The sequence below is a fragment of the Hymenobacter algoricola genome (assembly GCF_039539525.1).
Classification (GTDB): domain Bacteria; phylum Bacteroidota; class Bacteroidia; order Cytophagales; family Hymenobacteraceae; genus Hymenobacter; species Hymenobacter algoricola.
Window position 1 is genome coordinate 56,575 of record NZ_BAABDH010000112.1, and the last position, 54,972, is coordinate 111,546.

66 protein-coding genes (1 of these 66 only partly in view) are annotated in these 54,972 nt (G+C 62.3%); 56 read left to right on the forward strand and 10 right to left on the reverse strand.

Features of this window, described 5'->3' with window-relative positions:
• A protein-coding gene (locus ABD842_RS19695) for a glycoside hydrolase family 97 protein (protein WP_345117633.1) crosses the window boundary here: on the reverse strand, window positions 1-1,335 show its 5' portion. Its footprint begins 786 nt before the window's first position; 1,335 of the gene's 2,121 nt are visible here — the first part of the coding sequence; it begins with the start codon at window positions 1,333-1,335; the stop codon falls past the left edge of the window.
• A 273-nt stretch (window positions 1,336-1,608) separates the two neighbouring features.
• Here ABD842_RS19695 and ABD842_RS19700 point away from each other — a divergent pair, with 273 nt between their 5' ends.
• From ABD842_RS19700 to ABD842_RS19710, 3 genes are all read left to right on the forward strand, one after another.
• The gene (locus ABD842_RS19700) at window positions 1,609-2,280 is read left to right on the forward strand and encodes a hypothetical protein (protein ID WP_345117635.1); all 672 of its coding nucleotides are present in this window, start codon (window positions 1,609-1,611) and stop codon (window positions 2,278-2,280) included.
• A 267-nt stretch (window positions 2,281-2,547) separates the two neighbouring features.
• Window positions 2,548-3,507, forward strand: a complete 960-nt coding sequence (locus tag ABD842_RS19705) for a PAS domain-containing protein (RefSeq protein ID WP_345117637.1) — start codon at window positions 2,548-2,550, stop codon at window positions 3,505-3,507.
• On the forward strand, window positions 3,508-5,364 hold the full coding sequence (locus ABD842_RS19710) for a PAS domain S-box protein (protein ID WP_345117639.1): 1,857 nt from the start codon (window positions 3,508-3,510) through the stop codon (window positions 5,362-5,364).
• A 158-nt stretch (window positions 5,365-5,522) separates the two neighbouring features.
• Here the strand turns inward: ABD842_RS19710 and ABD842_RS19715 are convergent, their stop codons facing one another.
• Window positions 5,523-8,288 carry an N-acetylmuramoyl-L-alanine amidase gene (locus ABD842_RS19715; RefSeq protein WP_345117641.1) on the reverse strand — a complete coding sequence of 922 codons (2,766 nt, stop codon included), beginning with the start codon at window positions 8,286-8,288 and terminating at the stop codon, window positions 5,523-5,525.
• Between the two features lie 355 nt (window positions 8,289-8,643).
• Here ABD842_RS19715 and ABD842_RS19720 point away from each other — a divergent pair, with 355 nt between their 5' ends.
• Together ABD842_RS19720 and ABD842_RS19725 are read left to right on the forward strand one after the other, a co-directional pair.
• Window positions 8,644-8,910 carry a hypothetical protein gene (locus tag ABD842_RS19720; RefSeq protein ID WP_345117642.1) on the forward strand — a complete coding sequence of 89 codons (267 nt, stop codon included), beginning with the start codon at window positions 8,644-8,646 and terminating at the stop codon, window positions 8,908-8,910.
• Window positions 8,911-9,167: 257 nt separating this feature from the next.
• A complete protein-coding gene (locus ABD842_RS19725; RefSeq protein WP_345117643.1) occupies window positions 9,168-10,361 on the forward strand; it encodes a PAS domain-containing sensor histidine kinase in 1,194 nt (397 codons plus the stop codon).
• A 241-nt stretch (window positions 10,362-10,602) separates the two neighbouring features.
• Here the strand turns inward: ABD842_RS19725 and ABD842_RS19730 are convergent, their stop codons facing one another.
• The 8 genes from ABD842_RS19730 to ABD842_RS19765 form a co-directional block, all read right to left on the reverse strand.
• Complete coding sequence (locus tag ABD842_RS19730) at window positions 10,603-11,505, reverse strand: IS3 family transposase (protein WP_345117645.1); 903 nt, start codon at window positions 11,503-11,505, stop codon at window positions 10,603-10,605.
• Window positions 11,506-11,561: 56 nt separating this feature from the next.
• Window positions 11,562-11,828 carry a transposase gene (locus tag ABD842_RS19735; protein ID WP_345117647.1) on the reverse strand — a complete coding sequence of 89 codons (267 nt, stop codon included), beginning with the start codon at window positions 11,826-11,828 and terminating at the stop codon, window positions 11,562-11,564.
• Between the two features lie 48 nt (window positions 11,829-11,876).
• Entirely contained in the window at window positions 11,877-12,776 is a 900-nt protein-coding gene (locus ABD842_RS19740; RefSeq protein WP_345117763.1) for an IS3 family transposase, read from the reverse strand.
• A 404-nt stretch (window positions 12,777-13,180) separates the two neighbouring features.
• Window positions 13,181-14,542, reverse strand: coding sequence for a phage integrase SAM-like domain-containing protein (locus ABD842_RS19745; RefSeq protein WP_345117649.1), 1,362 nt, complete (start codon window positions 14,540-14,542; stop codon window positions 13,181-13,183).
• A 2-nt stretch (window positions 14,543-14,544) separates the two neighbouring features.
• The gene (locus tag ABD842_RS19750; RefSeq protein WP_345117651.1) at window positions 14,545-15,255 is read right to left on the reverse strand and encodes a hypothetical protein; all 711 of its coding nucleotides are present in this window, start codon (window positions 15,253-15,255) and stop codon (window positions 14,545-14,547) included.
• On the reverse strand, window positions 15,185-15,508 hold the full coding sequence (locus tag ABD842_RS19755; RefSeq protein ID WP_345117653.1) for a hypothetical protein: 324 nt from the start codon (window positions 15,506-15,508) through the stop codon (window positions 15,185-15,187). Before ABD842_RS19755 ends, ABD842_RS19750 begins: the two co-directional genes overlap by 71 nt.
• Before the next feature lie 142 nt (window positions 15,509-15,650).
• Window positions 15,651-15,980, reverse strand: coding sequence for an NINE protein (locus ABD842_RS19760; protein ID WP_345117655.1), 330 nt, complete (start codon window positions 15,978-15,980; stop codon window positions 15,651-15,653).
• Window positions 15,981-16,091: 111 nt separating this feature from the next.
• Entirely contained in the window at window positions 16,092-16,556 is a 465-nt protein-coding gene (locus ABD842_RS19765; RefSeq protein ID WP_345117657.1) for a hypothetical protein, read from the reverse strand.
• Between the two features lie 129 nt (window positions 16,557-16,685).
• Between ABD842_RS19765 and ABD842_RS19770 the strand changes: the two genes are divergently transcribed.
• From ABD842_RS19770 to ABD842_RS20020, 51 genes are all read left to right on the forward strand, one after another.
• Window positions 16,686-16,910: a hypothetical protein gene (locus ABD842_RS19770; RefSeq protein WP_345117659.1), complete on the forward strand. Its 225-nt coding sequence runs from the start codon at window positions 16,686-16,688 to the stop codon at window positions 16,908-16,910.
• Between the two features lie 38 nt (window positions 16,911-16,948).
• The gene (locus tag ABD842_RS19775) at window positions 16,949-17,296 is read left to right on the forward strand and encodes a hypothetical protein (RefSeq protein WP_345117661.1); all 348 of its coding nucleotides are present in this window, start codon (window positions 16,949-16,951) and stop codon (window positions 17,294-17,296) included.
• Window positions 17,296-17,517: a hypothetical protein gene (locus ABD842_RS19780; protein WP_345117663.1), complete on the forward strand. Its 222-nt coding sequence runs from the start codon at window positions 17,296-17,298 to the stop codon at window positions 17,515-17,517. The genes ABD842_RS19775 and ABD842_RS19780 overlap by 1 nt, the downstream gene beginning before the upstream one ends.
• An 11-nt stretch (window positions 17,518-17,528) precedes the next feature.
• A complete protein-coding gene (locus tag ABD842_RS19785) occupies window positions 17,529-17,867 on the forward strand; it encodes a helix-turn-helix domain-containing protein (protein WP_345117665.1) in 339 nt (112 codons plus the stop codon).
• Between the two features lie 34 nt (window positions 17,868-17,901).
• The gene (locus tag ABD842_RS19790; protein WP_345117667.1) at window positions 17,902-18,159 is read left to right on the forward strand and encodes a hypothetical protein; all 258 of its coding nucleotides are present in this window, start codon (window positions 17,902-17,904) and stop codon (window positions 18,157-18,159) included.
• 4 nt (window positions 18,160-18,163) lie between these two features.
• Complete coding sequence (locus tag ABD842_RS19795) at window positions 18,164-18,667, forward strand: hypothetical protein (RefSeq protein ID WP_345117669.1); 504 nt, start codon at window positions 18,164-18,166, stop codon at window positions 18,665-18,667.
• Window positions 18,660-19,088, forward strand: a complete 429-nt coding sequence (locus tag ABD842_RS19800; protein WP_345117671.1) for a GNAT family N-acetyltransferase — start codon at window positions 18,660-18,662, stop codon at window positions 19,086-19,088. The genes ABD842_RS19795 and ABD842_RS19800 overlap by 8 nt, the downstream gene beginning before the upstream one ends.
• Window positions 19,081-19,257: a hypothetical protein gene (locus tag ABD842_RS19805; protein ID WP_345117673.1), complete on the forward strand. Its 177-nt coding sequence runs from the start codon at window positions 19,081-19,083 to the stop codon at window positions 19,255-19,257. The genes ABD842_RS19800 and ABD842_RS19805 overlap by 8 nt, the downstream gene beginning before the upstream one ends.
• 55 nt (window positions 19,258-19,312) lie before the next feature.
• Window positions 19,313-20,965 carry a ParB/RepB/Spo0J family partition protein gene (locus tag ABD842_RS19810; protein ID WP_345117675.1) on the forward strand — a complete coding sequence of 551 codons (1,653 nt, stop codon included), beginning with the start codon at window positions 19,313-19,315 and terminating at the stop codon, window positions 20,963-20,965.
• A 28-nt stretch (window positions 20,966-20,993) separates the two neighbouring features.
• Window positions 20,994-21,167, forward strand: a complete 174-nt coding sequence (locus ABD842_RS19815) for a hypothetical protein (RefSeq protein WP_345117677.1) — start codon at window positions 20,994-20,996, stop codon at window positions 21,165-21,167.
• A gap of 370 nt (window positions 21,168-21,537) precedes the next feature.
• Window positions 21,538-22,908 (forward strand): hypothetical protein, encoded by a 1,371-nt coding sequence (locus tag ABD842_RS19820; RefSeq protein ID WP_345117678.1) that lies wholly within the window; start codon window positions 21,538-21,540, stop codon window positions 22,906-22,908.
• A gap of 25 nt (window positions 22,909-22,933) precedes the next feature.
• A complete protein-coding gene (locus ABD842_RS19825) occupies window positions 22,934-23,218 on the forward strand; it encodes a hypothetical protein (RefSeq protein WP_345117680.1) in 285 nt (94 codons plus the stop codon).
• Window positions 23,215-23,640: a hypothetical protein gene (locus ABD842_RS19830; protein WP_345117682.1), complete on the forward strand. Its 426-nt coding sequence runs from the start codon at window positions 23,215-23,217 to the stop codon at window positions 23,638-23,640. Before ABD842_RS19825 ends, ABD842_RS19830 begins: the two co-directional genes overlap by 4 nt.
• 3 nt (window positions 23,641-23,643) lie before the next feature.
• Window positions 23,644-24,447, forward strand: coding sequence for a class I SAM-dependent methyltransferase (locus ABD842_RS19835; protein ID WP_345117684.1), 804 nt, complete (start codon window positions 23,644-23,646; stop codon window positions 24,445-24,447).
• A gap of 90 nt (window positions 24,448-24,537) precedes the next feature.
• Window positions 24,538-24,705, forward strand: coding sequence for a hypothetical protein (locus ABD842_RS19840; protein ID WP_345117686.1), 168 nt, complete (start codon window positions 24,538-24,540; stop codon window positions 24,703-24,705).
• Window positions 24,702-24,968 carry a hypothetical protein gene (locus ABD842_RS19845; RefSeq protein WP_345117688.1) on the forward strand — a complete coding sequence of 89 codons (267 nt, stop codon included), beginning with the start codon at window positions 24,702-24,704 and terminating at the stop codon, window positions 24,966-24,968. The genes ABD842_RS19840 and ABD842_RS19845 overlap by 4 nt, the downstream gene beginning before the upstream one ends.
• A gap of 210 nt (window positions 24,969-25,178) precedes the next feature.
• On the forward strand, window positions 25,179-25,796 hold the full coding sequence (locus ABD842_RS19850; protein WP_345117690.1) for a hypothetical protein: 618 nt from the start codon (window positions 25,179-25,181) through the stop codon (window positions 25,794-25,796).
• Window position 25,797: 1 nt separating this feature from the next.
• Window positions 25,798-26,493, forward strand: coding sequence for a hypothetical protein (locus tag ABD842_RS19855; RefSeq protein WP_345117692.1), 696 nt, complete (start codon window positions 25,798-25,800; stop codon window positions 26,491-26,493).
• Window positions 26,494-26,528: 35 nt separating this feature from the next.
• Complete coding sequence (locus tag ABD842_RS19860; protein ID WP_345117694.1) at window positions 26,529-28,604, forward strand: hypothetical protein; 2,076 nt, start codon at window positions 26,529-26,531, stop codon at window positions 28,602-28,604.
• A complete protein-coding gene (locus ABD842_RS19865) occupies window positions 28,604-29,317 on the forward strand; it encodes a hypothetical protein (protein WP_345117696.1) in 714 nt (237 codons plus the stop codon). The genes ABD842_RS19860 and ABD842_RS19865 overlap by 1 nt, the downstream gene beginning before the upstream one ends.
• A gap of 11 nt (window positions 29,318-29,328) precedes the next feature.
• On the forward strand, window positions 29,329-29,820 hold the full coding sequence (locus ABD842_RS19870) for a hypothetical protein (RefSeq protein WP_345117697.1): 492 nt from the start codon (window positions 29,329-29,331) through the stop codon (window positions 29,818-29,820).
• A 182-nt stretch (window positions 29,821-30,002) separates the two neighbouring features.
• A complete protein-coding gene (locus ABD842_RS19875; protein WP_345117698.1) occupies window positions 30,003-30,944 on the forward strand; it encodes a S49 family peptidase in 942 nt (313 codons plus the stop codon).
• Window positions 30,945-30,970: 26 nt separating this feature from the next.
• On the forward strand, window positions 30,971-31,411 hold the full coding sequence (locus tag ABD842_RS19880; RefSeq protein ID WP_345117699.1) for a hypothetical protein: 441 nt from the start codon (window positions 30,971-30,973) through the stop codon (window positions 31,409-31,411).
• A 51-nt stretch (window positions 31,412-31,462) separates the two neighbouring features.
• Window positions 31,463-32,422, forward strand: coding sequence for a hypothetical protein (locus ABD842_RS19885; RefSeq protein ID WP_345117701.1), 960 nt, complete (start codon window positions 31,463-31,465; stop codon window positions 32,420-32,422).
• Between the two features lie 92 nt (window positions 32,423-32,514).
• Window positions 32,515-32,850, forward strand: a complete 336-nt coding sequence (locus ABD842_RS19890; RefSeq protein ID WP_345117703.1) for a hypothetical protein — start codon at window positions 32,515-32,517, stop codon at window positions 32,848-32,850.
• Between the two features lie 48 nt (window positions 32,851-32,898).
• Window positions 32,899-33,447, forward strand: coding sequence for a hypothetical protein (locus ABD842_RS19895; RefSeq protein WP_345117705.1), 549 nt, complete (start codon window positions 32,899-32,901; stop codon window positions 33,445-33,447).
• A 32-nt stretch (window positions 33,448-33,479) separates the two neighbouring features.
• Window positions 33,480-33,686 (forward strand): hypothetical protein, encoded by a 207-nt coding sequence (locus ABD842_RS19900; RefSeq protein ID WP_345117707.1) that lies wholly within the window; start codon window positions 33,480-33,482, stop codon window positions 33,684-33,686.
• Between the two features lie 93 nt (window positions 33,687-33,779).
• A complete protein-coding gene (locus ABD842_RS19905) occupies window positions 33,780-34,433 on the forward strand; it encodes a hypothetical protein (protein ID WP_345117709.1) in 654 nt (217 codons plus the stop codon).
• On the forward strand, window positions 34,426-35,706 hold the full coding sequence (locus ABD842_RS19910) for a DNA modification methylase (RefSeq protein ID WP_345117711.1): 1,281 nt from the start codon (window positions 34,426-34,428) through the stop codon (window positions 35,704-35,706). The genes ABD842_RS19905 and ABD842_RS19910 overlap by 8 nt, the downstream gene beginning before the upstream one ends.
• Window positions 35,690-36,367 carry a hypothetical protein gene (locus tag ABD842_RS19915; RefSeq protein ID WP_345117713.1) on the forward strand — a complete coding sequence of 226 codons (678 nt, stop codon included), beginning with the start codon at window positions 35,690-35,692 and terminating at the stop codon, window positions 36,365-36,367. The genes ABD842_RS19910 and ABD842_RS19915 overlap by 17 nt, the downstream gene beginning before the upstream one ends.
• Complete coding sequence (locus ABD842_RS19920; protein WP_345117715.1) at window positions 36,354-38,030, forward strand: hypothetical protein; 1,677 nt, start codon at window positions 36,354-36,356, stop codon at window positions 38,028-38,030. The genes ABD842_RS19915 and ABD842_RS19920 overlap by 14 nt, the downstream gene beginning before the upstream one ends.
• Before the next feature lie 442 nt (window positions 38,031-38,472).
• Window positions 38,473-38,838 (forward strand): hypothetical protein, encoded by a 366-nt coding sequence (locus tag ABD842_RS19925; RefSeq protein ID WP_345117717.1) that lies wholly within the window; start codon window positions 38,473-38,475, stop codon window positions 38,836-38,838.
• Window positions 38,839-40,182 (forward strand): hypothetical protein, encoded by a 1,344-nt coding sequence (locus tag ABD842_RS19930; RefSeq protein WP_345117719.1) that lies wholly within the window; start codon window positions 38,839-38,841, stop codon window positions 40,180-40,182.
• Between the two features lie 4 nt (window positions 40,183-40,186).
• Window positions 40,187-41,182: a DUF6712 family protein gene (locus ABD842_RS19935; RefSeq protein ID WP_345117721.1), complete on the forward strand. Its 996-nt coding sequence runs from the start codon at window positions 40,187-40,189 to the stop codon at window positions 41,180-41,182.
• Window positions 41,183-41,476 (forward strand): hypothetical protein, encoded by a 294-nt coding sequence (locus ABD842_RS19940; RefSeq protein ID WP_345117723.1) that lies wholly within the window; start codon window positions 41,183-41,185, stop codon window positions 41,474-41,476. It abuts the gene before it with no gap.
• Window positions 41,477-41,481: 5 nt separating this feature from the next.
• Window positions 41,482-41,982, forward strand: coding sequence for a hypothetical protein (locus tag ABD842_RS19945; RefSeq protein WP_345117725.1), 501 nt, complete (start codon window positions 41,482-41,484; stop codon window positions 41,980-41,982).
• Between the two features lie 17 nt (window positions 41,983-41,999).
• Complete coding sequence (locus ABD842_RS19950; protein ID WP_345117727.1) at window positions 42,000-42,434, forward strand: NlpC/P60 family protein; 435 nt, start codon at window positions 42,000-42,002, stop codon at window positions 42,432-42,434.
• Between the two features lie 4 nt (window positions 42,435-42,438).
• Window positions 42,439-42,819 (forward strand): hypothetical protein, encoded by a 381-nt coding sequence (locus ABD842_RS19955; RefSeq protein WP_345117729.1) that lies wholly within the window; start codon window positions 42,439-42,441, stop codon window positions 42,817-42,819.
• A 202-nt stretch (window positions 42,820-43,021) separates the two neighbouring features.
• Entirely contained in the window at window positions 43,022-43,330 is a 309-nt protein-coding gene (locus tag ABD842_RS19960; protein ID WP_345117731.1) for a hypothetical protein, read from the forward strand.
• Window positions 43,331-43,577: 247 nt separating this feature from the next.
• On the forward strand, window positions 43,578-44,561 hold the full coding sequence (locus ABD842_RS19965; protein ID WP_345117732.1) for an amidoligase family protein: 984 nt from the start codon (window positions 43,578-43,580) through the stop codon (window positions 44,559-44,561).
• A gap of 1 nt (window position 44,562) precedes the next feature.
• A complete protein-coding gene (locus ABD842_RS19970; RefSeq protein WP_345117734.1) occupies window positions 44,563-44,799 on the forward strand; it encodes a hypothetical protein in 237 nt (78 codons plus the stop codon).
• 143 nt (window positions 44,800-44,942) lie between these two features.
• Window positions 44,943-45,173, forward strand: a complete 231-nt coding sequence (locus ABD842_RS19975; RefSeq protein ID WP_345117736.1) for a hypothetical protein — start codon at window positions 44,943-44,945, stop codon at window positions 45,171-45,173.
• Window positions 45,174-45,261: 88 nt separating this feature from the next.
• On the forward strand, window positions 45,262-46,074 hold the full coding sequence (locus ABD842_RS19980; protein WP_345117738.1) for a hypothetical protein: 813 nt from the start codon (window positions 45,262-45,264) through the stop codon (window positions 46,072-46,074).
• On the forward strand, window positions 46,074-46,616 hold the full coding sequence (locus ABD842_RS19985) for a hypothetical protein (RefSeq protein WP_345117740.1): 543 nt from the start codon (window positions 46,074-46,076) through the stop codon (window positions 46,614-46,616). The genes ABD842_RS19980 and ABD842_RS19985 overlap by 1 nt, the downstream gene beginning before the upstream one ends.
• A complete protein-coding gene (locus ABD842_RS19990; RefSeq protein ID WP_345117742.1) occupies window positions 46,617-48,548 on the forward strand; it encodes a SprB repeat-containing protein in 1,932 nt (643 codons plus the stop codon). It abuts the gene before it with no gap.
• Complete coding sequence (locus ABD842_RS19995) at window positions 48,542-50,005, forward strand: hypothetical protein (RefSeq protein ID WP_345117744.1); 1,464 nt, start codon at window positions 48,542-48,544, stop codon at window positions 50,003-50,005. The genes ABD842_RS19990 and ABD842_RS19995 overlap by 7 nt, the downstream gene beginning before the upstream one ends.
• Complete coding sequence (locus ABD842_RS20000) at window positions 50,002-50,454, forward strand: hypothetical protein (RefSeq protein ID WP_345117746.1); 453 nt, start codon at window positions 50,002-50,004, stop codon at window positions 50,452-50,454. The genes ABD842_RS19995 and ABD842_RS20000 overlap by 4 nt, the downstream gene beginning before the upstream one ends.
• 10 nt (window positions 50,455-50,464) lie before the next feature.
• Window positions 50,465-53,605, forward strand: coding sequence for a phage tail protein (locus tag ABD842_RS20005; RefSeq protein WP_345117748.1), 3,141 nt, complete (start codon window positions 50,465-50,467; stop codon window positions 53,603-53,605).
• 288 nt (window positions 53,606-53,893) lie between these two features.
• Entirely contained in the window at window positions 53,894-54,103 is a 210-nt protein-coding gene (locus ABD842_RS20010) for a hypothetical protein (RefSeq protein ID WP_345117749.1), read from the forward strand.
• On the forward strand, window positions 54,103-54,702 hold the full coding sequence (locus tag ABD842_RS20015; protein WP_345117751.1) for a recombinase family protein: 600 nt from the start codon (window positions 54,103-54,105) through the stop codon (window positions 54,700-54,702). Before ABD842_RS20010 ends, ABD842_RS20015 begins: the two co-directional genes overlap by 1 nt.
• A gap of 43 nt (window positions 54,703-54,745) precedes the next feature.
• Window positions 54,746-54,919 (forward strand): hypothetical protein, encoded by a 174-nt coding sequence (locus ABD842_RS20020; RefSeq protein WP_345117753.1) that lies wholly within the window; start codon window positions 54,746-54,748, stop codon window positions 54,917-54,919.
• The last annotated feature ends 53 nt before the right edge of the window (window positions 54,920-54,972 follow it).

Sequence of the window (54,972 nt, forward strand, 5' to 3'; positions counted from 1 at the left end):
GTAGCCGGTTTTTACGGCCGCGTAGTGGTGCTCCTGCATAAAGCGGTAGGCGGCCGGCTGCCGCCGCTCGTAGTTGGTGACCGACGAGCTGGTTTCGTGGTGCATCATCAGCTGCACCCCCTTGCCCTGGGCATACTGCTGCAATTCGGCCACGGCAAAGTCGGGGTAGGGCGTTACGAAGTCGAAGACCTCCTCTTTCCAGTTGTTGGCCCAGTCTTCCCAGCCCACGTTCCAGCCTTCCACCAGCACGCTTTGCAGGCCATGGGCGGCGGCAAAGTCGATGTAGCGCTTCACGTTGGCCGTATTGGCCCCGTGGTGGCCGTTGGATTTAAGGGCGTTCCAGTTGGTGTCGGCCAGCTTGAGGTTGGTGGTGTCGGCGTAGTTCCAGCTGGCCTTGTTGACGTGCATCTCCCACCACACGCCCACGAACTTCTGGGGCTGAATCCAGCCCGTATCGGTGAGCTTGGGGGGCTCGTTCAGGTTCAGGATCAGCTTGGAGGCCAGCACGGCCGGGGCATTGTCGGCCACCACGATGGTGCGCCAGGGCGTGTGCTCGGGCGCCTGCAGGTAGGCTTTGGCCCCCGTGCCGCTGGCATCGGGCACGAGCTGGCTGCTCAGGCCGAAGGTTTTCGGGTCTACGTTCAGCATCAGGGCCGGGTAGTTGACCAGCGCGGCCTCGTGGAGGTTGACGTAGAGCCCGTCGTCGGACCTGAGCATCAGCGGCGTCTGCACCCGCCGGGGCGCTGATTTGAGCTGGATGGCCTCGATGCCGGCGCTGTTGACCTCGCTCAGGCGGGTAGTGGAGTAGGTATATTCGTTGGAGTCGTAGTCGCCCGGAATCCAGAAGGCCTTGTGGTTGGCGGGCAGGTTGAACTCGGTGTGCTCGTCCTGCACCGTAAAGTAGGCCAGCGAAGGCTGGGCGGGCACCTCGTAGCGGAAGCCCACGCCGTCGGCAAATACCCGGAAGACTAAGTCGAGCCGGCGGCCGGTGGCGGCCGGCTGGCGCAGGTGCACCGTCAGCTGCTGGTAGTGGTTGCGGATGCTCCTGACCTCGCCCCACACCGGCTGCCAGGTGTCGTCCACCTCCGTTACCTCACTGCCCAGCAGCACCAGTGGCCCATCGAACCCTTTGCCATCGGCAAAGGCCAGTCCCAGGCGGGAAGGCAGGATAACCGGCTTCGGGCCGTAGAAAACGGCGTAGCTGGGGCGGCCGTCCGGGGCCAGGGCAAACTGGAGGCTCACTTTATCCTGGCGGGCCGTCAGCGGCGCGCGGGCCTGGGCCGCGGCCTGGTAGCTGGCCGTCAGCAGGAGCAAAAGCAGCAGAAGGTTTCTCATGGGCAGGGGGCCGCAGTACCGGCGGCGGCGGAATCGGGCAAAATGCCAGCGGCTAAACCACGGGCGAGTAGCCGTAGCTTCACCAAATCAATAAGGAGGAGTGGCCCGAAACAGGGTTGTCAAAAATAGCAAATACTCGGGCAGCGGCCCGGGTGCTCACGCGGCCGCGCGGCCCCGGCGCGACCGGGATGAGGTCATGCGCCTGTTTTTTTTTTGCGCGAACTTCCCCGGCTACGTATGCTGGCTTTTCGTTTAACCCCGTCATTTCCTCCTATGAAGCTATTATCGATTGGCCTGCTCGCCACTGCTCTGGCCGGGTGCCAACAACGCCAGGACACTACGCCGCCACCGCCGCCTCCCGCTGCCCAAGCCGCTCCCGACCCGGCAGCGAAAGCTACCGCACCGGTGGCTCCACCGGCCGAATCGGCGGCGGCGGCGGCCAGCCCTCCAATGCTGGCCCTTACTGCCAATGCCCTGCAGCTGGTGAGCCAGCCCGGCGGCTCTGCCCGGGAAATTCCTTTTGGGATGCCGCTGGAGCAGTTGGTAGCAACCGTAAGCCGGGTGCTGCAGGTACCCGTGGCCAGCATTGGCATCAATGGCGAGTGTGGCGCGGGTCCGCTGAAGATGGCCTCGTGGCCCAATGGTCTGACCCTGGCCTTCCAGCAGAACAAAAGCAGCAAAGCTGCTTCCGCGCCGCAGTGGCGCTTCGTGGGCTGGTACCTGGGGGCGCCGGCCGGAAAAGGGCCTGGCTTGACTACCATGGCGGGCATTGGGTTCGGGTCGACCCGGGCCGAGCTGGAAAGTGCTTATTCCATCCAGGTGAGCACCTCCAGTCTGGGGCAGGAGTTTGCCACTTCCTCCGGGTTATACGGCATCCTGGACGGCTCCACCCCGCAAGCGAAAATTACCAGCCTGTGGAGCGGTACGAGCTGTAATTTTCGGTAAGGCTTCGCTCCGTCGGGGCGGCCGCCGGGTGGTGGGCACTGAAGCCTGGGTAGAAGCGGGAGGAGACGAATCAGGCAATGAATTGATTACCTGCGCAAAAAAAACGACTCCTAACTTGGGCCGTAATTCGCCGGCCTGGCCGGCGAAGCCGTAGCTCACTGCCAGTAAGGTCCACCGTCGCCAGGGCGCTACGCCTTTGACGCCGTAACCGGAACGTTTAGATTGCCGCTTTTTACGCAAGTTCCCTCCTCTTCTGACGCTTGCAGTATGCCCGGCACCTCCGCCCCGTTACCAGCTGACTTCTCCCATCTTGGCGACTTGGTCAACGACCTGCTGGCCGTCTCGCTCACGGGCGTTATTTTCTACACGCCCCTTTACGACCCGGCCGGTGAGGTGATTGATTTTAGCTTCGCCTACCTGAACCCGGCAGCGCAGCGCATGATGCGCATGCCGGAGCGCCCCCCGCTGACGCACCTGCAGCAGTGGCCCCACAGCAAGCAGCATGGCACCTTCGCCTTCCACGTCGACGCGTTTGTCAGCGGCGAGCCCCGCGAGTACGACGTCAGCTACCAGGCCGGCGGCTACGACAGCCACTACCGCCTGGCCGCCCGCCGCTCGGGCTCCTTTCTGCTGGTCAGCTTTACCGACCCGGCCGGCCAGCCCCGCCCGCCCGTGGAAGAAGCTCTGCATACGGCGCCAGCCGCTGAAAAAACCGCCCGGGCCGATGCGGAAGCGGAGCAGGTGCTGGCCCGCCAGCTGATGCAGCAGGCAAACCGGGAGCCGGAAGTCCGCGGAGCGGAGCCCACCCAAGCGGCTTTAGCGGTCCAGGCCGAAGTACTGAACACGGCCCGGCGCCTGGCCCGGGAGCGGGAGGCCTTCTACCAGGTGTTTGAGCAAACCCCGGCCGTGGTGGCGCTGCTCCGCGCCCCGGGCCACCGCTACGAATACGTCAACCCTGCCTACCAGGCCTTCTTTCCGGGCCGCCAGCTGGTGGGCCTGGATCTGGCCGTGGCCGTGCCGGAGTTGCAGGAGCAGGGTTTCGTGGCCCTGCTGGACCGCGTGTACCAGACGGGCGAAACGTTCTTCGGGGCGGAGCTCCCGTTTGCCCCGGCCGGCGCCAACGGCGCGCCTCCCCGCCAAGGCTACTTCAACTTTACCTACCAGGCCTACCGCGAGGCGGGCGCAGTGGCGGGTATTTCCATTTTTGCCTACGACGTGACCGAGTAGGTGCTCACCCGCCAGGCCAGGGAAACTGAGCGTCAGCGCCTGCACGCGCTGTTTATGCAGGCTCCGGCCGGCATCGCCATTGTGGCGGGGCCCGAGTTCGTGTTTGAGTTTGTGAACCCCGGCTACCAGCTGCTGCTGCCCGGCCGGCAGCTGCAAGGCCGCCCGGCGCTGGAGGCCCTGCCCGAGTTTGTGGGCACCACTGTTGAGCTGCTGCTGCGCGGGGTATACGAAACCGGCCAGTCGCACGAGGAGCAGGGCCTGCTCATCCCCATTGCAAGACCGGGGGATGGGGAGTTGGAAGACCGCTACTTTACCTTCCTCTACCAGCCTCGGCTGGATGAGCAGGGGCAGATTGATGGCGTGATGGTGTTCGTGTTCGAAGTAACCGACCAGGTGACGGCCCGGCAGAAAGTGGAGGAGAGCCGGGAGCAGTTCCAGCGCTTCAAGTTCATGGCCGACCATGCCCGCGACGCGTTCATTCTCATGCGCGAGGATGCCTCCTTTGCCTACCTCAATCAGAAAGCGCGGGAAGCCTGGGGCTACGCGGAAGAGGAAATTCCGGCCTTGCGCGTGCCCGACGTTGATGTCCTGCACCAGCACGAGGGGTTTGCCCGGCTCTTTGCCCAGGCCCAGCACGCGCCCCTGCCGCCGCTCGAAACCCGGCACAGGCGCAAGGATGGACACGTGTTTCCGGTCGAGGTCGGCTTGACCGGGCTGCAGCTCGGCGGCCAGCCGTATCTGCTGGCCGTAGCCCGCGACGTGACGGCGCAGCAGCAGGCCACCGAAGCCCTGCGGGAGAGTGAAGCCCGCTTCCGCATCATGGCTGATGCCGCCCCCAACCAGATGTGGGCCGTGAACCCGGATTCGACCATCCGCTACGCCAACCAGGCCTTTCTGGACTTTGTGGGGGTGAGCCTGGAGCAGTACGTGGCAGTAGGCTGGGCCGCCTTCCTGCCCCCCGAAGAGCTCGGCCTGGCCCGACAAACCCTGGAGCAGGCCATCCGCACCCGCACGCTCTACGTGCTCGAGCATCGCATGCGCCGCCATGATGGGGAGTACCGCTGGCTGCTGGCACAGGGTGCGCCCAGCTTCTACCCCAACGGCGACCTGTACGGCTACGTGGGCTCGGCCATCGACATCACGGAGCTCAAGCAAACCAACGAGCGTCTGACCCGGACCAACAAGGACCTGGACAACTTTGTGTACGCCGCTTCCCACGACCTCAAGCAGCCGGTAAACAACCTGATTGGCCTTTTCGACGAGCTGCGCCGCGGCGTGACCTTTGCCCAGCCAAGCGAGGAGCAGCTGCTCGTGCCCATGATGCAGGAAGCGCTGCTGCAGCTGGGCGTCACCATCGATGACTTAGCCACGTTGGGACAAGCCCAGCAACCGCAAAAAGCTCCCGCCGAGCTCGTTTCGCTGAGCGACCTGACGGAGGAAGTGGTGAATACGCTGGAGCCGCAGGTGCGCGCGGCCCGGGCCCGCATCACCGTAGACTTCGACGCCCAGCCCAGCGTGGCTTATGCCCGCGGCAACCTGCGAACAATCTTGCTAAACCTGCTCAGCAACTCCCTGAAATACGCTGACCCGGCCCGGCCGGCCCGCATCCACGTCTCCGCTTGGGTGGAGGACGACCAGCCCGTGCTGGTGGTGGCAGACAACGGGCTGGGATTCGATGCCGCCAAGTATGGCTCGGAGCTGTTCGACCTCTTCCGCCGGCTGCATCACCATACGGCCGGCACCGGCGTGGGCCTGTACTTGGTCAACCGCATTGTAGAGGCCCACGGGGGCAGCATTCAGGTGGAAAGCCGGGAAGGGGAGGGCGCCACCTTCCGCGTGCGACTCGGCCGCGCGTAGGTGTCCCGAAAGGTCGCCCTCGCGGCTTTGATGAGTACGTACGGATCGAGGAAGGCCTGAGCTGCCCCTCATGGCGGACCGTGGAGGCGGTTGTCACCGGGGCAGTGGGAAGTCAACAAAGAGCCTCTGCTGATGGCAGAGGCTCTTTCAAAGCTGCCTTACCGTCCCACCGCCGCGGGCAAATCCTGCCGTACTTGCTGCAGCCGGCTTTCGCCACTGCGGAAGATGTTCAGGGCCGCGGGCTCCTTCTTCAGTACCTGCATGGCCGGCCCTGGCCCCAGAATACGCGCCAGGGTCGCTTTCACCGTCAGCTCGTCGTCGTCAAAGTCGCCGTGGTGGCGACTGGCCGACTGTTCCGTGGTGGGAATTCGGGCATCAATGTTGGGAGTCAGCACCAGCTCAAGCTGCTTGCTGGAAATCAGGTTCACCACCTGCTTGTCGGCAAACTTGCTGCCCGCCAACACGAATTTGGCCATGCCGAGCAGGGGCGTGCCGCGGTCGTGGAGGAAGGGCTGCCGCACGGAGGTCGTTTCAAACGCGTTAGAAACCAGGTAGAGCAAGGACTTGTGGTAGACGTTGGCACAGTGGTCGTCCTGCTCCACGGCGTCGTGCAGGGCAAACACCGAAGCCCGGTCAATCGTACCGGCCGTAATGGCGGGCGCGTACGTTGCCAGGAACAGCTCGGTGGTGATGGCCGGCGCCCAGAAGGTGCAGCTGGCGACCCGCTGCCCGAAGCCCTGCTGGCCGGCCATGGGCCCGTCAGCGACCTTGCCCCGGGTGGTAAGCAGTTGGGCAAAAGGCGCCAGCACGATGGCGCCCGCGCTGTGGCTGACCAGGTGCAGCTCCACGTTCTCGCGCTGCAATAAATCCATTAGGTAGTGGAGCACGAGGCGCAGTCCTCCCTCGCCACGGAGCGTGGCCAGCTGCCCGTTCTCCTTCATCTCCTGCCAGAGCGAGCGGCCGCCCACGTTGCGGGCCACGGGCTCCAGAAAGTCGTCGAGGCGGTCCAGCACAAAGTCCAGTGCGCCGTCGAGGAAGCCTTCCGGCCGGCGGCGGCGCTGGGCATCCTGCAGCAGGTTGGTGAGCGTGGTCCACAGGTCGCTCTTCCAGATAATAGCCAATGGATACACTTCGTGCTTGAGCAGCTCGACGCGGTACTCCGCCACGCGCTGCAGCGCCTCATCTTCGCCCACGAGGCCGCCATGGGCGTAAATGAGCAGGCGTTTGCGCTTCCAGCTCTTGGTGATGACCGGAAACTCCTCCAGCAGCAGGTGGCGCACTTCCTCCTCGTCGTTGCCGAAGGTGCCGGTCGAGCGCAGAGTACCGTCGTTACCCAGGCTGATGACGTGGGGACGCAGGTCGGAAAAGCCGTAGGCGTTGGATCTGACGGCCCCATTCCAGCGGGCGGCGGCCACGCCCTGGGCCGTGCGCAGCTGCAGCGGCACCCCCAGGCGCACGACCCACACGTCGGTGCCGTGAGCCAGCCAGTCGTCGTACGTCAGGTGCGCAAACCCATCCTTGCCCCAACCGGGCCCCCAGGAGTTTTGCAGCCAGAACCCCCGCTCGTCGTAGCCAACGATGGCGAAAGCGTGGCCCCCGAGCCGCTTTTTTTCCACCTCAATGCGGCCCGAAGCACTCACCCGCTCCCAGCCGTCGTGCACGATGCCCGTGGCGTAGAGCACGCCCACCTCGGCCAGGGCATTGTGCATGCTTACCAGGTCTTTGTGGTTGACGCGGAAATAGGCGCCGAGCGGGCAGCGCCCGGCGGCCTGCGCCAACTGCCCCGTAAGCCGGTGGCCGGTGGGACTCCCACTGCTGGGCCAGTCCTGCTCGGCGCACACGCCGTGCTTGTGCCAGCCTTTGATGGCGCCGCGCGCGCTCGAGCCCTCGTAGCCTTCGCCTTCCCACTCGTCGTAGCGGCGGGCCATGTCGTAGAGCATCCGGGCCGAAACGGGCTGGCAGGGCTGGGCGCGCTGCCCGAGCAGGTAATTGGCCACGGTGGCCAGGGCAAAGCCCGTGCAGGCCCCTTCCCGCCCCTGGTCGAGCACCGGTACGCCGTAGTGCTTGGCTATCTTCTGGTATTCCGCCAGCGGTCGGGTAGCGGACACTTCGCGCAGAGTAGGCGTGAACAAGGTATCGCGAAAATCCAGTGTATCCGGCCGCGCGTCGAGTACGTAGCTGTTGCCAGTGGCCTTTTTGCTCGTTGACTTACTGGTCAGCGCTACGGTAATACAGTTGGTGCTGCGAACAGTATCCTGGCTGGTTCCTTCGGCGTCGAGGGCAAATAGCTGGTCGGTGGGCGCGGGAGCCGTGGCCATGGCGGGGGTATTGTCCCGCGCCGGGGCGGCCTTGGCGGGGGAGTGCCCATTCGAGGACATGGCCCCCGCCAGGGCTGCCGAGGCCGGCAGCGCCGCCAGCTCTGCTTTCACCAGCTTTAAGAATCCGCTAATACCGCCTTTTGAATCCAGCAGCAGATGCGGGCATTTTTTTCCTGACCAGTGCTGGTGCGGTACGACGTGCGCTATTCCGATGCCCAGGCGCTGGAGCAGCGCGGCCGTAAGCAGGGCGGCCCGCTGGTTGGCGGCGGCCTGGTCGATGCCGGCGTGTTCACAGATCTCGATGCCAATGCTGCTGGCATTGCCCAGGCCGGTGCCGGCGTGCATGCCCCGCTCGTGAAGGGGCAGGTGCTGCACGCAGCGCTCATCATCCACGGTGAAGTGCCAGGAAACGAGGCGCTGCTGGGCGTCGGCTCCTTTTACGTACTGGGCGTGCATGCGCGCATCAGCCCCACTTTTGGCATTGGCCGTGTTGTGGATGGTGATGTGCGTGGGCGTAATGGCGTGGCCGGAGCGGTTGGGAGCCCCGGCTTTGATAAAATCGGTCGAGAGGTTGAGCCGATCGGACAGGGAGGTTGAAGGAGCCATGAGCGGGAAGGGAATGGGTGAAGTACCAAGCCAGAACGCGGGACCTGTCAAGGCCGCAGGCGTACGGCCCCGGTGCACTAAAACTATTCTTTCCCACCGGGGCCCGCATCAGTGCCAACACTGAATCGGAGAATCCCGGCGGCTTGATAACCTTCACCTGCAGCCGGTTATACTGTGCGCCGCGCGACTGTCTTCTGCTCTTGCCCCGGGGTTGCCGGCGGCAGAAAAGCCTTGCCCTGCCGGCCATCGCGTACCTGTTCACCCTGGCGGAGTCTGGTAAGGGCAGGATCCGGCTGTTACTGTTAGAGGAAGTCAGTGGGCTGGCGGCGGGACCACCGACCTGGCCGGGCTGCAGGTGGCGCCCAGCGGCAAGCTGCTTGATGCCGAGGGCTTCGCCGTGGTGGGTCTGGTGCACGAGAATGAGTACGTGATTCCGGAGTGGATGCGGGCCGACCCGAAGGTGACCCAGATGGCGCAGTACCTGGAGGCCCGCCGGCTGCGCGGCTACCTGCAGGGCGGGCCCACTACTCCAGGCCGGCAAGTGGACGTCGATGTGGATGGCAACGAGTTTGGCAGCAACTCGCCGGCGGCCGCCTTGCTGCAGCAGTTGCTGGCGGAGTAGCGGGAACAGAATGACCGGACGAACACCTGGACCCGGGAGCTGAAGAGGATAAACTCCCTGCACGATTTCGATTAGGACTACGGCACGTTTAAGAAGGTGAACAACGGCGGCATCAGCTGAAAGGCCACCCAATGAACGCCTGAGTATTGGAGGATTTTTCGACTCCTTCTAACGCCCCCGAAAATGCGGGGTTGGTTTTTTTTCAGCTACTCTGTGAGCAGGCGCGTACTTTACCTATTCCTTCCCCACTAGCTACGATGCCCCCGAACCACACGCCCAAGGCCAAGTCTAGCTCCCTACGGGCCGAAAACGAGGCCCTGCGCGAGCAAATCAAGCAGCTGCAGGCCGACCGGACGACGGTGGCCAAAAAGAAGGCAAAGGACGACAGGTACGAGCAAAGCCAAGTGCGCTTCCGCACCGTGTTCGAGAATTCGCCGCTGGGCCAGAAAATCATCAACCCCGATTTGGTCATCCGCCAAGCCAACCTGGCGCTGGCGGCCATGCTCGGCTTCACCCGCCCCGACGAAGTGGAGGGCCGGCGCATCCTCGAGTTTGCCCACCCGCACTACCGCGCCGACTGGGACCACCTGCATGAGCGCCTCTGGGACCACCGCATCCCGAATTTCACCTTCGACACCTGCTTAGTGCGGGCGGACGGTTCTTCCTTCTGGTGCCAGGTCCACTCCATTCTGTTCCCGGACGACGGCGAAGAGCTGGGCTATACCACCCTCATCGACACCACCGCGCATAAGGAGTTAGAAGCGTCCCTCAAGCGCCTCTACGACACGCAGGAGACCATCATGCACTTGGCGGCCCACGACCTGAAAGCCCCCATTGCTAATATTCAGATGCTGACCGATCTGCTGCGCCGCGCCGCGACCAGTGAGGAACCGGAAGCCTCCAAGTTTCTACAGTTGATTGAGCAATCCTGCAACGAGGCCGGTGCCCTGCTCCAGGATGTGCTCTACCTCGGGGAACTGGACGCGACCCAGCTAAAAAAGGAGCCCACCAACTTCAACGCCTTTCTGGACACGCAACTGACCGTGCACCGCCTCGCCGCGCAGGAAAAAGGGATTGACTTGGTATTGGAGCTGCCGCCGCACACCCTGACCGCGCAACTGAACCCTAACAAGTTCAGCCGGGTCGTGACCAACCTGCTCACCAATGCCCTAAAGTTCACCCCGACCGGGGGCCAGGTACTTGTCCGCCTGGAAGAGCCGGCCGGTCGGCCGTGCCTCACGGTGCAGGATACCGGCGTGGGCATTGCCCCAGCGTTGCAGGCGCACATCTTCGACAAGTTCAGTGCCGCCGCCCGCAACGGCCTCTACGCGGAAGGCACCACCGGCTTGGGCCTCTTTATCACCCAACAGATTGTGCGCCTGCACGGCGGCAAAATCCGGGTCGAAAGCCGCGAAAACGAGGGCACAACCTTCTTTATCGACCTCCCTTAGCCTACTCGGGGTCCACTCAGAAAATGGAAAAGAAAGTACGTCAAGCAATTTTACTCGCGCTCTTGGGCTTCCAAGTGGGCTATTACCTCGTCCGGCGTTAAGTCGCCCACACGAATTGTTCAAGTAGCATCTGCTCGTATGGCTTGGGCATTAAGTGGGTGCCCTGCGTGATACGCAGCGCGGCCATGACCAGGCGCTGCCGGCCGTACTCGGTGGCCAATGGAGACTTGAGGTGGTCCGATTAGGCAGGACAGTTTAGGGCAGTAGTTTGAAGAAGCTGTTGGTGAGTGCGATAGGGGGTGTGATAGCCGATGCTGGAGTGCAGCCGGTCGTGATTGTAGTAGTCAAAATAGTCGGCGACGCTGGCTTGCGCGTCGGCCAGGTCGGCAAACACGGGCCACTCGCGGAGTTCGAGCACCTCCGTTTTGAGGCGTGACCACAGGCTCTCGGCTTGCGCATTGTCGTAGCAGTCGCCGCGGCGGCTCTGCGAGCGCAGGGCCCCGTGCTCGTGCAGCAGTTGCCGGTAGGCCTTGCCGCAGTACTGTCCGCCACGGTCGGAATGAACGACCAGCCCAGGCGTGGGCGGTTGGGCCAAAAAGGCCCGCTGCAACGCCGTGGTGACCAACTCTTCAGGCATGGTGGCCGCCACGTGCCAGCCCACGACGTGCTTACTGGCCACATCCTGAAACGCGCATAAATAGGCCCAGCAGCCGCTGGCTAGCGGCAAATAGGTGATATCCGAGACCCAGACCCGGTTGGCCTGGGTCGGCTTGGGCTGGTCGAGCAGCCGGTTGGGGGCGCAGCGCAGCCCGTGGGTCGAGTCGGTGGTGCGCGGGGTGTAGGCCTTGGGCTGCAAGGCGTGCAGGCCCCGCCGACGCATGGCCGTGCGCAGGCGCTGGCGGCCCAGTCGGTGCCCTTTTTCCCGCAGCGCCACCTGCAGCCGGCGTGTGCCGTAGCGGCGTTTATGCCCGCCGAAAACCTTGACCAGCGCCGTTTCCCAGGCCGGCGTCTTCGGGCGCCCCACCGCCCGCTGCTGGCCCTGTTGCCAGGCATAAAAGCCGCTGGCCGGCACGCCCAGCACCTGGCAGAGCCGCCGCACGGGGTAATGGCCGCGCTCGGCGGCAATGAAGCGGTAGCGGCTCATTGGTTCGGCGTCTGCGAGATAACGCGCCTCCGGCGTTTGCTGGCGATGGCTTTTTTTTAAATATCCAGTTCCTGCGCCTGTCGCCGGGCCAGGGCCCGCAGCTGGCGCAGTTCGGCGGCTGTATCGGGGCCCAAGGTCGCGCCTAACGCCGCCGCTACCGGCGTTTGGGCAGCTTTTTGCCACTGGTAGATGCGCTTCGGGTCGATGTTCAAGGCGCGGGCAGCGGCTTGGGCCGAGCGGCTTTGCTCAGCCAGGCGCAAGGCTTCGGCGCGGAAGGCCGCGTCGTACTTGCGGCGTTTGTCGGGTTTTGGCGTCTCGTTCATGACGAAGGAAAGATACCACCCTATTCTGTCCACATTTTCTAGACCACCTCAGTCGGAGTGAACGAGGAGCCCCGCCGGGGGCCGACGCACGGCGAGGGCGCGCCGCAGGGCCTCGCTGACTAGGTCCTCCGGCATCGTGTCGCGCACGTCCCAGCCGACGATTTTGCGCGAGCAGCGGTCAAGCCACACGGCCAGGTAGAGCCAGCCCCCGCCTTGGCGCGGCAAATAGGTGATGTCACCCACCCAGACTCGGTTCGGGGCCGTGGGGGCCGGCTGGCCGAGCAAGCGGTTGGGGACGGCGCGCATGGCCGGGTCGGAATCGGTGGTGCGGGGTACAAACGAGCGGGGCTGCTGGGCCCGCAGGCCGTGGGCTTTGAGCACGCGGCGGATGCGCCAGCGGCCCACCGCATGGCCTTGGGCCTGCACTTCGGCCCGCAGTCGCCGTGTGCCATGGCGCTGGCTGTGGTAGGCAAAGCACTCGCGCACCGCTACTTGCCAGGCCGGCTCGGCCCTGGGCTGCTGCCGGTGGCGCTGCCAGGCGTAATACGCGGCCGGGGCCACGTGCAGCACCTGGCAGAGCTGGCGCACCGGGGCCTGGCTGGCCCGCTGGGCGATGTAGCGGTAGGTGCTCACGGGGGCGGCTGGCCGAAGATGACCAAGGCTTTTTTTTAAATGTCGAGCTCCTGCGCCAGCCGCTTGTTGGCCGCACGCAGGGCTCGTACTTCCGGGTCCCGGGCCACTTCCACACTGCCCACCTCGGCCACGAGCTGCGCTTGCTGCCAGCGGTAGAGCAGCTTGGGGCTGATGCCTGGCTTCTGAAAGCCGCGGCCTGCGTGCTGCGGCTTTCAGAAGCCAGGCGCAGCGCTTCGACCTTGAAAGCTTCGTCGTACTTACGCCGTTTGTCGGGCGACGTCCCGCTGATTTTGGTTGCCATAACAGAAGAAATATACGTCCTTCTTCTGTCCGTCTTGCCTAGACCACCTCAGCTTTGGCTAGACCACCTCACCCTTATCTACCCGGTCTTAACTGCCATTTGGTACCGCGTATGCACTCCAGCAGGTGCATGCTGCCATAAGCTCTCACCAAACTGGCTTGGGAGGAGATAAAGCTGAGTCTTGTCCCGTTAGCTGACCCGTAAAACAAAAAAATCCCGATAACTAACTGTTTTTTAGTTGGTTATCGGGATTGATGGTGGTCGCGCTAGGAAGAAATTACTGTTCGCGTTTTCCAGCGTTTTCCAGCGTTTACGCCCTGCCAGTGCCAAAAACGCGGATCAGCTTGCAAACGCTTGCAAACGCAGGAAAAACCTGCCCCCCAAACTGCCCCCCTTTTCTGCCCCCCCCAACGGCTCGTTATGCCGCCCGATTGGGTCCATGCTTTTTGTATTGGTTGACCAGAGCCAGCACGTCGACACCGACGTAGTGGTTGAAGCTGGCCTCGGTGGTGTGGCCCGTGGCCATCATCACCATCCGGCTGGGTACACCCTGAAATAATTTTAGGGTGACAAAGGTTTTGCGGCCGATCTTGGTCGACACGCCTACCCGGGTAACGCCGGCCAGCTGGGCAATCAGCTTCAGGTACGCGTTGACCTTCGGACAGCGCGGTACCAGCTGCTCACTCTGGCCAGCGTACTTGGCCGCCAGGGCCACCGGCTTGAATAGCGTATCGTCGTAGTACGGAATGTGGCAGGAGTTGCCCGACTTGCCCCGATCCCATCGGATGATATCGCCGTGCACGTCACCCGGGCCCACGGTATCGGCATCCTGAATACTCAGCCCGGTATAGCAGCACTGCAGGAACTTGTCGCGAGCCAGCTCTACCTGGTAGGCGTACTCAGCGAAGCGCGGCCCACTGATGGTCAGGTCCAGCTTGTAGAGGTCCTTTTTGCGGGAAGTAGGTGCTGGCCAGAGGGAGTAAATCTTCTCCCGAAGGGTGCCCGTGAAGTCCAGCGTAGCAATGCGCACCAGTTCGTCCTCGGTCAAGGCCTCGACGCCAACATAGCGGGAAGGAGCGACGAACTTATGGGACTGCCGGTGCACGGGCAGATCCCGGTCATCTTCGCACCAGGTGAGGAACGTGTTGAGGTGGCTGATGTACTTGCCAAACGTGTTGAGCTTGCGGTCCATGGTGTTGCGCACGTACTCCCGGAAGGGCTCGTAGAAGCGTAGCAGGTCCATCTCCTCCAGCTTCAGTGGCTTCCCGCGGTGCTCCTCAAATGCTCGGAACCGCTGCTGGGTCGATTTGTAGGCTTTGATGGTATTGATCGACGTGGCCTTACCGCTGTGCTGGTTGGACTTAGCCCGCTGCTCGGCAACCCACTCGTCGTATAGACCACCTTCGTCGAAGAGGCCCAGCTTGGCACGCCTAGGCTTAGCAGCTTCCTGCACGGCCGCCGGTGCCGGCTCGAGTGGTGGCGGCTTCAGGTACGCCTGCAACAGGCCAGCCAGCTCGTCCATGAGTAGCCGGCGGTGCTCTCGGCCGGCCGCGTGTTCGGCATCCTCCGCTACTTGTCGCAGCCCGGCCAGCTTGGGGTTGATGACCGTGTTGAAGGAGCCGGGCTTGCTCAGCACGTAGCTGCCGTCCCAGTGCTCAGGTCGCACGCTCAGCCCAGTACTCTCGCGCAGACGATGGCCATCCCAACACACCACCATGCGGATGGGGACAAAGCCGGCCTTGGTTTTCTTATCCAAGCGCAGTTCCCAGGTGATTTTCATACCTACTTCGTCTCAGTCGACTTACGCTTCAGGATGTACACGTTATCAAATGCGTACTTCCTGCTTGGACCCGTATTTAAGTCCATCCCGGCTTGTGGAAACAGCTCTTGCCTACTTGAAGTGATAATCCAACCCAATGAATCAAGAAAATTGAGCACAGCAGCTTCCGTTTCGAACTCCATTGCCAAACCTTGTTCATCTTGGTAATAGGCGTCTTTTAGCCTATGAATGACACCCTCATCAAGCATAAGAAATCGACCACGCCCGATGAGAGAAGAATTTGTTTTGGCAACCGCATAGGTTGCAGGGCCAATGGTGCGCACCCTTTTGCCGCTAAGATTAGTAGCGCCAGCTGCAGCTAAAGGCTCGATGAATCGCTCCGACACGAACAGATCCGTAGTACCACGGCGCACTTTCACCCAGCGGGGCGAGGAGCCGTCCACCTGCACCAGCTTCTCCGTCTTGCTTAGGTAGAGTGTAGGCGCAATCGTATCGGAGAGCGACTTATAGGCTGGTACCGACGCTTCTTTGAGGTACCGACGAACTTCCCCAGTAGGCTTTGGGGCGGGCGTTGTCTGACTAAAGGCATATATAGGCCCAAGCAAACATAGGCCACAAATGATGATTTTCCCAGAGGGGCGGCTAATCCGCATTGTCAATGAGGTTGATAATGCGTTCTTTATCCTGAATGGTTTGCAGAAGAAGGTGAACATGGGTGCGGCAGAATGCCAGCTCGTGCTGGCAGGAAAAGACAGTATAGGACTGCGTTGCAGTGCCGTGATTGGTGCCGATAGAATTACCAGGGTCAGGCAACAGGTGGTGGAGCGGGGCGGAAAAGGGCTTGGACAGCAGCACTGGCCCTTCTCCTAAAATGAGCCAGTCGGGATTGATGTAGGGAAGCGCCCGCCTAATGCAGGCCAGCAGGGAAACGCTTGGCTTGGCTCGACTCTTCAGGATGCGCTTCATGCGCCCCGTAGGCAGGTCGAGCAGCGTGGCGAATTCACTGGGCGTAAGGTTCAATACAGTCCGCAAGTGGCCCATGCGGTCAGCAGGGCGACATGCCATGGGAAAGCAGTGCCGAAACCGGCACTGCTGCCAAGTGGATTGCTTACGCCAACAGGCGCGACTTACGAGCGTTGTACTCGTCTTCGGTAATGGCGCCCTTCTCCTTCAGATCGAATAGTTTACTCAACTCGTCACCCGCGCCGGTGCTGGAGTAACCCATGGGGCTCATGCCTCCATTGTACTCGGCGTTAAAAGCCTCATCCGTCATCGTGAGAAACTTGATGAAGTGGTAAAGAGCAATGAAAGCGGGGATAAAGGTCCAGCAAAAGAGGATGCAAATGACGCCGGTGCCAGCGCGGCCCAGGTAAAAAAACTGTCCCCCGAACCCCCCGAGGAAGAAGGCAATGATGGCTGCAGTAGTTCTGTTTTTCATGCGGTAACTAGAAGGTACAGTTGAATAGGTGGCAGCGAAAAGCGTGTCGCGGCCTGGCACGTGAACAATACTTGCAATAGGGGTAATCAGGGCGGGGTAAGCGGGACTTGGTTATTTTTTCAGCTGCATCTCTAGCAGCAGGATGATTCGCTCCTTATCCGCCAGCTGGCTGAGCAATCGGGAGTTCTCTTGACGGAGTCGTTCGTTTTCTACTTCAAGGTCGCCAGGGGGCTTCTCGCCGGCAGCCATACCGCTAGAGTGGCTCTGGCTGGCCGTGCCGTGGTTGGTGCCGATGCTATTGACTGACCCATTCTTAGAGGTATTGTAAATAGCCCGCTCTTCAGCAGTTTGATTCAAAAGTATTTCCCCATCTCCTGTGAGTAGCCAGATAGGATTGACGCGTTCAAAGCGACGCACTATTTTCTCAAGATATTCAGAACTGGGTTTTGAGCCTCTATCCAAATAATTGCGGGTAGTTGCCTCGCTGACATTTATCTCATGGCTGAAGGTTCTAATCTTCAGGTCGAGGGTATTTACTAGAATCTTAAGCCGCTCATTGATAGATGAATGAGTCATTGTAAGCGTGTTATTGAAAAATTTATTCCCAATAGAATAGACAATTGTCTTTCAATCAGCGTATGTTTGTCTTACATACAGGGAAGATAGCGCAATAAAGGGATTGCGCTGGAGAACTGTGCAAACACAATGCTGACAGATAAGCAGAAGTACTTCCACCTGATGGGTGAGGTATGCGAGCAACTCGCTCCGGACGCCGTCGATGCGACTGTGCGGGCCGGCTACAAAACGCCTTCCAACCTGCTAGCCATGGTGCGCCTGGGGCGCCGTGCCAACCTACCTGATCTGGTGGCCATGGTAGAGGTTTCCCTCCCAGCCTTTGAAATTCCGACCCACCTGCGGCCGGCTGCCTAGCCTTTTTCCTACACCTCCACCTCACATCTTTTCCACCGATGAACCTCCTGGCCAGCCCGCCAATCAGCGTTACACATGCGCTGAGCGGGAAACGCATCCGCATCTCTGAGCTGCAAGAAGGCGCTCAGCTTTGTGCGCCCATTTTAGGCTTCTGGCGCTACGCCGGCGGCTTTACCGTCTACCTGGCCGGCACGATGCCCGCCAACCTGCGCACGGCAGCCGAAGAGGGCCGCGAAAGTGAAGAGGTGATTTGGGGAGACATCACCTCAGGAATCCTGGAGGTGGAGCTCGAGCACTGCCGCCATGAATTTCGCGTGCTGCCGGCACCCCAGGGCAAGATCATCCCACTGTTCGGCATTGAGCCGTCCCTGAGTGAGGCCGCCTGATGCTGACCATTGAGCCCCCCCAAGGCATTGTCTGCCCGGCCGAACTGCCGGTGGCATCTGCTGTGCTCGATGCTGCATGCTTCGAGGTTCACGAGCCCCACAATTACAACCGCCTGTTCCAGGTGCTGCACCAGCGGCACCCGCAGCTGGGCGAGGAACTCCATTACCTGATGCGTCCGCAGCAGCCCGTAGGGGCGCAGTCTGTGATGCGCGTCGCTTAGTCTGAACCGCGATGGATGCCAATCAACTAGCCACCAAGGGCGATCTGGACGCTCTGCTCTCCCAGATTCAGCAGCTGCTCCCAGCCCCGGCCGCGGCTCCGGCATCCAGCGACGAATACCTCACGCCAGAGGAAGTAGCTAAAGCGACACGTTTCAGCGTGCGCACTGTCAAAAAGTGGATTCACGAGGGAAAATTCGGCCTCAATGGCAAGCGGGTTTACCTCTTCGCCCTGGAGTTTTCCCCGGGCCTGCAACGCATCCCTAAGGCTGCCCTGCTGGCTTACGGCCAGTCGATGGGCTTCACGGTCAACGACCTCAAAAACAAGCCGCAAATGAGCGTGGCGGCCTAAATCGCGCTTTTTCTCACCCTACATCTTTTCCATCATGCCCTTACCCGATTCAATCACCGTCGATGGCTTCACCGCCCTCACCACCGAGGCCCACGCCTTGGCCATCTACAACCACACGCTCCGGATCATGGCGCTGAAACGCCGCTTGCAGCTTTCCCTGCAGCGCGAGGAGCGGGAACAATTCAGTGACGAGCTGCGCCACACCCAGACGCTGGTAAAGGTGCACGTGGTTCGCATGCATGAGATGATTGAGGAGCAGGATGCTGTTGTTGGAACTGCTGAAGCTGCCTAGCGCCATGAAAGCCAAGGAACTGAAGCAATGGAACGAAGCTTTTCCGGTCGGCACGCTGGTACTAGCTTATCCCGGCGGTCGTGATTTCCCGCCAACGTTTACGAAGATCCGCTCGGCCGCCTTCCTGATGAGCAGCGGGGTAGCCATTGCGGCCGTGGAGCAATGCTCCAGCGGCATTGGCCTCGACTTTATCGACCGCTCGACGGAGCCACCGGCGGCGCATGAGCAGATGATGCGCCGGCAACTAGCGGAGAAGGTCATCAAGTTTTCCAGCAACCTCATCTGCGAAACGGTGAAGCGCCACCTGGACACCTGGGGGCAGCTCAAGGACCGCAGCATGATCGAGGCGGCTCTGGAGCGAGGGCAGACTGAGGAGGAAGTAATGCGGCGGCTGCAGGTGGACGCCGCCGATTCGGTGGTAGCAGTACTGCAAACTAAATCGGCTCAGGCATCGGCCGTAGTCGCCCAGCTGCAGCAACACCGGGAAGGAGGGCAGCAACATGGCTAAGCTCGAAAAACCCGTATTGGTTGAACTGCTAGCGACTGCTGTCGATGGCGATCATTGCGTTTCCCTGGCTGCCATCAGCCTTAATTTTGAACTTGTTGGCTCTGCCAGTATCGTCTTCGCAGATTCAGATACACCCACACTGGGGAATCTGTTTGTCTTGGAAGGTCGCCGCCGGGAAGGTATTGCTTCAGGCCTGACGAATGCAGCACTCAGCTGGGCGAATTCCATGGAGAAAAGCCTGTATCTGCATGTACAGCCTACAAACACTGCTGCGCGGGCCCTTTACCAAGAGCTAGGTTTTGAGTACACAGGTGAGTTGACAGATAGTGGAAGCTACTGGATGGTGAAATCTGCGTTCGAGTGCCGTTTGGCTAATCCTTGGACCCCACCCCTGTTAGGAGAGGAGGCTCGGAATGCATAGAGCCAACTGCCCCATTCGTCAGGCCGCCGACCGGGCGCAGCGCCGCATGATCATGGCCATGGCCATCCTGATCGGGCTGGCCGGCTGCACCCGCAAGCTCACCCAGACCGAAAAAGCGGAGCACGCAGCCCCACGCGTTGAAGTAGGAAAGGAGGTTCACTTTGGCTAAGCGCGTGAAAGCAGACGCTCCTGCACCGAACCCAACCGGACCTAACGTTGCCCTCGTGGAGGCAACGCCGGCCGCCCAGCCCCAGGTACACCACGCGCTGCAATACGTGGCGCTGGCCGATATCGATCTGGTGGAAAACACCCGGAGCGAGTATGAGGAGGATGAGATGGTGGGCCTTACGCAAAGCGTACGGGCCCACGGCGTTTTACAGCCCATCAGCCTGCGCCCCCATCCACTGGCCCCCGACCGCTACCAGCTGGCGGCCGGCCACCGGCGCTACTTCGCCTCGGAGCGGGCGGGCCTGGCCGACATTCCGGCCAGCATCCGGGAGATGACCGACCACCAATTCCTGGAAATCCAGCTGCTGGAGAACCTGCAGCGCCAGAACGTGTCGCCGGCTGATGAGGCCCGCGCCTTCGCTAATCTGCTGGCCAACGACTTCACGGTCGAGGAAATTGCCGAGCACGTGGGCAAGCCGGCGCGCTTCGTCGCCCAGCGGGCCAAGCTGGCCGATCTGATTCCCTTCTGGATGGTAGCCCTGCGGGAGAACCGTCTCCCGCTGGTGGCCGCGCACGAGCTGGCCCGGCTGCCGGCCGCTTCTCAGGAAAAGGCGTGCTCCATCACGGACCCTTACGGGTACACTGTGAAAGACCGCACCAGCTTGAAGTACACGGCCGATATGGTCCGCAAGTACATCAGCAGCGAAATCATGCGCGACCTGCACCAGGCCGCATTTCCGAAGGTCGACGAGCTGCTGCTTCCGGCTGCCGGTGCCTGCACCACGTGCCCAAAACGGAGCGGTGCTTACCAGCTGCTCTTCGAGGAAGAAGGCGCCAAGGATTTTTGCCTGGATGCGGTCTGCTTTGGAGCCAAGAAGATGGCTTTCGTCGAGCGGCGCACCCTGGAGCTAACCCAGGACGCCGGCAAAGCGCCGGTGCGCATCACCGCCGAGTGGAACACCAAGACGCCGGGCGTAGTACCTCGCAACGACTACCAGCCCGCCACGTCGAGCACCAAAGGGGCTGTCGAGGTGCTCGTGGTTGACGGCCCCGACGCCGGGCAGCTGAAGCACGTGGTGCTCAGTAGCCGGGCCAAGCCGCTCGACGCTGACCAGATAGCGCAGCAGGAGCGGAGCAAGAAGGAAGTGGAAGCGGCCAGAATTCGGGCCAACCGCCTGAAGCGCGTCACCAACCAGCTGCTCGCCCAGGAGCTGCGGGCGCAGTTTGTAACGGGCCTGGAGCAAAACGGGCCCGGCGCACGGCAACTGCTTGTGCATTTTGTGGCCCGTGCCATCACCTACGGAGTTTCCAAGGCCCCGATTGATACGCTGGAGTACCTAGTACAGCAGTATGGGTTTGACAGAGCAGCCGGCACCGACCTCGATACACAATACCGCTCCAGTGAGCCCACGTTGCACGAGCAGTACCTGCGCCGGCAACTGGCCCGGCTGGATGCCAGTGTGCTGGTGGTGCTGTACTTCGACTTGAAATTCCGGGAGCGGATCGAGAACGAGGAGTATGACAACCAGCGCGCCCTGGCCAAATACCTCCCCGGTGGTGTGCCGGATGTTTCTGCTGAAGCTGAGCAGCTGCTGGTGGCGCGCTTCTACACCCCGCGCACGAAGAAAGGCAACGACTCGGCCGAGGTTCTGGAGCAGGCCCTGCAGCAGCAGTTTGAGCCGGTCGGAGAGGAGGTGCCGCATGCTTAAAGTGTGCCTCGCCCTGCTCGCCGCGCTCGTGACCCTGACGCTCGTGCTGCTGCTGCTCAAGCTCGGGCACATCGGCCCGGTCGGATCCTGGCCGTGGCTGTCCGTAGTGGCCCCGATTTGGGGCGCCTGGTGCCTGACGCTCTTTGGCACCATGGTGTACGGCCTGATCCGGCTGGTTATGCTGGTCGTGCCCAGGAACTGATGCGCACGGCCACCCACGCGCTGCAGCGCGCCCCACCCTAGTTTTTCCCTGCCTCGTGTGAGGAGCCGCTTTTATTCCCTGGAAAAGATGGGGCGGTTGTCGGCCTCGCGGCCGGCCAGGGTCTATTTCCACCCCCACAACCTACTGCAACATTACCGCGCCCGTCGGCCAGTTGAAGCCGACCGTTCCCACCAGGGTGGGAATCGAGAGAGGGAAGGGGCCAGCTCGTGCTGGCCGGGCGCACGGAGGCGCTGCATGGCAGTACCTAGCCGGACGGATGGCAACCGGGAATACCCGCCCGCTGCCAGCCTAAGGCATTTTTTTGAGCCCTGCCACTATTGGCAAAACCCTACTACCTCATTTCAATCTTATGCTTCGTCCTACGCTTCTTCCGCTCGACAGCATTCGGCTGTCCTGGCACAGCCTTGTCGAAACTTTGCGCCTTCAGCAGGCGCCTCGGGTGCATAAGCGCAGCGCCCATGTGGTGCTCGGCAAGGCCCGCCCCGAGGCCACCATCATCACCCGGCCTAAGGCAGTGTGCGATGGGGGCAAGGAAACGGGCCTGACGCTGATCCAGATGGTGCGCCAGATGGTGCAGCGCCTGCTCAGCCAGGCCGTGCTTTCTGAGGCGCTGGTGGATGCCAACGGCCGCTTCCAACTGCCGCCGCTCTCAGTGAATGCCCGCAAGCTGATGGAGCGCCGGGGCCTGTCAGAGGTTACTATGCGCAGCCACCTGAAGCAGCTGCAGCTGGCCGGCCTGATTAAGGCCCGAAAGTTCCGCGGTACGCGTGCCAATTTCCACGTGTGGATAAACCCCGACTTTGTGTGGGAAGTGCCTGTGGATAGCCTTAAAAGCGTCGTAGGGGCTGGTTCCGAATGCACCCAAGGCGCCCCTTTTTCGGACCCCAACCATAAGAATCTTTCGCTTACTGAGGTTCTTGAACCACTAAAACCTCTCCAATTTCAAGTAGTGCGTGTGGATAAGTTGCCACTCCACCCCGAGACTGGAACCCCCTTACTGGAACCGGAGGGCTGCATTGAACCGGGGACGGCCCCCCACGACGCCGGCCAGGCGGCGAAATCTCGGCACAGGGGGCGCGCGGCGGCCCGCAAGGCGTCGGAGACCCCCGGAAACGAGCAGGCCGTGACGGCGGCCCGGAGAGCGCGTGCTGGGGCCTACGTCGCTCGGTTTTATCAGTACACCAGGACGATGCTCTACTCGCACCTGCCGCCATTTTCCCCCATGGAGGAGCAGTGGGCGAAGCTGGCCATCTGGAAAGGGCAGTACTACCCGATGCTCGATGCGACGCCAGAAGCCCAGTGGGACCGAATGCACGAGCTGATGCTGCGGCGGGTCGATCTGGCTTACTGGTACTTCCAGCGCCACCCCGACAGCTACCCAAGCCTGCCGTGGGTCGAGATAACGGCCGGCCAGGGCTACTTCGATGCCGGCAACATGAACGGCTTCGAGCGCACCCGGCTCTGGATCGGCAGGAAAATGAACAAGCCCAAGGGCGGCTTGACGGCCCTGGATAAGGCCCTGGACACCGCCGTGCGCGAAATTCAGCAGCGCCGCGACCTGGACCGCGGCCTCAAGGTTCAGGCTTCCGACCGGGCCAAACGCCTCTCGCTGGAAACGCTGCACTGGACCCACCGCACGCTAACCAACAGCCTCGCTGGCGAACAAGGACTTTTCTGCCTCGCTGCCCGCCTCGAGCAGCTGGGCCTGATGCACCCCTAAATCTTTTCACTTACATCTTTTCCAAATGGTTACGACATCCCATTCATCCGCTCCTGAAGCTTCCTGGCCTGCCAGCGCCCTTACCCGCGCCTGGGTGGTGTGGCAAAACGGCTTCAAGAAGTCATTCGCTTCCTTCGACAGCAGTGGCCGCTACCAGGTCGACAATCCGATGGCCTACGGTATCAAGGGCTTTAAGTCCCGGGTGCTCAATAAGACCTGGCCCTCGCCCATCAAGGAGCTGCGCATCTACGACAACCAAACCGGTGCGCAGCTGGAGGTGTGGGTGCAAAACGGCGTGCGGCTGGTATGAGCCTGCACGAGGAGCTGCTGATCCTGCCGGTGCTGAGCAACAAGCACGATCAAACCATTGAGCTCACCCCTCACCAGGCCGAAGCACTGCTGCACGCGCTAAAGTGGTACCTGCGCTTCCAGATCATGAAAGCCACCCACAATGGCCCGCTCTACCCATCCGAAGCGCAAACCATCCGGCCAGTGCACCAGGTGCTCAAGCGGCTGAGCAAGCTGCGGCAGGACTCGTGGCCACGTGACCGAATGCAGCGGCCGAAGCTGCGGAAGTTCCGGCTTGAATTCGACGCCGTGCTGCTGCTCAACGGCCTGCTGCGCGAAGACGAGCTGACCGCGGCCGAAACGATGCACCGCGGGCCGCTGAATGCAGTGTACCTCCAAATCAACCAGAAGGCCCAAAACCTCACGCAGTTCTTTCAACTCTAACCCATGGCTCCCATTCAGAACCACGACACCTACTGCGGCGCCATGCAAGGCTCACTCGCGCAGAAACTGTTCTTCGTCGAGCACCTGCCCAAACTGGATTATCTGCTCGACTACGGGTGTGCGGACGGTCATTTACTGCGGGCCCTTTATCGCAACAACCCCTGGGGCAACCCGGTGCTGGTGGGCTTCGACCAGGACGAGCAGATGATTGAGCGGGCCGAGGCAGCAGCGTTGGTAGGTGGTGGGCCGCTGTTCGTGAGCAACGAGGCCCACGCGCTGAGCAACCTCACGCTGGCCAGCAAGAAGGGCGCGCTAACAAGTGCCGTCCTGCTCTCGTCGGTGCTGCACGAAATGTACTCGCAGTCGGCCGATTGGAAGATGACCGGTTTTTGGAAGCGCCTGGCCGCCACTAGCGTCGAGTACATCATCATCCGGGATATGTTTTGGGATGAGCGTGAGGCGAAGCCACGGCGACAGTTTGCGCCGGCAATTGAGAGGAACTACCCGAAAGAAGCTGCCGACTTCGACCTGATGCTCAGCTGCGGCCAATCTATCGACCAGGCCAAGTATGCCACGGAGTTTCTGCTGAAGTACCCTTACCAGGAAAACTGGAACCGGGAGCTGCTCGAGGACTACTTCAGCATTCCGGTTTCCCTGCCGGCACGCATCCAGGATGCCGGCTACGAGCTGGTGATGTGGAAGCCCCACTGCGTGCCCTTCATCCAGGAGCGGATAAAACGGGATGTCGGCGTGGAGCTGAGCTACCCGACGCACGTGCACGGTATTTTCAAACGTCGGATTGTATAAATGAATGTACTGCTCACGGTCGAACTCAGCCTCGACTATCACCGAAAGTACCTGCAGCCTGGGCATAAGGCCAGCACTGTGCATCCGGAGATGGCTCGGAAGGTAGGGGAGGCGCTGCTGGCCGCCGGCGCCATCACCATCATCGACAATGGCCCCAAGTGCCCCACGGATGCCAAGGACGGCTATCATTCCTTCACGGTGCGCGTGGCAGCTCTCAATCCACTTTCTAGCCTCTCTACTCTTCCCTCAGGCAAATGAAGAAGATGCCCACTGCTGCCGGCGCTGCTCCAGGGCGCCGGAAGCCTCGGCCCGGTACCGCGGGCCAACTGCTGCTCGAGCACCTGGGCGACGAGGAGGGCTGGGCCGTGCTCAGTGGTGGCCAGCAGCTCAACCCCCGGATCCTGACGGCCGCGGCGCTGGCGCTTTACCTGAGCCGCAACAAGCTCGCAGCGCGCATCAGCAACCTCGATGTGCTACCGGTAGCACTGCAGTTGGTGGCCAGGCGCAAGCCCATCCACTGAGTAAACATTGATCTATGTAAATATAACGCGTCAGTTGAACGTATCCGCTCTATTGGCACCTATATTGGTAGCGCGAACACCCTGCTTGTTGGTAAAAATAGTTACATCCCTCTCGGCTTATTGGATTCTGAAACTCCCGCACTGGCGGGGTGTAAGAGGTCCTTTTGTGCACGGGTCAGCAGGCATAGCTTTGATTATTCCTACTGAACTATGGCACTAAAAATCCTGGATTTCCCGGTGCAGCCCTACGTGCGCAAATATTTGAACGTGCACCTGGGGCATGAGCAGTACCTGCTCAGCACCGCCGACCGCTTCGGCAAGATCCTCTTCCACATGCTGCGCCGGCAAGTGAAGGGCAAGCTGCACCACGCTGGCTCCCGCGCAGATTGTACGGAAGTGCTGCAGCTGGACATGCGCAATTTCCCGGTGTACCAGTATGGGCTTACGGAGCTGACAGACTACACTATCTTCCAGTTTAACGACTTCGTGGATGAAACCATGAAGGAGGAGCTCTACACCTGGGTGCGGAACTTCCTGAGTCGCAAGACCTCGATCCGGGACATCATCCTCGACTTTATGGCGGGCTACGACTTCCGGGAGGAGGAGGTCAAATACGAGACGCTCCGCAAGGCCGTGCAGCGCAATGTTAAGACGAAGGAGCTGCGAAAAAGACGGCCGAATTCGGTAGTCAATTTGTCCCAGAAACTTGCTGGTTTGTCCCAGAAAACGGCTGAATTGTCCCAGGAACCGGCTGGTTTGTCCCGCTATGCGTCGCTTTTAGCTATGCGTCAGGAGCTTATGAAAATTCCGGTAGTCCCCCACAGCTGAGATGGCCACGACTCCAACCCCCGCGTCCGCTCTGTTGCCGGATCCGTTCGGCCTGCGCAACCTCAACCAGCTGGTCGACGAGAACATCGCCGGCCTGCAGGCCATCTGGTACACCGAGGCCAGCAACCTGCTCACCTGGCCCGAGGTGGGCGCCCTGCTCATCGAGCAGACCCTGCTGCTGAAGCCCGGCGCCACCTGGTACCAGCTGCTGAGCACCCGCGGCTCGATGCGCTACAAGGCCACGCCCAAAGACCTGGGCCGCCACGGCTCGGGCTTCACCCACAAACTCACCGGCGCCCTGGCCAAGCATACGGAAGGCCTGGCCGCCGGGCTGGAGACACTGGGGGGCCGGCGCCTGGTGCTGCTCTACCGCGACCTGAACGGCCAGGTTCAGCTGGTGGGCACGCCCGAGCAGCCCTGCGAGTTCAAGGATAGCTACGATTCCGGCGACCAGCCCTTCGGCAACCGCAATGGCTACGACTTCACCATCAGCGCGGAGACGGCGCGACGTGCGCGCCCTTACCGCGGCACGTGGGCCGTGTCGGGCCTGGGCCTGCAGTACGCCGTGGAGCTGCAGCAGGGCAACGGGGGCAGCGTAGAGCTGCGCACTGCGGGCGGCGTGCTGCTGGCCACCGTGCTGGCTGGTAAGACAGTGATTTTGAAAAGTGGGTTTAGACTTAATTTCCAGGTACAATAATGGCAACTAGCCCAATAGTCCCCTTCCTGCAGAAAATGCTGCCCGGCGCCTTTCTGACCTTTTACAACAACCTTTTCAAGGATAACGACGAGTTCCTGATTAAGGAAGCCGATTTTCGCAAGCTGGCCAGCGACCTGGCCGATAACGTCGTTTTCTGGAGCAAGCTCAGCGCGCTGGGCATCCGGGGCGGCTTGCTGCCGCTGCAGCATCTGGGAGAATTAACCACCCAGAGCCCCGGCGTACTCGTGGTTGGCCAGCTGGCCAATGTGGCGTATGACACCGACGCGGCCACACTGGCCGCCCTGCTGGCTGCCGGCCCGCTGCCGGCCACGCTGGGCAGCGCCCAATACAAGCTCATTCGGGACACCACCGGTAACGTCGACGCCTTTACCGATGCCAAGCCCGAAACCACCACCCGGGTAAAGGCGCGGTGGGTGAAGGTTTCCGGCAGCGAGGATGAGAAGATAGCCAGCTACCCCACGCTGCAGCTGGAAGACTACCCGGTGAAAAAGGGCGACGTAGTGCAGTACCTGTTTCCCGATAACAAGAGCCGCCTGCTGGAAATCCTGCGCGACCTGCCGCTGGCCGGGGCCGGCAGTTTCAACCCCACGCCCACCGGCCTGGACACTGACCTCAACTACAAGAGCTTCGCCCCGCTGCAGGGAGGCACCACGCTGGCCCAGCTCATTGGCCTGCTGAACATCACCCAGAGCCACGCCACGACGCTGGAGCAGGCCGCCAACGGCAAACTGCCTGCCGGCTGCCTGCTGCGCATTGTCAAGCGCAGCCCGCCCAACGCCAACCCCCAACTGCCCGACGTACTGGTGCCCGCCTACAGCGCCCGAGCCCTGGCCACCGAAGAAGCGTACATAGAAAATGCTGACGGCACTATTTCGCCAGTCGTCTACAACCTGGCCACCAACCAGACCACCGCCCGCGGAGCAACGACACCCGCCAGCATCTACCGCAACGGCCAAGTCATTCCCGTACCCGTCGCCAGCGACCTGAACACGCTGCCGCAGGCCGGCGACGTAGTGATTTTGCAGAACCCGCTGAACCTGGCCACCTGGCAGCTGCGCGACCAGGTGCGTTACCTGACCGGCGGCATTCCTATCAAGGTTTCCCTCATTACGGACGGCGGCGTGAGCGTTAACGCCTTGGTGCTGGGCGGCAGCCAGTATGTGAGCACGTCGCGCTTCGCCAGCATCACCGGCCCCGCCAGCAAGGTGACGCTGGAAATGGATCTGCTTTCCCAGGGCAGCCCCGGCACCAGCATCCTTGTGGGCAACGGCGCCGTAGTCCATCACCGCGGCGTCATGAACGGCCAGGGTGGCGTAGGTGTAAACGTTTCAGGAACGGCGCAGTACTTTTTCGAAGGAGAATGCCAAAGCGGAGGCGGCTACCTGGTGCTGGCATCCGGTAGCGCCAAGGCCGTGCTGAAGCCCACCAACGTGCCCAGTTTCGGGTTTCGCGCTGCCATCCAGGCCAGTGGCACGTCAGATGTTAGTATCCACAGTGGCCTAACCTACGTGCCTGGCAACAGCTACGCGCTGACCTACGCCGCCATCATCCAGAACACAGCCACCGTGCGCTTTAAATCGGGCATGGTTTACAGTGCCGACCGGCCGGCCGTCTTGTTCGAAGGTGCCGGCAGCCTCTACGTGAGCACGGCCGCCACCGTCAGCGACGCGGCCGGCATTGCCACCGGCAACGATCTGGGCCGCATCTACCGTCACGCTGGCGGCGGCCTGGAAGGTGAGCCAGGCCTGCCGGTGATTGAGCTACCCAGCGACGCCCCAGTGGGTGGCGGTGGCGGCCCGACCTACACGGCTGGTACCAATATTTCCATCAGCGGGACAACGATCAGCGCCACGTTCCCCCGCGTGTTAGGCTTGAGCTTTGCCATCGGCTCGGCCGACACGGGTAGTATTAGCGTGGGCGCGAAGTACGTGGGAGTGTACACGACGCTGGTGTCAGTGGGGGCCAACACGGTGACGCCGTATAAAAACGGGGTGGAAGCCGTCTTCCCGATAACGCTGGCGTTTGGGGACGTGCTGCGGGCCGATATTATTCGGCCGGTGGGGATACAGGCACTCGTAGAATTTATCTAATGGCCTACTTAAAGCACCATGTAGGTCCGCCGCCTGTGCCGCCGCCCCCGTATCCTGGCTTCCCGGAACCCAGCGTTTTCCTACTGGCCGGCAATACCACGTCCGTAGGCATCACCGGCCCCGGCACTGCTACCATGCAGGGCGCACCGGTGCTGCCGCTGGGCACGATGGCAGACGGCAAAAAGTGCTGGATATTCGACGCCGCCACCCAGCTGGCGGTTACGGGCCATGGCCTGGCGGCAGTCAATAGCGTCAGTTTCCTGGCCGGCTTCTCCATGCCGGCGCAGGTGGGGCAACATTACCTGATAGCGCTGGAGGACGGTTCGAATGCGGGGCAAGGGCGGTTCGATGCTTATTCTGATGGTGGGCAGTTGAACTGGCGCCGGCAGCGCGATGATACCAGCATTTCGGCCACCACCGGCTACATGGGAAACCCGGGCCAGCCGAGCTACTACGGCATCAGCCAGGCCTTTGGCGCAGGCGGAAAACTGATCTGTTACAGCACTACCTTCGGGGAGGATCCACTGATCTACGACACGCCGCAGACCGTCAGCAATAACATCGATGGTATCCTGTACCTAATGGCCGGCGGCGCCGGGTTTTTTATTCCCATGGAAGCAGGCACCCAGCTGCGCTACTTCCTGGTTTGGCCAACGGCCATCACTGCTGCAAAAATGAAAGCCTGGAAAGCCTGGCTTGATTATCAACCTTAATTTGTGTTCCCATGAAACCATACAACGAAATTTTCCCCAATGCCCGCCAGCCTATCCGCGTGCGCGTGAACGATAAGCAGGTGCAGGACACGCTCTTTTTGCAGGTGGCCGAGGTGGAAGGCTGGGGCGTAATGCAGCCGCGCCTCACGGGCTACCAATGCTCATTCTTTATCAATGTGCTGCTCTACACCCATGCCAGCAATGGAGGCGAGGAAGGGGCCGAGCTTCCCTTTACCCCGCGGCCGGTGCGGCTCGCGGCGGACAACAATACCATTATGGTTCCGCAGACCGAGACCAATCGGTTTGGCATTTACGCCATCCGGGATATGGTAATGGACACGGATGCGACCTGGGCCGAGAAGCTGCGCACCGCTCCGGAGGATGCCTACCTGCAGGGGGATGCGTTCGAGCAGGCCATCAAAAGCGGGGAGGTGCATCTGATAAATGAAATTGTCAAAAACGTTACGGTCGCGCAGTATCCGCCTTTCAACCGCTACCAGTAGTGCTACCGGCTCCAGTCACCATCGGCCTACTCGTGCTGCTCATGTGCATGGTGGGCTATATCGCCCGGCGGTACCGCTAGGGTAGCTGTCATCCTGAGCCTCGACCTCCCCGGTCGGGGCTTTTTTGTGTCCTTTTTGCGGGGCCCGGGCGCGGGCAGCTTTGCATCACTCAACCCTGAACGATGCTTGGTCTAGTCTCCCGTCTATCTTCCTCTCCCTGGGCCATTTCCCTGGAGCACGCGCAGTCCTACATGCCCCTGCTGGCCGGACTGCTCACCGGCAATGCGCCGATGATTACGGGCCAGAGTATGGCCGATCTGCGCGCTGAAGCCGCACCCAAGGACTACGTGGCCACGCTGGCTGCCAGTGGCAGGTTCGTCACCTACGGCGCCCGCGCTGCAGCGGGTGGTGCCACTGGTGGAGCCACCGATGGTATCGTGGTGCGTGTGATGAGCGTGGCCGGCCCGCTGATGAAAGCCGACCAGGAGTGCGGCCCCCGGGGCCTCATGTCGCTGGCCAACGACCTGCAGCGCGCCTCCCGCGACCAGGAAATCAGCGCTGTGCTGCTGCGCATGGATACGCCTGGTGGCCAGGTGTTCGGCACCCAGAGCGTCGTCGACGGCGTCAAGGCCTGCCAGGCCGCCGGCAAACCGGTTGTGGCCCTCATCGAGGACGGCCTGATGTGCTCGGCCGGCTACTGGATCGGCTCCGCCACCGACACCATCATCGCCACCCACGAGACGTGCACCATCGGCAGCATCGGCGTGATGGCCAGCTGGATGGATGCGCAGCCCTACTTCGAGAAGATGGGCGTCAAGTTCCACGAGGTGTACGCCGAGCAGTCGAGCCAGAAGAATGCCGACTTCGCCGCCGCCGCTTTGGGCGACTACAAAGCCGTGAAAGCCAACCTGACGGCCATTGCCGGCACTTTCCTGGGCGACGTGCGCGCCAATCGGGGCAGCCGCCTCAATGAGAAGCTCTTCGAAAAGTCCGGCGCCTCCGCCGGCAAAACCGGCTTTGCCAGCTGGGCCGGCGACATCGGCCTGATCGACGCCATGGGCTCCTTTCAGGATGCCATCGGTGAATGCGTGCGCTTGGTGCAGGCTGGCTCTAAAGGCGCTTAAGTAGTTCACTTTTTCAATTCCATACCATGAAACTCTTTTCAAAAAATGTAGTCTCTGCCCTCGTTTTTGGCGCTTCCATGTCGGCGCTGGTGGGCAAGGAAACCGTCTCAGCTGAAGAAGCCACCGCCGCCAACGAGGAACTCGAAGGCATGGGCATCACCGGTGCCGCCCTGATCAACTCGGCCTCTTATGAGGAAATGAGCGAGAAGGCCGGCCGCGTCGATGCTGCTGAGTCGGCTCAGGCTGCAGCCGACAAAAAGATGCTTGAGCTGGAGGCCAACAACACGAAGCTGACCAACGACCTGGCCACCGAAACGGCTCGCGCCGACAAGAACGCCAAGCTGCCCGGCGCGGAGGCTACGACCCCGGCCCGCCAGGATGGTAAGAGCGACGTCGACGAGCCTGCTACGGCCGATGCCAACGAGAAGCTCGTGGCTGAGCTGCACGCCAAAATGCTCGGGAGCTAGGCGGGCTTTCGATTCAATTATTCACTCACTAGTTTCTAAAACCCTACCAAGATGGGATTGCTTATCACTGACGTAGTTACCCAATTCGGTGCCTACTACCTCAATCAGGGCCAGAACCTGAGCCGCCTGTACCAGCTGCTCCGCTCGGCTACGACCACCGAGAGCATGTTCACCCCGGTGAACACCGACGACACGCTCTGGCGCGCTGCCAAGACGCTGTTTAGCCGCGTGGTGCAGCCCTTCCAGAAGGCTTTCACCCCGCTGGCCGGCGTAACGTTCGTGCCCGTTGCCATCGAGCAGTTCAAGATGAAGGTGGACGCCCAGGAGTACCCAGACGAGCTGGAGGCTTCATGGCTCGGCTTCCTCGACGGTGCTGACATCGACCGCAAAGCCTGGCCTTTCGTGCGTTGGTATGTGGAGGTGTACCTCATCCCGCAGATCAAGCAGGACATCGAGCTGAACGAAATCTATCAGGGCGTATACGTTGCCCCGACCGCCGGTACGCCCGGCGCCGCCGGCACGTCGATGAACGGCCTGAAGAAGACCATCAACGGCCACATCACCGCTGGCCGCATCACGCCGATTACGACCGGCGCGCTGCAGATCACCACCCCGGAGACGTTGGTCGACCAGTTCGAGGCCTTCGCTGATGGCATCCACAAGGACTACTGGAACATCCCGATGATGCTCGGCTGCTCCGAGTCGGCTCAGCGGGCCTTCCTGCGTGGCCAGGAGCGCAAATACGGCAAGAACACGGCCGGTGGTGAGTTGGGCAACCGCATCAACAACACCAACATCACCGTGGTGGGCCTGCCCTCGCACCGCACCACCGAGAAAATCTGGTGCACGCCGGTCGGCAACGCCATCATGCTGCGCAAGCGCATGCAGAACCAGACGGCCGTGCAGGTCGAAAACGTTGACCGCCTGCTCAAGTTCTTCACGGACTTCAGCATGGGTATCGGCTTCATCATCCCCGAAATCGTCTTCACCAACGACCGGGACCTGGTCTAGTGACCACCGACGAAGGCCGGCATCCTTTTAGGGTGCCGGCCTTCGTCGAGTAGTGTTTTTCTCCACATCCATCGAAGTAAAGAATCGCCACCATGGCTAAGGAATTGACAATTGAGGAGCTGAAGGCGCAAAACGCCACCCTCACCGCAGAAAATAAGCAGCTGAAGGCTGACGCCAAGGCATCCGAAGGCATCATCGCCGGCCAAGCCAAGAAGCTGGCCAACATCGAGGCTGCCCAGGGCGAGGACGCGCCCATCGTGGTGACCCACGAGGACAACCAGTACCGCGTGCTCGGTAAGCAGTTCAACATCAAGGGTGCTATCGTGAAGGCTTCTGAGCTGGGCGAGAACGAGGAAGCTGTGAAGCACCTGGTGGTCACCCAGAGCGACTTGCTGCAGCTGGTGGTGAAAGCCAACGCTGCCAAGTAGGCCCCGCATGTCATTCAATCGATCCAATCACCGTTTTAATCCACCAACATGGATCTGTCAAAATTAAAAGCCCTGGGCGGCCTCGAAGGTGTGGATAACACGCCCGGCCTGCTCGGGTTCGTGTATTTCGCCCCGGAGAGCTACTTCGAGACCATTGCCAAAGCGCCGGCTTACTCGGCCACGCAGGTGAGTGCCGGCCTGTCAGCCGTCATTGCCACCGCACACACCTTCAAAGCTGGTCTGGGCTTCCTGAAAATCTATATCACCCTCGACTCGAATGAGCTGAAGGCCGATATCGTTGGGGAGCGTGACGGCCGCGGCCTGAAGGTGAGCTTCGAGGGCTTCCACCCGGGCAATAAGCCTGAGTCGTTGGAATTCCTCAACATCGTCAAGAACATCGGCGGCATCATGCTGGTACCGGAGCCAGACGGTGGCTTCTTCCAGGTCGGCGCCGAAGGCCTGCCCGTAGAGCTGACCCCGAGCTTCGCTACCGGCAAGCTCTCCAGCGGCCGCCGCGGTACTACCGTGAAGGGCGAGTGCTATGCCACCGGCATCAAGCTCTACAAGGGCGAAATCGTCGAGAAGCCGGTCGTTTAACGATGAAAAAGCAACCCCAACGCCAGGACCTCTTGCGTCCGGAAGTCGCGGAGAAGTTCACAGCCACTATAACGCCCTGTGTTATCGTATCCCAGCGACTCGGCCGCAAAATCGACCTCACCAAGCTCACGCTGGAGCAGGCCGAGGAGCTGGCGAAGGACCCCGAGTTCCCCTACCTGGTAGCGAAGCAAAACCGAGTGGTGCGCGCCCCGAAAGCGACCAATTCAACCAAATCGTAAGGAATAGAGGTGAGTAAGGAGAAAAGCCCGGGCCGTTGGTCCGGGCTTTTTTGCGTCCTTTTTAGCCGAAGTCGCCAGCGGCAGTTTTGCTGCATGATACCGCCTGAAATCCTCGCCTGGCTCGCCCAGCCCACCTCTTTCGCCGCCGGCGCCGCGCTGTATGCGCAGCATGGCGGCAGCGGGGTGTACCAGCGACTCTTCGCCGCCGGCGAGACGAGTTATAGCCGCCAGGTGCTGGTGCAGCAGCTGCGCGGGTGCTGCGACGTGGTATGCCCAGATGAAGTCCCCAAGGCTACCCGGGTCACCGTGCCGGATAGTGCCCCCACGGTGGTGGCAGCCCCTGCAGAGGCCACGACCACCCACACGGTCGCACCCGACCTGCTGCCCATCCGGGCCCAGCTGCGCGTGCTGCGCGACGAGCGCAGCCAGCTGCATGCCCAGCTCACAGCCCCGCGCCTGAGCCAGAAGGACCGCGGCCGCATGGCCCTCCGGATCCTCGACATCGGGGAGTTGGTGCTGGAGCAGCTGCTGCTCGAAGCCCACGTGTTGCACCACGGCGCGCTGCCGGCCGGCCCGGTGGCCCTGGCCGACCTGGTTGATGAGGGGGAGCTGCGCCGGCGCCTGAGCAACCTGGTGGCCCTGCGCGCCAAGCTGCGCAAAAACGAGAAGCGTGCCGCGGAGCTACCCGGCGTCGAGGCCGATATCCTCCTGATTCGATCCAAACTAACCCCAACGATAAGTGTCTGATCAACTGCTTCCCCTGGAGTGGAGTACCCAGCAGCGCCGCGTGCGCGACCTGGTGCCCATGGACTACAACCCCCGGATCCTGACCGACGAGGGCCGTGAGCGGCTCACGCGCAGTATCCGCAAGTTCAACCTGGCCGAGATTCCAGCCATCAACTCGGACAACCTGGTGCTGGCCGGCCACCAGCGCCTGGCTGTGCTTATTGACCTTGGCCGCGGCGACGAGTTCATCGACGTGCGCGTGCCCAACCGGCTGCTCACCAAGGACGAGGTCGACGAGTACAACGTCACCAGCAACGTCGGGGCAGGCCAGTGGGATTACCAGAGCCTGCTCGACAACTTCGCCCACCTGGACCTGGCCGGCATCATGGACGCGCCGGCGCTGGAGGCCCTGGCCGCCCTGTCGGCCATCACGCTGCCACCGGCCGAGGAAGAGGAGTTCGACCCGGCGCCGCCAGCGGTGCCTATCAGCGTGCGGGGCGACGAGTACACCTTCGAGAGTGAGGGCCGCGGCCTGGAGCACCGCCTGGTGTGTGGCTCCTCGACCGAGGCCGATGTGCTGGAGCGGCTGCTGCGCGGCAAGCTCATCCAGTGCGTCGTGACCGATCCGCCCTACAATGTGGCCTATCAGGGCAAGACGAAGGATGCACTCCGCATCGAGAACGACGATATGGACGATGCCGGATTCCGGGCGTTCCTGTACGACTTCTACTCCAACGCCTACGCCTTTATGGTGCCGGGCGCGCCCATCTACGTGTTCCACGCCGACTCGGAGGGGGCCAACTTCCGCCTGGCCCTGCAGGAGGCTGGGCTCAAGCTCAGCCAGTGCCTGGTGTGGGTAAAGCAGCAGTTCGTGATGGGCCGCCAGGATTTCCACTGGCAGCACGAGCCCATTCTGTATGGCTGGAAGGAGGGCGCTGCCCACCCCTGGTACTCTGACCGCAAGCAGACCACGGTGCTCAACTTCGACCGGCCGCAGCGCAATGCGGACCACCCGACGATGAAGCCCCTGGACATTCTGATCTACCTGCTGGAGTGCTCGAGCAAAGAGGACGACGTGGTGTACGACGGCTTTGGCGGCTCGGGTAGCCTGCTCATTGCCGGCGAAATGACCCAGCGCAGCATCCACTCGGTGGAGCTGGATCCGCGCTACGTCGACGTGCACGTGCGCCGCTACACCAAGTTCATGCGTGATAACCAGCGTCGGTTTACGATTTCCCGAAATGGGAATGAGTTGACCGAGGCCCAACTCGACGAGTATGTCAACGCTGCCTAGTGTTGCGAACCTGCAGCTGCCCAACTCGACGGCCGTCGAGCGGATCTATGCGGCATCGATGGCGGAAGCCAACGGGGACGAGGGCGCCCTGCAGCGGCTTGCGCCGGCCGATAAGCTGGTCAACCAGCAGATGGAGTCGGCCTACGCGCTGCTGCTCAACTACCACACCTTCGACCAGGCCTGGCCCCTTATGGCCAAACAGTTCGGCATTAGCCGTGCGACGTGCTACCGGCGCCTGGCCGATGCGCAGAACATGATGGGCGACCTGAAAAAGGTCAAGAAGCAGGGCGCCCGGGCTCTGCTCATCAGCCACGCCCAGATGCTCAAGCAGCTCTGCCTCACCCAGCGCCCGCCCGACGTGCGCGGGGCCCTGGCCGCCGCCAAGTTCGAGGCCGCCCTGGCGGGCCTGAATCGGGCCGATACGGCCGAGGATTTCAACAATGGCGGCGGGAATACCTCCTACGTCATTAACCTGCAGTACGAGGGCGCCAGAGGCCCCAAAATGCGGCAGTTCGATATCACCAAGCTCGACGACGTGTCGGACGTGGAATATGAGCTGATCCAGGAGGCCGTGGCGCAGAACGTGTTCGGCGTGGAGCAGATGGAAGCCATGCTGGCTGAGACCCGCGGCGAGGAGGCCGGCCCAGATGGTAACCGTTGATCAGGTCAAGCTCACCTTCAACCAACCCCAGCTGCGCTACATCTCCGCCCGGGGCAAGAAGGAGGGCGTCAGCGTGTGGGGCCGCGGTACCGGCAAGTCCTCGCTGATTGCCTGGGACATCCACGAAATCGTGCAGACGATGCCCCGCAGCTGCTGGGTCATTGTCGGCTCGACCTACAAGCAGGTGCTCAGCCGCACGCTGCCCTCGACCATTTCGTCGCTGGAGCGGCTGGGCTATAAGCTCAATCGGGACTTCTACATCGGCCGCAAGCCGCCGCCCACGCTCAACTGGGACCGGCCCTACGAGGGCCCGTTGAGCTACGACCACTTCATCATCTTCAAAAACGGGACGGGCTTCCACCTGGTGTCACTCGACGCCGGCGGCAGCTCATCACGCGGTCTGAACGTGGACGGCTTTATCGGCGACGAGGCCCTGCTTTTCGATAAGAACAAGCTCGACGCCGACCTGTCGGCCACCAACCGGGGCAACGGGCAGTATTTCGGCAAAAACCCGAAGCACCACGGCGTATTCCTGTTTTCGTCGATGCCCTGGGGTGATACCGGCCGCTGGCTGCTCGACAAGTCGGACTACTACGAGCACCAGGGCGTGGACCTGGTCGAGCGGCAGAATGAGCTGATCGATGCCCAGGTACGCTTCCTGGATGCCACCTCCGACGAGGAGCGCCTGGCCATCTGGCGTGACGAGGTGGTCAAGCTGATGCGGGAAGTGTCGTATTTCCCCTCAGCGCCGAAAAAGGGCACTTTCTACTCCGAGGCCAACGCCTTCGACAACATCCAGAACCTGGGCCTGCAGTACCTGCTGGATCAGCGCAAGTTCATGACCGACTTCACCTTTATGGTGGAGATGATGAACCGGCGCCCCACCACCGTGGAGGGCGGCTTCTACCCGCAGCTCAGCCAGGCCCGCCACGTCGAGGAGTGTGCCGATGACAGCTATATTCTGGGCCTGGAGTTCAACCTGAAGAAGCTCGGGGAGGCCGGCGGCCTGAACACGTCGACGAGCCTTTCGGACAGCGACTGCCGCAGCACCCAGCCCCTGCGCGTGTCGGTCGACTGGGGTGCCCGTATTACCACGCTGGTGGTTGGCCAGCCCCATGTGGATAAGCGGGAATACCGGTTTCTGAAAGGCATGCACGTCAAGCACCCAGCCTTCATCGACGACCTGCTCGATGAGTTCTGCCGGTACTACCAACCCCACCTGCGTAAGGAAATAGAGTTCCTCAGCGATGAGGAGTATGGCAACGCCCGGCGCCCGGATAGTGCCTATACGCTCAATGAGCAGTTCATGCGGGGCCTACGTGCCCGGGGGTGGAGAGTGCAGCCCTTTGGCCTGGGACGTATCCCAGGCCATCCCACGCGCTACCAGCTGGCCCAGGTACTGCTCTCTGAGCGTGACCCTAAGCTGTTGCGCCTGCGCTTCAACAAGGTCAACACCAAGGACGTGGTGCAGGCCATGCTGCTGGCCCCCGTAAGCCAGGACACCAAGGGGCGCATCGTGAAGGTCAAAACCAGCGAGAAGAAGGAGAGCTTCCCGGCCCAGCATGCGACGCACTATACCGACAATGTGGACCTGCACATGCTCAGCTGCGGTACTGACGTCATCAATGGCACACCGGACTTCAGCGGCCTGATTACGGTATAGTGACAATAGAGTGACATAACGGTGACACAAGAAAAGCCCCAACGCAAGCCGCGTTGGGGCTTTTCTTTGGCCTTTATCACATAACGGTGACACAAGCCGGACATCTGGCTGCCGGGGCCGACTTCGGTGGCCACTTCATGTACACCTTGTCGACAGATGGCTCGGACGTGTCGATGCTTTGTCCTTTCGTCGACACGTCGGTCCGCACTCCCCCACAGATATCACCGAAGTCGGCCCCGGCAGCTGCCAAAACGCGACAGTGCAAGCCGGGGGAATCTCCTCGACCAGTGAGACTGCAAAACACCCAAACTGCCCAAAATCGGCCCGCCCGCCGCTCTTTCGCGGTTGGGTGTGAGATTGGTTTTTTTTGTTCGTTTGCAGGTCGTGAGGGTGGTTTTATGTCCTTTTTGTGCCGGGCTTGTTGGGGCAGCTTTGTCCCACTATGCAAACCCCCGCCCCTATACGCTTAAAGGATGCGCTGGCCCTTCTGGAAGGGGAGGCGCCCGTAGCCGTGCGCTACGTGAAGGCCAACCGCCGCACCAAAGAGGCCGGCGCGTTCGGCACGTTGCCGGCGGCCCGCCTCGGCCGTGGCACGCGCATCAAAGAGGCCGAGCTGCGCGCCCCGACCGGCGCCGAGCAGGCCGCGGTCGGGGCCCCGGCCGCGGAGCTGGTGCCGGTCCCGGCCCCCAAAAATCCGCACCACTACGCCAACGCCACCCGCAACCTGGTGGACACGCGCACCGGCAACCTGGTCAAGGTTCACATCTACCTCATTGTGGCCGTGCAGGGCCGAAAAGTCATCATTTAAATGGAACAGGTACACTTCAACAGCGGCAACAGTGTTGCCTATCTGAACGGCTCAGTTTTCCGCCTCGGCAGCGCCATGGGCGCGGCCAAGGGCGCCCCCGGCCAAGCGGTCGGTGCTACGCCCACCACGCCGGTGGCCAAGGGCCAGTCGGGCGACGTGGCCAACTGGGGCGACGCCAACGACTTCCCCCAGCAGGTGCTGGCCGACGTGTCCAAGAGTAGCATAATCCCAGCCGTGCTGGACTGGAAAGTGCGTGCCATTTATGGCAAGGGCATCATCTACGGCAAGGTGACGGGCTACGACGAAAAGGGCAACGAAATCTTCCAGCGCGAGAAGAACCCGCAAATCCGGGACTTCTTCCGTCGGTCCAACATGACCCGCTTCGGCTTTGAAGGCATCCAGAACCTGGTGTACTTCGCCAACGGGTTCCCGGAGCTGATTCTGAGCCGCGACCGGAGCGTCATCACCAGCCTGAGCACGCCCGACACGGCGTACTGCCGCTACTCGGTGCAGAAGCCCGGCCAGGCCGTGCCCGAGTTGTTGCACATTTCGGCCAACTGGCCCGAGGGAAAGCCCGGCGACGAGTACACCACCAGTGTGCCGGTGCTCGACCCCTACTACGACGCGGTGCAGGCGCTGCGCGACGACACGCGGGGCTTCAAGTACATCTACCCGCTCTCGTTGCCCTCCCCAGGCCAGTCGCTCTACCAGCTCATTGCCTGGAACAGCATCCGCAAGTCGGGCTGGCTGGACGTGGCCATGGCCATTCCGGAGTTCAAGAAGGCCTTGTTCAAAAACCAGCTCAGCCTGAAGTACATCATTGAGGCCCACGAGGGGTACTGGAAGTGGAAATACCAGGACTGGGATACGAAAACGACCGATGACCGCCGCCGCATCATCAGCGACGAGCTGGCCGACTTCGAGAAGACCATGGCTGGCGCCGACGGGGCTGGCAAGTCCATCCTGACGCTGACCATTCCCGACCCACGCACCGGTGAACCGGTGTCGGCGTTCAAGGTGACGGCCATCGACGACAAAATCAAGTCGGGCATTTACATCGAGGACTCGCAGGAGGCCGCCAGCCACATCTACACCGCCCTGCAGGTGGACCCGACGCTCAGCGGCATCAGCCCGGGCAAGGGCATGGGTGCCGGCTCAGGCAGCGACAAGCGCGTCGCCTTCAATGCCTTCATCGCCACGCACTACTACCTGCAGCAGCTCATCATCGAGCCGCTGAACCTGGTGCGCGACTTCAACGGCTGGGACCCGGATATCGAGTTCCGCTTCCTCAATACGGAAATCAACACGCTGGACAAGCCCGCTGAGGCCCCGGCTAAAGTTTAAGCCCATGCTACTGACAACTGACCAGGAACTGGCCCGCTACGTCCGGCTCGATTCCAACGACTTCCCCGACGTGCTGCCGCCCGAAATCGAGCGGCTGGAGCAGCAGCTGCTCCAGCCGGTACTCGGCACCGTGCTGCTTACCTGGCTGCAGGCGCAGTACGATGCCGGCGTGGCCGCGGGCTCGGTGGCCGCGCAGCTGCTGGGCGTGGTGCAGGCGCCGCTGGCGCGCCTGGCTGTGGCCGGCGTGGCGGTGGAGTTGCAGATGACCATCAGCAGCACTGGCATCCAGATTGTGTCCACGGCCACGCACAAAACGGCGTTTCAGTGGCAGACTAAGGCCCTGGAGAAAACCCTGTTGCGCAAGGGCCATCTCGACATGGTCGAGCTGCTGCGCTGGCTGGAGGCCAACCGGGATGCCAGCGACGAGTTGCGGGCCTGGGCCGCCGGCCCGGGCCAGGACTACCGGCAGCAGCTGCTCGTGTCGGCCGAGGAGTTCAGCTACTTCGAGAACATCAGCAACTCGTGGCCCGTGTTCGAGGCGCTGAAACCGCTGATGCGCCGGCAGGAGCTGTTTATCCTGGAGTCGCAGTTGGGCCCTGAGTTCCTGCAGGAGCTGCGCGACCAGGTGCGCACCCGGGCGCTGAGCGTCGAGAACGAGGCCCTGATGCAGCTCTACGTGCGGCCGGCGCTGGCCAGCCTCACGCTGGCCCGGGCGGTACCAGAGCTGGGCCTGCGCCTGACCGGCGACGGCATCGAGCTGATGGTAGCCCGCATCGATGACAGCAACGAGAAGGAAGCCGACGCCGGCCTCGACCAGCTGCTGGCCGCCCGGGCTCATGAGGCCCAGCGCGCCGCCGATATCATGCTGGAGAAGATGCGCGCCTACCTGGCCCGCACGGCCTCAGCCACCAAGTACGCCACCTACTTCGCTTCGAAGCCCCCGACGCCGGAAGCCATCCCCCTAAACACCGTGGAATCCCGCGTTTACCGCCTTATCTAGATGGACCTGGCTCTTAAAATTATCGGCCTGCTACTGACTCTGATGAGCGTAGGGGCGGGCATATACAACATCCTGACGGCCCGCACGCACCAGCAGGATCAGAAACAGCGGGAGAACGTTTCCTCGGCCCTTGCGCTGGGAAACGAGAACAAGCTGGAGATTAAAAACCTGAAGGAGCGGATGGATTCCTATGAGGACCGCACCGAAAAACGCCTCGACCAGATCGGCACCGACGTGGCTGACGTGAAGAAACTATTCACCGACTTTTTACTGCGGCTCGTGCCGCGCAGCTAATTCCCATGGACCCAACCCCAATTCCCCGCTACCTGCGTTTCGTGACGCTGGCCCTGACCATCGCCGCAATCGTCTTTGTGGCCCTGCCCTTCGTGATTCGGTTCTTCGACCCCACGGCCGGCGGCTTCAGCCTGGAGCTGTTCAACGTGCCGGCCCTGGCCGCGTTGCTACTGCTGGCCACGCTGCACCTGGGCTTCTATGCCTACGGCCGGCTGTTCCCGCGCTTCAAATCCTACCAGCAGCAGGATATGGAAGGCGAAGGCAGCCTGATGAAAAACCTGACCGACGAGCTGCGGGAGCCGCTTTACGAGGGTGATAACATTGATCCGATTCAACTCAACGTCTACATTGAGCGCCGCAAGGTGGCTCAGTTTCAATTCCTAATCCGATGCGTGCGACTCGCCTTTTGCTTGGTTTCCTTGTTCTTTTTGCTCTGGCTCGCCCAGCACATGCTGACGGTAGCGATGCTGGCCGTGCCGGGCAACGCGCCCGCGTCGTTGCTGTAGCGCAGTCCCTGGTGGGCGTGCGCGAGCAGGGCCGCAATGCCGGTGCTGAGGTGGAACGCATCATCAAGTTTGCCGGTGGGCGCGTTGGCGATGCCTGGTGCTCGTGGTACGCCGTGGCGTGTATGCGCTGGGCTGGCGTGCTGGTGCCGCGCTTTGGGGCGGCGCGGGCCTGGTTCGACAAGGTCCACACTGTGTACCTGGCGGGGCATCCAGTGCCGGGAAAACCCGCCCCGCAGCCGGCCGACCTGCTGGGTTTTCGGTGGGGCAACCCGCAGATCAGCCACGTCGAAATCCTTAAGCTGTGGGGCACGGGGGCCTTCTGCCGCTCCCTGGGCGGCAATACCGGCGGTGGGGGCGCTCGGCAGCGCGAAGGGGAGGGCGTGTATGAAAACTGGCGGCAGAAGCGCCAGGTATGGGCCGTGGCCAACGTAATCGACAACCCAAAATATTAAGCGTATGCGGTTTTTCTGCCTGTTTCTATTCCTGGTCCTGAGCGGCTGCGCGGCCGAGCGTCACCTGCCGGCGGCGGCCACCCGGCTTTCGATCGACTCGTTGCAGAGGCTGGCCCAACTGCCGCCCTACCTGGTGCCGCCACCCGCGCAGGCCTCGCCCAAGCAAGTGCAGCAGTGGGTGGATGCGCAGACGGCTATGCTGGGAAACGTGGGAGCCCCGGCGGGCAAGGTGAAGCTCAAAAACGTGGGCAACACAGATGACCACACCAAGGCCTCGGTGCAGCAGGGCATCACCGGCCGGCAGATCACGACCGGTGCCGTGATTCTTGGCTTGGCATTTCTACTGCTCAAGTTGGGGCCTGCGGCCGTTAAATTGATTTTCTAAGAAAACGCCCCGGCCCTGCAGGTCGGGGCGTTTTGCTTTGCTACCTTCGCCACGCGAATGACTATATGACTTGATTACCGGGCACCTCGGCCGTCGAAAAACGGCCGGGGAGTAGAGCGGGAGCATGACCCGCATGCTTAGGTGCCTCGGAAGAGTTATCTGGTCATTCGCAGCGATTTCCCCGGCTTGCTGACGACGAACCATGTCTAAAAAAACACCCCCAATCGGGTTCGGCCGCAAGCCTGACCCGGACCCCAACGGTACCGGCGACGGTTTTCGCTTGGGGGTTAACTATGCGGATTTAGAAGCTGAGTCCGCGCCGGAAAAGCCCAAGCGGCTGCCGAAAGTGGTACCTGCCTACGTCGGGCAAATGGAAGGGCTGGACATACTGGCCGCCTACGACATCTTCCCATTGGCACCCTTGAGCAACATCGAGCAGCAGCTGCTGCAAATTGTGGCGGCGCTGGAACTGGAGGCCGATAAATTTCGCCCCTCATTAAGTAGCGAATAAGCATGCCCCAGCGGACTCTGGTATAGTTCTACCCAGAGGCATCGAGCCGCGAACTACTAAGCCCTGGCCCACCAGCCGGGGCTTTTTCGTGCCCGATTGCACCGTGCCAGTCGGCCAGTTGCCGACCTGTTGCACCGTGCATGGAATCTGCTTCTACGCACTCAGAAACAAGTTTATTGACTTGGATGGCCCCGGAAACGATGCGTTGTTTGTCATACTAAACGACAGCAAAGCAACGCCTTACGACATGACGACCGCCCAAATCCTCGCCACCACCGGAACCACCAAAACCTGGAAAATGCAGCAGCTTTTCGGCCTGGGCCTGAGCCGCCGCGAAGTAGCCACCCTGATGAACGTAGGCTACGGCTTCGCCCAGAACGTATACGCCGCCTGGGTAGAGGCCCGCGCCACCCGCGCCCTGGTAACGCCGGCCCCGGCCGCGACGGCCGCCGCCCTGGCGCCCTACACGGTAGCCGCCTTCACCCGCAGCTTCGGCGTTGAAATCGAAGCCTACGGCGTAACCCGCGAAACCTTGCTGGCCGAGCTGCGCGCCCAGGGCCTCGAAGCTCATGGCGAAGGCTACAACCACAGCACCCGGAGCCACTGGAAAATAGTAAGCGACGCCAGCGTGAGCGGCGCCCACGCCTTCGAGCTGGTGAGCCCGGTACTACGGGGCTACGAGGGCCTGGAGGATTTGGCCCGCGCCTGCCGCGCCCTGAAAAACACCGGCGCCCAGGTAAATGACTCTTGCGGCCTGCACGTACACCTGGGCGCCCAGGACCTGACCGTAGAGAACATGCGCCAGCTTTTTCGCAACTACCTGGTACTCGAAACCAGCATTGACAAGCTGGTGCCGGCCAGCCGCCGCGGCAGCGCCAATACCTACTGCAAAAGCCTCCAGCGCGCCCGGACCATGGCGGCCGCCGAGCAGCAGATACTAGCTGCCACCACGGCCGAGCAGCTAAGCGCCGCCGCCAACGGGGGCTGCCGCTACCACAAGGTGAATTTCCAGAGCTACCGCCGCCAAGGCACCATCGAATTTCGCCAGCACAGCGGCACCATGAACTTCGAGAAAATCAGCTTTTGGGTGAAATTTCTGGCCAACCTGGTCGACTACTCCAAGACCCGCCTCGTAACGCCACACCTGCCTGTAGCTGAATTCACTACTTTTAACCAACGGGACATTGCCACCTTCTACATGCGCCGCGCCACGGCCCTTCAAAACCGCTAACATGCCAACCTACAACATCCACGGTGGGGGCCAGGTAACGGCCTCCACCGACTTGGGCTTAGTGCAGGCCCTGCGCGAGGACGCCCAGCCCTGGCTGCCCTCCGTCAGTATTGAGGACTACATGGAGGGCATGGCCCACCGCTCTAAAATTTACGACGGCACCGACGTGCGCACGGATACCATCGCTCACTTCATCGCCGACCTGCTGGCCGGCGGCTTTTTAACCCCGGTTTCGTAGCATTGCACCATTCCAGTTGCACCATTGCACCTGCTGTGGAATATGCTCTGATAGTGTCAAAAACAAGGTTTTTGACTTGGATGCGCTAGATAACGATGCGTTGTTTGTCTCACCAACCACAACGCGCTAAGCGCACCCTAACCATGGCCGTTTCCGGATACCAACTCAACCAAGTAGCCAGTTTTGTAGAAGAATGGGTCGTAGCTAACCCCAGCCGCCTTCCCCACCTGCACGGCGACATTCCAGGCTTCATCAAATGGCAGGCAGCCGCGGTACGCCGCATCATGGGCCGGGACGCTTTGCGCTATTCCGGCACCGATATACTGGAGGAATGGGCCACGGAGGCCGAAGCCGCGCAGGCCATAGCCGCCTAAGCTCATACTCAGATAAGCCCCGACCGCCACGCGGTCGGGGCTTTTTTGTGTCCTTTTTGCCCGAGGTAGCCATCGGCAGTTTTGCCCCATGGAAACACTCGACGTCCACGGCAAACGCTACCAGGTACCCGGCACCTGGAACGAAGTGACCCGGCTGCAGCTGCTCGACGTGCTGCGCATCCTCTACGGCCCTGAAAGCACCTGGCCCCAAAAGCTACGCCTGCTCAGCGTGCTCAGTGGCGTGAACCTGTCGGTGCTGCTGGAGCTGCCGGCCGTGCAGTGCGTGCAGCTCTACGACCTGACCGACTTTGTGTTCGACGAAGAGCAGTGCCTGACCCAGCAGCTGCTGCCGGTGCTGATGCTGCCGGCGCGCCACGACAAGGCCCGCACCAAGTGGGTGGGCCCGCGCAGCGAGTTTCGCAACCTGCTCTTCGGCGAGTTCATTTTCGCCGACACCTACTTCCGGGCCTGGGCCACGCACCAGTCGGCCGAGGCCCTACACCTGTTCCTGGCCGTGCTCTACCGGGCCCAGGTGCCCGGGCTGAGCCCCCGCGACCCACGCTGGCAGGGCGACCAGCGGGAAGCCTTCAACGAGCACCGCCTGGAGCACTTCGCCAGCAAGCTCTGCCACCTCGACGACGCCACCAAGTTGGCGGTGGCCACCTGGTACCGCGGCTGCCGGCGCCAGCTCGAGCAGGAGTTTCCGGAAGTGTTCGACGTGCACGAAACCGACGCCGGCGGCTCCCAGCAGGCCGGCGACTGGGGCCGGGTGCTGCGCAAGCTCTCGGGCGGCGCCTTCGGCCCGGTCGATACCACGGCCCGCCAGAATGTGCGCGTGCTGCTGGCCGAGATGCAGGATGCCGCCCGCGACTACCAAAAAGCCCTTAAAAACGCCAAGTAATGCTCCGCCACTCCCAATACGTCGGCCTGTTGCGCACGCTGGCCACCACCCACAAGAAGATCCAGCACACGCCGGTGGCGCCCCGCTTCGCCCGCGTCATCATCTCCGTCGACCCGATGCAGCGCGTGGTGGACATGCACGAGTTGGGCACGCTGCTCACCAAGCTCAAGGCCGGCCCGGGGGCGCAGGTGCTCGTCGTCGAGTCCTGCACCACCGACTACCTGGACAACGGGGGCGACAACCGCCAGCGCCGCCGGCATGGCGCCTTTATGGTGCTGCAGAAGCTCAAGTCGAACACGGACTACGACGCCATCGAGCATGCCCTGGACGCGACGGAAATCACGGCCGAGCAAATCGTCGGCGGCATTGAGCAGCACTTGGCCGGCCAGGTGAAAGTGCGCCTGGTGCCGGGCTCCCTCGCCGGCGACGACATCGGCCCGCTGGGCGACGGCACCTGGTACGGCCACCGCATGGACTTCGACTTTACCACGCCGGCATCGGCCGCGCTGGCTTACGATTCTTCCGCTTTCAATCCCGCTTAAATGGCGTCTCTATTTCTGTATTACGAAAGTGATGGCCAGCGCTACAACGATGGTAGCGAGGACTACGCCCAGTTTTCGGGTATCCTCTTTCAGTTCAACCCCCTTACCCGGCAGGTCGAATCCGAGGAGGTGTATGCCCGCCAGTACCTCACGCCCGTCATTGGGCCGCCGCCGGTGGACATCAATTTGCCCACGGACGTCGAACTCGGCCGCTACGTCGATGGGCCTTTGCGTACGATCTATTTTCATGATGGTGCCGGTGGGCTGGCCTTCGCCCTGGATACGCTCACCATCACCGCGCAGGTGGTGAGCGCCCGCTGCCACGGCAGCAGCACGGGCAGCATTACCCTCACGGTTGACGGCCTGCCGGGCCCGTATAGCTACAGCTGGGCCGACGGTCCTACCACCACAACCCGCGACAACCTCCCCGCCGGCAGCTACCCGGTCAGCGTCACGTCGACCGACACCGGCGCCGTGGCCACCGCCGTTATCCTGGTCGGGCAGAACAGCCGCATCGACGTGCTGGTGCGCACCACCGACGACTCCATTGCCCTGGAGGTGAGCGGGGGCGTGGGGCCCTACACCTTCCTGTGGGACGATGGGCCCACGACGGCCACCCGCCTGGGCCTGGCCCCGGGCTTCTATGCCTGTATCGTGACGGATTTTCTGGGCTGCCAGGCTGTGACCGTGACCCACGAAATTGAGGCATACCGCTACTATTTCTCCCAAAACCCCATTCAGCTCTTCCGCGACGCCGGCCCCGCCTATCGGGCCGATCCGACCACCAAGCCCAACCTGAGCTTCCGCTGCGAGGTGTACGTGGAGCCCGAGTACCTCAGCGGCGAGTTCGTGCTGGTGGGCACGGTCCTGGAGCAGCCCGCCGACCGCGCCGGCCGCACCACCTTCCAGGTGCAGCAGCTGCTCGATAGCTTTCTGAGCTACCACGTGCCGGCCGTGGGCCAGCGCACCATCACCCGTGCCGACTCCCTGTTCCGGCGCTTTACCCTCAAGCACGCGGAGGTGTTCGGCACGCCCCCGCTGCCCGGGCCCATCACCCCCATGAGTGAAAACTACGTGCTCAAGGGGGGCCTCGACTTTTACGAGCAGGGCGTCAGCACCTTCCTGCAGGGCTACCAGCCCGCCGTGCTGCCCTTTCTGACCTGGCAGCCCAACAACAAGGTTGTGGCCCTGGACCAGCCCGAGTTTCTCTACCATCAGGTGCTCACGGCCGGCGTGACCGAGTTCCAGTTGCGCGTGGTGGTGCGCTACACCGATGGCACGACCCAGGCCCGGGTGGTAGCCAGCCAGGCCGGCGTGCTGCGCTATGAGGTGTACTGCCTGCCCGCCGGTTTTGCCCAGCTGGGCCTGGCCGACGCGCCGGGTAAGCAGGTCGTGAGCTGGCAGGTGTTCGTCACGGATCCTGACGGCGTGCTGCTGAGTGAAAAACGGCACTACCTGCTCGACCGCCGGCCCCTGCGCCGCCACTACCTGCTCTTCAACACCAGCCTGGGCGGCATGGCCACGTTCGCGGCCAGCGGGGACGCCGAGTACGACGTGGAAGTGAGCGGGGAGGAGATGGAGCGCAGCCTGCCGCTGGGCTACGACCCGCTGCAGGGCGACACGGCCGTGCAGCAGCGCCAGCTGCGCCCCGTGCTCAAGGTGGCCAGCGGCCTGCAGCTGGACCGTGCGATGCTGCTGCACCTGCAGGAGCTGCTGCTCAGCACCCGGGTGCTGCTGCTCAACGGCCCGCGCTGGCTGGCCGGCCACCTGAAAACCAGCCGCACGCCCCTGACCGGCGACGCGGCCAAGCTGCGCACGCTGGAGCTGGACTTCTACCTGCCGAGGCAGCAACTCTTCACGCCCCTGCTGCCGGTACTGCCGGCCGGGCTGCCGGTACCGGCAGTGGGCCCTGACGCCGGCGCGCTATGCTAGCCCTGCAGACCCTGCTGGGCCGCCTGGATCTGGCCGCCGGCAGCATTGGCATCGAGTGCCTGAACCCCTACTTCAGCTTCGATAAGGTGCCGGGCACCACGACCTATCCGTTCCAGGTGCCCATGACGCCGGATAACCTGATCCGGCTGAACTTTCCCCACGTGCGCGCCGCCCAGGGGGAAACGCCGGCCCCGGAGCCCGCGGACTTTTACATCGAGGAGCTGCTCTGGCGCGTGGGCAGCCTGCGCTACCAGGGCTGCGACGAGGACAAGCAGCAGCTGCTCTACGACTTCGTGGCTGACGCGGCCGACCTGCAGGCGCAGATCGAGGGCCTTACCCTGCCGACCATGGCGCTGGGGGAAGTGCCCTTTGTGACCGACCCGTTTCAAATGGCCCAGGCCCCGGACTACGCGCTGCCCTGCGTGCGCAACACGCTCTTTTACGGCGCCAAGGACAAGAACCCCGGCTACAGTGGCATCCTGAACCGCTATCGGGACGGTCTTTACGCGGCCGGGCCGCTAACGCCGTTTCTGCGCCTGCAGCCGCTTCTGCGCCGAGTGCTGGCCGCGGTGGGCTACGCCGTCAGCGGCCCCTGGTTTGAGGAAGAGGAGGCTCAGCAACTGGTGGTGTACTCCGATCGGCGCCATGATCCGGCCGTGGCCGTGCTGCAGGTCAACCGCCACGTGCCCGACATCAGCCCGGGCGAGCTGCTGGTGGCGGTGCAGAAGCTGCTCGGCCTGGGCTACGACTTTCTCCCGGCCCGCCGGGAGCTGCGCATCACCTCGCTGCGCTACGTGATGGCCGACCCCACCTACATCGACCGGGCTGGGGCCACGGCCCGCACGACGGCCGCGGCCAACGGGGGCTACCTGCTGAAAATGGGCCTGGAGTCGGGCGATGAGCTCAACAAGACGCTCGATACCAGCTGGGCGGAGCTGCGGATAGGAGCGGGCAAAACCACGCTCGACACCGGTGCCGGCACGCTGCACATGGTGCGCGAGGCCGACCCGCTGGATCCGGGCCGGCTCTGGCTGGTCCCGGCCGTGGAAGTGCCGGGGGCCACGACGGAGTTGGGGCTGAGCGACGAGAGCCGCTGCGGGCTGCGCCTGCTCTACGACCGGGGGCTGCAGCCTGCCTCGGGCGGCGATTTGTACCCGCTGGCCAGCAGCGGCAGCGAAACCTACGCCGGCGTGAGCTGCGGTACTGAGCAGCTGCACTGGGCCGGGGTGCAGGGCCTCTACGCTCAGCGCCACCAGGCCTGGCTGGAATTTCTGGACCGGGCCGGGGAGGAGGAGCGCACCGTGCCCTTCGGCATCGCCGACCTGCTCACGCTCGTGCCGGCGCGCAAGGAAATGGTGGGCTTCCGCAAGTACTTCTGGCAGCGCATCTCCCTGAGCGTGCCCGTCAACGCGCCCCTGGAGCAGGCCCGCATCACCCATCGACACGTCCGCTTGTGAGCACTATCCTAGACTTGGCTACGGCCGAGAAAGAAATGGCCCTGAAGTGGCTGGAGTTTACCGTCGCCGGCTTCGTCAAGAACATGCGCCAGCTGCGCATCAAGGATACCGGGGCGCTGATGGCCAGCTTTAAAAAGCAGGTTATCGCTACGGCTGACGGCCGCCTGCAGCTGGACCTGAGCTACGCCCTGTATGGCAAGTTCATCGACATGGGCGTGGGCCGCGGCATGGGCCTGGGTGTGAAAAAGGGCGACGACGGCTTCGACCGGATCCGCAACAGCCGCGGCCAGCTCAAGCGCTACGGCCGCAAAGCCCGCAAGTGGTACTCCAAGGAGCTGGCCTTCCAGACCAAGCGCCTGGCTGAACTCATGAGCGAGCTGCATGGCACCATCCTGATCAGCACCGTGGCAGATGCCCTGCCCACGGAAACAATAGCCATTACCTTTTAACTAACGCCTCATGGCTGATAATAACGAAGAGCGGAAGATTAAAATCCTGCTCGATGCCGTGCAACCGAATGCCAGCATCAAGGAAATGACGGCCGGTGCGGCCCTGATGAACAATCAGCTGGCTAAGATGTCGGCCGACGACCCGGGGCGTGCCAAGCTGCAGGACGACTTCGCTCGTTTGTCCCAGCGTATCAAGGCCACCGGCGTTGAGCTGCGCACCGTTATCAAAACGGAGGAGGAACTGGCCGACGAGCATCGGCAACTCGCAGCGGCCGCCGCGAAGGTCAACCAGGAGAATGCCGACGTAGTCGTCAATGGTAAGAAAGTCACCGCTTCGTTTACCGAAATGAAGCTGGCTGCTAACCTGCTGGAGAAGGAGCTGCACGAACTCTCAGCGGATGATCCGAACCGGGCCAAGCTGCTCAAGGATTTCCACGCCCTGCAGGACCGAATCGGTGGCGTGAAGCATGAGCTGAACGGCATGAAAAAGGGCCTGGGCGACGCCACGGAAAGCGGCGGCTTCTTTAAGCAGACCATGGCCAGTGCCCTGGGTGTGTTCACCGGCGCCAGCCTGCTGGAGGTGGCGCAGGGCGTGGGGAATTTCCTGACCTCGTCGCGGGAGGAGTTCCAGGCCAGCGCCCGGGTCACGGCCGACCTGAATGCCACGCTGCAGAGCACGCGCATGGCCGCCGGGCTGACGGCCGACGAAATCACGCGCATCGGGGAGGCCCGGGCCAAGGTGACATTGTTCGACGACGACGACACGAATCGGGCCTCGTCGCTGCTACTTACGTTCACCAACATCAAAAAGGGCGTTTTCGAGGAGGCGGTACCCGCCATTCAGGACCTGGCCCAGAAGATGGCCGGCGACGGCCCGGCCGACCTGAAGGGCGCCTCGATTCAGGTGGGCAAGGCCCTGAACGACCCCATCAAGGGCATCACTGCCTTGAGCCGGGTGGGCGTGAGCTTTACCGAGCAGCAGAAGGAGCAGATTACGGCCATGGTGAAAGCCGGCGACACGGCCGGCGCGCAGCGCATCATCCTGGCTGAGCTGAACAAGGAGTTCGGCGGCTCGGCCGAGGCGGCCCGCAAGGCCGCCGGCGGCGTGGCCACGCTCTCGATGCGCTACGGCGAGTTCAAGGAGCAGGTGGGCGAGAAGGTGTCGGCGGCGCTGAACATGGCCAGCCAGTGGTTTGGCCGGCTGCTCGACAAGTCGCAGCCGGTCGTCGACGTGTTCGTGGACCTGTGGGAAGAGGCCGCCAAACTCTACAGCAACCTCTACGATATTGCTGAGGGCCTGGGCCTGGTGTCGGAAAACGGCGACTCGGCCGGTTTCGTGGCCAAAACGCTCACCTTCCTGTTCACGCTGCTGCTGGCCCCGATCAAGGCAGTATATGGGGTGGTCAACTTCCTGGCCGACAGCTTTATCACCCTCTACAATAAGAGTGAGGTGTTTCGCGGCTCGGTCGGTGGCCTGGTCGAGGTATTTAAGCAGATCGGTGTTTCGGCTCTGAACTTTCTGGGCGGGGTGGGCGACCTGCTGATCGGCATCTTCACGCTCGACACGGCCAAAATCAAGTCGGGGCTGAAGGCCACCTTCGACGGCGTGGCCGATCTGACCTACAAATCGGGTATCAACGCGGCCGAAAACTTCGCCAAAGGCTACGCCGACTCGAAGGATAAGCGCATCGTGCGTAAGTCGGCCGCTACGGCCGAGGCCACTGAGCAGAGTGGGGGCGGCACGCCGGCGGCCGCTGAGGCACCGGAAGGCCCCTCGACGAAGGACGTCGAAAAGGCAGCCAAAGAGCGCAAGAAAGCACAGGACATGGCCGATAAGGAACGCCTGGAGGCCATCAAAGCCTGGGTGAAGGAGGAAGGGCAGCTGATGAGCGGCCGCAACTCCCTGCTCACCCAGCTCGGGGAGCGGGCCATGAACGATGAAATGGCCCGGCGGGAGCAGCAGCGGCAGAAGCTCTTCGACGACGCGACTAAAAAGGTGGCGCAGCTCACCGGCACCGAGCTGGACTACACCGAGCAGGTAAAGGCCATCGTCGAGGACCGCGACCTGCAGTTGCGCGAGTTGGCGGCTAAGTATGCTGACGACGAGGAGAAGCGCCGGCAGCAGGGCATCGATACCAGCATCCAGCAGCTGCAGGCCGAGGAGCAGGAGCAGCTGGCCCGGCTGGAACTGGCCCTGGCCAACGGGGTGCTCAATGAGCAGGCGTATCAGGACGCCGTATTTGCCGTGAAGCAGGCGGCCTTTGACCGGGAGCTGGCGCTGATTAGGCTGAAGAACGGGGAGGAGTCGGTCGAATACAAGAAGCTGGCCACTGAGAAGCTACGGAGTGAGGCGGACTATGTGACCAAGAAAAAGAAGCTGGACGAAGGGTTGTCGCTCTTCGAAAAGGGCTTGCAGACGGTGAAAAAACTCGTGGGCCTGGAGGAAGTCAGTGGGCTGGCGGAGGTATTCGGGAAGAAATCTGTCATCTATAAGACGGCGCTGGCCGCGCAAAAGGCAATAGCCATTGCTGAAATCGGGATGAGCTTGCCCAAGCAAATGGCGGCCAATGCCGAGGCCGGCGCCAAAATCTCGGCCATAGCCCCGCCTGTTTCGATTCCCCTGGGCACGGCCTACACCATCGGGACCAACATCCTGGCGGGCATCAATGCGGCGGCCGGTATTGCCAAGATTTCGGGCTTCAGCTTCCGCTCGGGTGGCCGCACCAGCGGTGGGGGCGGGACCACCGATCTGGCCGGGCTGCAGGTGGCGCCCAGCGGCAAGCTGCTAGATGCCGAGGGATTCGCCGTGGCGGGTCTGGTGCACGAGAACGAGTACGTAATTCCGGAGTGGATGCGGGCCGACCCGAAGGTGGCCCAGATGGAGCAGTACCTGGAGACCCGCCGGCTACGCGGCTACCTAGCCGGCGGCCCCACCAGCCAGAGCAGCCAGCCGGTAGGTGTCGATGTCGACGAGTTCGGCAGCAACTCGCCGGCGGCCGCGCTGCTGCAGCAGTTGCTGGCTGAGCAGCGGGAGCAGAATGAACGGATGAACACCTGGGCCCGGGAACTGAAGGTGATCAACTCCCTGCACGATCTGGACCAGGACTACACCACGTTTAAGAGGGTGAACAACGGCGGCATCGGGGGCTGAAGTGGCCTCCAATAAACGTTGCCAAAATCAGCCCCTGAAAACGCGTTTTTCGGGGGCTTTTTCGTGGGGTCAAAAACCCTCCAGTAAACAGGTGTTTATTGGAGGGGTCTTGGTAGCTTTGGACATGAAGATTAATTCAGATGCCGAGTACGAGCAGGCCCTTGAGGAGTTTCTGCGTTTAGCGACGGAAAGCCAGGAAGCTAACTACACGCGCTTGATAGAATTACGGGACGCCATCGATCTGTACGAGATTGAGCAGGGCCACGAACCACCTCAGCCTAGTGAGGTATGAAGGTGACCAACATTCCCGGCGGCCGCGTGGCCATCGAATTTCAGGACGGCAGCCAAATCATCTGCGCGACGTGGGTCCAGCCCCACGCCGCAGCACTGGAGCCGAGCACCATCAAGGACCTTATCCTGCAGGCTGCCGCCGGCGACGTCACCGCCCGGGCCCGTCGGCACTACCTGGAATTTAACTACAAGCTCAACCTAACTTAATGCGAGTAGCCATTTACGCCCGGGTGTCGACGAAGGACAAAGGGCAGACTACCGACAACCAGCTGCCCGACCTGCGCCGCTATGCTGAAGCGCACAAGTTCGACGTGGTGCAGGAATACATCGAGGAGGAATCGGCCGGTACCGGCAATCGTGCCCAGTTCAAGGCGCTGTTCGACGACGCCCGCAAACGGCGCTTCGACGTGGTTCTGTTCTGGAGCCTGGACCGCTTTAGCCGCGAGGGCGCCCTGGCCACGCTCAACTACCTGAACCAGCTTGAGTCCTGGGGCGTGGGCTATAAGTCGTTTTCAGAGCAGTACTTGGACTCGACCGGGCTATTCAAGGAAGCCATCGTTTCAATCCTGGCCACCATTGCCAAGCAGGAGAAGGTGCGGCTCAGTGAGCGGGTAAAAGCAGGCCTGGCGCGCACGGCCGCCAAGGGCACCCGGCTCGGCCCGCCCTCGAAGGACCAAGCCGTCGTTGACCAGGTGCGCGCCCTGAAGGCCACCGGCATGTCGAACCAGGCTATTTCGAAGGCCATGCACATTTCGCCCAGCACTGTGGCCAAGTACCTGACGCCGGTCGGGGCCGATGGCGCATAGCCCTGGCTTTCGGTACCCTTACGCCTGGGAAGTCGGGGCGAGTGTGCGCCCGACCGGCGGCAAGCCGGCCAAAGTGACCCACCGGCTGCGGCTGGAGCTGCCCGATGGCACTTGGCACAACATTTACTGCCTCGAAAACGGGCACTGGGATGCTTACTTCGAGGACGAGCTGAGCCTGGGCCACCTGAACTGGCCGCCGCCGCCCTGGACGGTTTAGCAGTGAATTCCTGTCCTTTTCGGGGGCACCTGATCGGGTGAGTTTTGGGCTCT

Coding starts and splice junctions, on each gene's coding strand:
- ABD842_RS19700 (WP_345117635.1), top strand. CDS start 1,609: ATGAAGCTATTATCGATTGGCCTGCTCGCCACTGCTCTGGCCGGGTGC.
- ABD842_RS19705 (WP_345117637.1), top strand. CDS start 2,548: ATGCCCGGCACCTCCGCCCCGTTACCAGCTGACTTCTCCCATCTTGGC.
- ABD842_RS19715 (WP_345117641.1), bottom strand. CDS start 8,288: ATGGCTCCTTCAACCTCCCTGTCCGATCGGCTCAACCTCTCGACCGAT.
- ABD842_RS19725 (WP_345117643.1), top strand. CDS start 9,168: ATGCCCCCGAACCACACGCCCAAGGCCAAGTCTAGCTCCCTACGGGCC.
- ABD842_RS19730 (WP_345117645.1), bottom strand. CDS start 11,505: ATGAGCCGCTACCGCTTCATTGCCGCCGAGCGCGGCCATTACCCCGTG.
- ABD842_RS19735 (WP_345117647.1), bottom strand. CDS start 11,828: ATGAACGAGACGCCAAAACCCGACAAACGCCGCAAGTACGACGCGGCC.
- ABD842_RS19745 (WP_345117649.1), bottom strand. CDS start 14,542: ATGAAAATCACCTGGGAACTGCGCTTGGATAAGAAAACCAAGGCCGGC.
- ABD842_RS19750 (WP_345117651.1), bottom strand. CDS start 15,255: ATGTTCACCTTCTTCTGCAAACCATTCAGGATAAAGAACGCATTATCA.
- ABD842_RS19755 (WP_345117653.1), bottom strand. CDS start 15,508: ATGAAGCGCATCCTGAAGAGTCGAGCCAAGCCAAGCGTTTCCCTGCTG.
- ABD842_RS19760 (WP_345117655.1), bottom strand. CDS start 15,980: ATGAAAAACAGAACTACTGCAGCCATCATTGCCTTCTTCCTCGGGGGG.
- ABD842_RS19765 (WP_345117657.1), bottom strand. CDS start 16,556: ATGACTCATTCATCTATCAATGAGCGGCTTAAGATTCTAGTAAATACC.
- ABD842_RS19770 (WP_345117659.1), top strand. CDS start 16,686: ATGCTGACAGATAAGCAGAAGTACTTCCACCTGATGGGTGAGGTATGC.
- ABD842_RS19775 (WP_345117661.1), top strand. CDS start 16,949: ATGAACCTCCTGGCCAGCCCGCCAATCAGCGTTACACATGCGCTGAGC.
- ABD842_RS19780 (WP_345117663.1), top strand. CDS start 17,296: ATGCTGACCATTGAGCCCCCCCAAGGCATTGTCTGCCCGGCCGAACTG.
- ABD842_RS19785 (WP_345117665.1), top strand. CDS start 17,529: ATGGATGCCAATCAACTAGCCACCAAGGGCGATCTGGACGCTCTGCTC.
- ABD842_RS19790 (WP_345117667.1), top strand. CDS start 17,902: ATGCCCTTACCCGATTCAATCACCGTCGATGGCTTCACCGCCCTCACC.
- ABD842_RS19795 (WP_345117669.1), top strand. CDS start 18,164: ATGAAAGCCAAGGAACTGAAGCAATGGAACGAAGCTTTTCCGGTCGGC.
- ABD842_RS19800 (WP_345117671.1), top strand. CDS start 18,660: ATGGCTAAGCTCGAAAAACCCGTATTGGTTGAACTGCTAGCGACTGCT.
- ABD842_RS19805 (WP_345117673.1), top strand. CDS start 19,081: ATGCATAGAGCCAACTGCCCCATTCGTCAGGCCGCCGACCGGGCGCAG.
- ABD842_RS19820 (WP_345117678.1), top strand. CDS start 21,538: ATGCTTCGTCCTACGCTTCTTCCGCTCGACAGCATTCGGCTGTCCTGG.
- ABD842_RS19825 (WP_345117680.1), top strand. CDS start 22,934: ATGGTTACGACATCCCATTCATCCGCTCCTGAAGCTTCCTGGCCTGCC.
- ABD842_RS19830 (WP_345117682.1), top strand. CDS start 23,215: ATGAGCCTGCACGAGGAGCTGCTGATCCTGCCGGTGCTGAGCAACAAG.
- ABD842_RS19835 (WP_345117684.1), top strand. CDS start 23,644: ATGGCTCCCATTCAGAACCACGACACCTACTGCGGCGCCATGCAAGGC.
- ABD842_RS19840 (WP_345117686.1), top strand. CDS start 24,538: ATGGCTCGGAAGGTAGGGGAGGCGCTGCTGGCCGCCGGCGCCATCACC.
- ABD842_RS19845 (WP_345117688.1), top strand. CDS start 24,702: ATGAAGAAGATGCCCACTGCTGCCGGCGCTGCTCCAGGGCGCCGGAAG.
- ABD842_RS19850 (WP_345117690.1), top strand. CDS start 25,179: ATGGCACTAAAAATCCTGGATTTCCCGGTGCAGCCCTACGTGCGCAAA.
- ABD842_RS19855 (WP_345117692.1), top strand. CDS start 25,798: ATGGCCACGACTCCAACCCCCGCGTCCGCTCTGTTGCCGGATCCGTTC.
- ABD842_RS19860 (WP_345117694.1), top strand. CDS start 26,529: ATGCTGCCCGGCGCCTTTCTGACCTTTTACAACAACCTTTTCAAGGAT.
- ABD842_RS19865 (WP_345117696.1), top strand. CDS start 28,604: ATGGCCTACTTAAAGCACCATGTAGGTCCGCCGCCTGTGCCGCCGCCC.
- ABD842_RS19870 (WP_345117697.1), top strand. CDS start 29,329: ATGAAACCATACAACGAAATTTTCCCCAATGCCCGCCAGCCTATCCGC.
- ABD842_RS19875 (WP_345117698.1), top strand. CDS start 30,003: ATGCTTGGTCTAGTCTCCCGTCTATCTTCCTCTCCCTGGGCCATTTCC.
- ABD842_RS19880 (WP_345117699.1), top strand. CDS start 30,971: ATGAAACTCTTTTCAAAAAATGTAGTCTCTGCCCTCGTTTTTGGCGCT.
- ABD842_RS19885 (WP_345117701.1), top strand. CDS start 31,463: ATGGGATTGCTTATCACTGACGTAGTTACCCAATTCGGTGCCTACTAC.
- ABD842_RS19890 (WP_345117703.1), top strand. CDS start 32,515: ATGGCTAAGGAATTGACAATTGAGGAGCTGAAGGCGCAAAACGCCACC.
- ABD842_RS19895 (WP_345117705.1), top strand. CDS start 32,899: ATGGATCTGTCAAAATTAAAAGCCCTGGGCGGCCTCGAAGGTGTGGAT.
- ABD842_RS19905 (WP_345117709.1), top strand. CDS start 33,780: ATGATACCGCCTGAAATCCTCGCCTGGCTCGCCCAGCCCACCTCTTTC.
- ABD842_RS19915 (WP_345117713.1), top strand. CDS start 35,690: ATGTCAACGCTGCCTAGTGTTGCGAACCTGCAGCTGCCCAACTCGACG.
- ABD842_RS19920 (WP_345117715.1), top strand. CDS start 36,354: ATGGTAACCGTTGATCAGGTCAAGCTCACCTTCAACCAACCCCAGCTG.
- ABD842_RS19925 (WP_345117717.1), top strand. CDS start 38,473: ATGCAAACCCCCGCCCCTATACGCTTAAAGGATGCGCTGGCCCTTCTG.
- ABD842_RS19930 (WP_345117719.1), top strand. CDS start 38,839: ATGGAACAGGTACACTTCAACAGCGGCAACAGTGTTGCCTATCTGAAC.
- ABD842_RS19935 (WP_345117721.1), top strand. CDS start 40,187: ATGCTACTGACAACTGACCAGGAACTGGCCCGCTACGTCCGGCTCGAT.
- ABD842_RS19940 (WP_345117723.1), top strand. CDS start 41,183: ATGGACCTGGCTCTTAAAATTATCGGCCTGCTACTGACTCTGATGAGC.
- ABD842_RS19945 (WP_345117725.1), top strand. CDS start 41,482: ATGGACCCAACCCCAATTCCCCGCTACCTGCGTTTCGTGACGCTGGCC.
- ABD842_RS19955 (WP_345117729.1), top strand. CDS start 42,439: ATGCGGTTTTTCTGCCTGTTTCTATTCCTGGTCCTGAGCGGCTGCGCG.
- ABD842_RS19960 (WP_345117731.1), top strand. CDS start 43,022: ATGTCTAAAAAAACACCCCCAATCGGGTTCGGCCGCAAGCCTGACCCG.
- ABD842_RS19965 (WP_345117732.1), top strand. CDS start 43,578: ATGACGACCGCCCAAATCCTCGCCACCACCGGAACCACCAAAACCTGG.
- ABD842_RS19970 (WP_345117734.1), top strand. CDS start 44,563: ATGCCAACCTACAACATCCACGGTGGGGGCCAGGTAACGGCCTCCACC.
- ABD842_RS19975 (WP_345117736.1), top strand. CDS start 44,943: ATGGCCGTTTCCGGATACCAACTCAACCAAGTAGCCAGTTTTGTAGAA.
- ABD842_RS19980 (WP_345117738.1), top strand. CDS start 45,262: ATGGAAACACTCGACGTCCACGGCAAACGCTACCAGGTACCCGGCACC.
- ABD842_RS19985 (WP_345117740.1), top strand. CDS start 46,074: ATGCTCCGCCACTCCCAATACGTCGGCCTGTTGCGCACGCTGGCCACC.
- ABD842_RS19990 (WP_345117742.1), top strand. CDS start 46,617: ATGGCGTCTCTATTTCTGTATTACGAAAGTGATGGCCAGCGCTACAAC.
- ABD842_RS19995 (WP_345117744.1), top strand. CDS start 48,542: ATGCTAGCCCTGCAGACCCTGCTGGGCCGCCTGGATCTGGCCGCCGGC.
- ABD842_RS20005 (WP_345117748.1), top strand. CDS start 50,465: ATGGCTGATAATAACGAAGAGCGGAAGATTAAAATCCTGCTCGATGCC.
- ABD842_RS20010 (WP_345117749.1), top strand. CDS start 53,894: ATGAAGGTGACCAACATTCCCGGCGGCCGCGTGGCCATCGAATTTCAG.
- ABD842_RS20015 (WP_345117751.1), top strand. CDS start 54,103: ATGCGAGTAGCCATTTACGCCCGGGTGTCGACGAAGGACAAAGGGCAG.